The organism is Pseudomonas sp. SWRI81, from assembly GCF_014268545.1.
Lineage (GTDB): Bacteria > Pseudomonadota > Gammaproteobacteria > Pseudomonadales > Pseudomonadaceae > Aquipseudomonas > Aquipseudomonas hamedanensis.
This window is the reverse complement of sequence record NZ_JABWQS010000029.1, coordinates 1-56,408: the sequence shown is the minus strand read 5'-3', so window position 1 is coordinate 56,408 and position 56,408 is coordinate 1. Positions and strand designations below refer to the sequence as shown.

51 protein-coding genes and 4 tRNA genes (1 of these 55 running past the window's edge) are annotated in these 56,408 nt (G+C 60.1%); 29 read left to right on the top strand and 26 right to left on the bottom strand.

What is annotated here, in order from left to right:
- Window positions 1–755, bottom strand: partial view of a serine/threonine transporter SstT gene (sstT, locus tag HU765_RS18145; protein ID WP_186622092.1) — the 5' portion only. Its footprint begins 478 nt before the window's first position; only the first 755 of its 1,233 coding nucleotides appear in the window; its start codon is at window positions 753–755; its stop codon lies beyond the left edge, outside the window.
- A 305-nt stretch (window positions 756–1,060) separates the two neighbouring features.
- Between sstT and HU765_RS18140 the strand changes: the two genes are divergently transcribed.
- Window positions 1,061–2,224 (top strand): MFS transporter, encoded by a 1,164-nt coding sequence (locus HU765_RS18140; protein ID WP_186549789.1) that lies wholly within the window; start codon window positions 1,061–1,063, stop codon window positions 2,222–2,224.
- Here HU765_RS18140 and nhaR read toward each other — a convergent pair.
- Complete coding sequence (nhaR, locus tag HU765_RS18135; protein WP_186549791.1) at window positions 2,219–3,118, bottom strand: transcriptional activator NhaR; 900 nt, start codon at window positions 3,116–3,118, stop codon at window positions 2,219–2,221. The genes HU765_RS18140 and nhaR overlap by 6 nt on opposite strands.
- Before the next feature lie 134 nt (window positions 3,119–3,252).
- Between nhaR and HU765_RS18130 the strand changes: the two genes are divergently transcribed.
- A complete protein-coding gene (locus tag HU765_RS18130) occupies window positions 3,253–3,495 on the top strand; it encodes a hypothetical protein (RefSeq protein WP_186549793.1) in 243 nt (80 codons plus the stop codon).
- A gap of 29 nt (window positions 3,496–3,524) precedes the next feature.
- A complete protein-coding gene (locus tag HU765_RS18125) occupies window positions 3,525–4,274 on the top strand; it encodes a TerC family protein (protein ID WP_186622090.1) in 750 nt (249 codons plus the stop codon).
- Between the two features lie 103 nt (window positions 4,275–4,377).
- Here HU765_RS18125 and HU765_RS18120 read toward each other — a convergent pair whose 3' ends face one another.
- On the bottom strand, window positions 4,378–4,545 hold the full coding sequence (locus HU765_RS18120) for a hypothetical protein (RefSeq protein ID WP_186622088.1): 168 nt from the start codon (window positions 4,543–4,545) through the stop codon (window positions 4,378–4,380).
- Window positions 4,546–4,778: 233 nt separating this feature from the next.
- On the opposite strand from HU765_RS18120, the gene HU765_RS18115 reads away from it, so the two are divergent.
- The 3 genes from HU765_RS18115 to HU765_RS18105 all read left to right on the top strand — a co-directional run bounded on the left by HU765_RS18115 (window position 4,779) and on the right by HU765_RS18105 (window position 5,967).
- Window positions 4,779–5,450 (top strand): peptidase C39 family protein, encoded by a 672-nt coding sequence (locus HU765_RS18115; protein ID WP_186622086.1) that lies wholly within the window; start codon window positions 4,779–4,781, stop codon window positions 5,448–5,450.
- Between the two features lie 91 nt (window positions 5,451–5,541).
- Window positions 5,542–5,748, top strand: a complete 207-nt coding sequence (locus tag HU765_RS18110) for a DUF6021 family protein (RefSeq protein ID WP_186549819.1) — start codon at window positions 5,542–5,544, stop codon at window positions 5,746–5,748.
- A gap of 12 nt (window positions 5,749–5,760) precedes the next feature.
- Entirely contained in the window at window positions 5,761–5,967 is a 207-nt protein-coding gene (locus tag HU765_RS18105) for a hypothetical protein (protein WP_186622084.1), read from the top strand.
- Between the two features lie 53 nt (window positions 5,968–6,020).
- Here HU765_RS18105 and pbpG read toward each other — a convergent pair whose 3' ends face one another.
- The 4 genes from pbpG to folD all read right to left on the bottom strand — a co-directional run bounded on the left by pbpG (window position 6,021) and on the right by folD (window position 9,835).
- Window positions 6,021–6,959, bottom strand: a complete 939-nt coding sequence (pbpG, locus tag HU765_RS18100; protein WP_186549823.1) for a D-alanyl-D-alanine endopeptidase — start codon at window positions 6,957–6,959, stop codon at window positions 6,021–6,023.
- A gap of 300 nt (window positions 6,960–7,259) precedes the next feature.
- Window positions 7,260–8,165 (bottom strand): hypothetical protein, encoded by a 906-nt coding sequence (locus HU765_RS18095; protein WP_186549825.1) that lies wholly within the window; start codon window positions 8,163–8,165, stop codon window positions 7,260–7,262.
- Window positions 8,152–8,727, bottom strand: a complete 576-nt coding sequence (locus tag HU765_RS18090; protein ID WP_186622082.1) for a hypothetical protein — start codon at window positions 8,725–8,727, stop codon at window positions 8,152–8,154. The genes HU765_RS18095 and HU765_RS18090 overlap by 14 nt, the downstream gene beginning before the upstream one ends.
- A gap of 253 nt (window positions 8,728–8,980) precedes the next feature.
- Window positions 8,981–9,835, bottom strand: a complete 855-nt coding sequence (folD, locus tag HU765_RS18085) for a bifunctional methylenetetrahydrofolate dehydrogenase/methenyltetrahydrofolate cyclohydrolase FolD (protein ID WP_186622080.1) — start codon at window positions 9,833–9,835, stop codon at window positions 8,981–8,983.
- Window positions 9,836–10,110: 275 nt separating this feature from the next.
- On the opposite strand from folD, the gene HU765_RS18080 reads away from it, so the two are divergent.
- The 10 genes from HU765_RS18080 (at window position 10,111) to HU765_RS18035 (ending at window position 19,504) form a co-directional block, all read left to right on the top strand.
- Window positions 10,111–10,187: transfer RNA gene (locus HU765_RS18080), tRNA-Arg, on the top strand.
- A gap of 32 nt (window positions 10,188–10,219) precedes the next feature.
- Window positions 10,220–10,295: transfer RNA gene (locus tag HU765_RS18075), tRNA-His, on the top strand.
- A gap of 57 nt (window positions 10,296–10,352) precedes the next feature.
- A tRNA-Leu gene (locus HU765_RS18070) sits at window positions 10,353–10,437 on the top strand.
- Window positions 10,438–10,513: 76 nt separating this feature from the next.
- Window positions 10,514–10,589, top strand: a tRNA-His gene (locus tag HU765_RS18065).
- Window positions 10,590–10,989: 400 nt separating this feature from the next.
- Window positions 10,990–12,300 (top strand): trigger factor, encoded by a 1,311-nt coding sequence (tig, locus tag HU765_RS18060; RefSeq protein WP_186622078.1) that lies wholly within the window; start codon window positions 10,990–10,992, stop codon window positions 12,298–12,300.
- Between the two features lie 92 nt (window positions 12,301–12,392).
- Window positions 12,393–13,028 carry an ATP-dependent Clp endopeptidase proteolytic subunit ClpP gene (gene clpP, locus HU765_RS18055; protein ID WP_007951559.1) on the top strand — a complete coding sequence of 212 codons (636 nt, stop codon included), beginning with the start codon at window positions 12,393–12,395 and terminating at the stop codon, window positions 13,026–13,028.
- 112 nt (window positions 13,029–13,140) lie between these two features.
- Window positions 13,141–14,424 carry an ATP-dependent Clp protease ATP-binding subunit ClpX gene (gene clpX / locus HU765_RS18050; RefSeq protein WP_016775335.1) on the top strand — a complete coding sequence of 428 codons (1,284 nt, stop codon included), beginning with the start codon at window positions 13,141–13,143 and terminating at the stop codon, window positions 14,422–14,424.
- 162 nt (window positions 14,425–14,586) lie between these two features.
- Window positions 14,587–16,983, top strand: coding sequence for an endopeptidase La (gene lon / locus HU765_RS18045; protein WP_186549831.1), 2,397 nt, complete (start codon window positions 14,587–14,589; stop codon window positions 16,981–16,983).
- Between the two features lie 149 nt (window positions 16,984–17,132).
- Window positions 17,133–17,405, top strand: coding sequence for an HU family DNA-binding protein (locus HU765_RS18040; protein WP_003183171.1), 273 nt, complete (start codon window positions 17,133–17,135; stop codon window positions 17,403–17,405).
- A gap of 227 nt (window positions 17,406–17,632) precedes the next feature.
- On the top strand, window positions 17,633–19,504 hold the full coding sequence (locus HU765_RS18035; protein ID WP_186622076.1) for a SurA N-terminal domain-containing protein: 1,872 nt from the start codon (window positions 17,633–17,635) through the stop codon (window positions 19,502–19,504).
- A gap of 110 nt (window positions 19,505–19,614) precedes the next feature.
- On the opposite strand, the gene HU765_RS18030 is transcribed toward HU765_RS18035, so the two are convergent.
- Entirely contained in the window at window positions 19,615–20,820 is a 1,206-nt protein-coding gene (locus HU765_RS18030; protein WP_186622074.1) for an MFS transporter, read from the bottom strand.
- Between the two features lie 117 nt (window positions 20,821–20,937).
- Between HU765_RS18030 and HU765_RS18025 the strand changes: the two genes are divergently transcribed.
- Window positions 20,938–21,837, top strand: coding sequence for a LysR substrate-binding domain-containing protein (locus HU765_RS18025; RefSeq protein ID WP_186622072.1), 900 nt, complete (start codon window positions 20,938–20,940; stop codon window positions 21,835–21,837).
- Window positions 21,838–21,929: 92 nt separating this feature from the next.
- Window positions 21,930–22,808, top strand: a complete 879-nt coding sequence (locus HU765_RS18020) for a DUF2242 domain-containing protein (RefSeq protein ID WP_186622070.1) — start codon at window positions 21,930–21,932, stop codon at window positions 22,806–22,808.
- 413 nt (window positions 22,809–23,221) lie between these two features.
- Here HU765_RS18020 and HU765_RS18015 read toward each other — a convergent pair whose 3' ends face one another.
- A complete protein-coding gene (locus tag HU765_RS18015) occupies window positions 23,222–24,262 on the bottom strand; it encodes an AraC family transcriptional regulator (protein ID WP_186622069.1) in 1,041 nt (346 codons plus the stop codon).
- 4 nt (window positions 24,263–24,266) lie between these two features.
- Complete coding sequence (locus HU765_RS18010; RefSeq protein WP_186622068.1) at window positions 24,267–25,397, bottom strand: carbon-nitrogen hydrolase family protein; 1,131 nt, start codon at window positions 25,395–25,397, stop codon at window positions 24,267–24,269.
- Between the two features lie 208 nt (window positions 25,398–25,605).
- On the opposite strand from HU765_RS18010, the gene HU765_RS18005 reads away from it, so the two are divergent.
- Both HU765_RS18005 and HU765_RS18000 read left to right on the top strand, forming a co-directional pair.
- Window positions 25,606–27,645, top strand: coding sequence for an NADPH-dependent 2,4-dienoyl-CoA reductase (locus HU765_RS18005; protein WP_186622067.1), 2,040 nt, complete (start codon window positions 25,606–25,608; stop codon window positions 27,643–27,645).
- Window positions 27,646–27,790: 145 nt separating this feature from the next.
- Entirely contained in the window at window positions 27,791–28,717 is a 927-nt protein-coding gene (locus HU765_RS18000; protein WP_186622066.1) for a pyridoxal-phosphate dependent enzyme, read from the top strand.
- 2 nt (window positions 28,718–28,719) lie between these two features.
- On the opposite strand, the gene HU765_RS17995 is transcribed toward HU765_RS18000, so the two are convergent.
- The gene (locus tag HU765_RS17995; RefSeq protein ID WP_186622065.1) at window positions 28,720–29,268 is read right to left on the bottom strand and encodes a cytochrome b; all 549 of its coding nucleotides are present in this window, start codon (window positions 29,266–29,268) and stop codon (window positions 28,720–28,722) included.
- 275 nt (window positions 29,269–29,543) lie between these two features.
- Entirely contained in the window at window positions 29,544–29,981 is a 438-nt protein-coding gene (locus HU765_RS26875) for a hypothetical protein (protein ID WP_272974407.1), read from the bottom strand.
- Between HU765_RS26875 and HU765_RS26870 the strand changes: the two genes are divergently transcribed.
- Window positions 29,962–30,303 (top strand): hypothetical protein, encoded by a 342-nt coding sequence (locus HU765_RS26870; protein WP_238344723.1) that lies wholly within the window; start codon window positions 29,962–29,964, stop codon window positions 30,301–30,303. The genes HU765_RS26875 and HU765_RS26870 overlap by 20 nt on opposite strands.
- Window positions 30,304–30,386: 83 nt before the next feature.
- Here HU765_RS26870 and phnX read toward each other — a convergent pair whose 3' ends face one another.
- Both phnX and HU765_RS17980 read right to left on the bottom strand, forming a co-directional pair.
- Window positions 30,387–31,214 carry a phosphonoacetaldehyde hydrolase gene (gene phnX, locus HU765_RS17985; protein ID WP_186622063.1) on the bottom strand — a complete coding sequence of 276 codons (828 nt, stop codon included), beginning with the start codon at window positions 31,212–31,214 and terminating at the stop codon, window positions 30,387–30,389.
- A gap of 136 nt (window positions 31,215–31,350) precedes the next feature.
- On the bottom strand, window positions 31,351–32,460 hold the full coding sequence (locus HU765_RS17980) for a 2-aminoethylphosphonate--pyruvate transaminase (protein ID WP_186622062.1): 1,110 nt from the start codon (window positions 32,458–32,460) through the stop codon (window positions 31,351–31,353).
- A 113-nt stretch (window positions 32,461–32,573) separates the two neighbouring features.
- Between HU765_RS17980 and HU765_RS17975 the strand changes: the two genes are divergently transcribed.
- A complete protein-coding gene (locus tag HU765_RS17975) occupies window positions 32,574–33,434 on the top strand; it encodes a LysR substrate-binding domain-containing protein (RefSeq protein ID WP_186549855.1) in 861 nt (286 codons plus the stop codon).
- Between the two features lie 84 nt (window positions 33,435–33,518).
- On the opposite strand, the gene HU765_RS17970 is transcribed toward HU765_RS17975, so the two are convergent.
- The gene (locus tag HU765_RS17970) at window positions 33,519–34,391 is read right to left on the bottom strand and encodes a LysR family transcriptional regulator (protein ID WP_186622060.1); all 873 of its coding nucleotides are present in this window, start codon (window positions 34,389–34,391) and stop codon (window positions 33,519–33,521) included.
- Window positions 34,392–34,685: 294 nt separating this feature from the next.
- On the opposite strand from HU765_RS17970, the gene HU765_RS17965 reads away from it, so the two are divergent.
- Both HU765_RS17965 and HU765_RS17960 read left to right on the top strand, forming a co-directional pair.
- Window positions 34,686–36,011 (top strand): MFS transporter, encoded by a 1,326-nt coding sequence (locus HU765_RS17965; RefSeq protein ID WP_186622058.1) that lies wholly within the window; start codon window positions 34,686–34,688, stop codon window positions 36,009–36,011.
- 69 nt (window positions 36,012–36,080) lie between these two features.
- Window positions 36,081–37,472 carry an FAD-dependent oxidoreductase gene (locus HU765_RS17960; RefSeq protein WP_186622056.1) on the top strand — a complete coding sequence of 464 codons (1,392 nt, stop codon included), beginning with the start codon at window positions 36,081–36,083 and terminating at the stop codon, window positions 37,470–37,472.
- Window positions 37,473–37,483: 11 nt separating this feature from the next.
- Here the strand turns inward: HU765_RS17960 and tssI are convergent, their stop codons facing one another.
- A complete protein-coding gene (tssI, locus tag HU765_RS17955) occupies window positions 37,484–38,881 on the bottom strand; it encodes a type VI secretion system tip protein TssI/VgrG (RefSeq protein ID WP_186622053.1) in 1,398 nt (465 codons plus the stop codon).
- 219 nt (window positions 38,882–39,100) lie between these two features.
- Here tssI and HU765_RS17950 point away from each other — a divergent pair, with 219 nt between their 5' ends.
- On the top strand, window positions 39,101–39,805 hold the full coding sequence (locus HU765_RS17950) for a YebC/PmpR family DNA-binding transcriptional regulator (protein ID WP_039763362.1): 705 nt from the start codon (window positions 39,101–39,103) through the stop codon (window positions 39,803–39,805).
- A gap of 102 nt (window positions 39,806–39,907) precedes the next feature.
- On the opposite strand, the gene HU765_RS17945 is transcribed toward HU765_RS17950, so the two are convergent.
- The 4 genes from HU765_RS17945 to HU765_RS17930 form a co-directional block, all read right to left on the bottom strand.
- Window positions 39,908–41,221: a leucine-rich repeat-containing protein kinase family protein gene (locus HU765_RS17945; protein ID WP_186622051.1), complete on the bottom strand. Its 1,314-nt coding sequence runs from the start codon at window positions 41,219–41,221 to the stop codon at window positions 39,908–39,910.
- A gap of 216 nt (window positions 41,222–41,437) precedes the next feature.
- Window positions 41,438–42,568, bottom strand: a complete 1,131-nt coding sequence (gene zapE, locus HU765_RS17940) for a cell division protein ZapE (protein WP_186622049.1) — start codon at window positions 42,566–42,568, stop codon at window positions 41,438–41,440.
- A gap of 135 nt (window positions 42,569–42,703) precedes the next feature.
- Entirely contained in the window at window positions 42,704–43,459 is a 756-nt protein-coding gene (locus HU765_RS17935) for an anti-sigma factor (RefSeq protein ID WP_186622047.1), read from the bottom strand.
- A complete protein-coding gene (locus HU765_RS17930; protein WP_186622045.1) occupies window positions 43,456–43,962 on the bottom strand; it encodes a sigma-70 family RNA polymerase sigma factor in 507 nt (168 codons plus the stop codon). The genes HU765_RS17935 and HU765_RS17930 overlap by 4 nt, the downstream gene beginning before the upstream one ends.
- A gap of 156 nt (window positions 43,963–44,118) precedes the next feature.
- On the opposite strand from HU765_RS17930, the gene HU765_RS17925 reads away from it, so the two are divergent.
- Together HU765_RS17925 and HU765_RS17920 are read left to right on the top strand one after the other, a co-directional pair.
- Window positions 44,119–45,225: a catalase family peroxidase gene (locus HU765_RS17925; protein ID WP_186622043.1), complete on the top strand. Its 1,107-nt coding sequence runs from the start codon at window positions 44,119–44,121 to the stop codon at window positions 45,223–45,225.
- Complete coding sequence (locus HU765_RS17920; RefSeq protein ID WP_186622042.1) at window positions 45,222–45,767, top strand: cytochrome b; 546 nt, start codon at window positions 45,222–45,224, stop codon at window positions 45,765–45,767. Before HU765_RS17925 ends, HU765_RS17920 begins: the two co-directional genes overlap by 4 nt.
- Before the next feature lie 60 nt (window positions 45,768–45,827).
- Here HU765_RS17920 and HU765_RS17915 read toward each other — a convergent pair whose 3' ends face one another.
- Together HU765_RS17915 and HU765_RS17910 are read right to left on the bottom strand one after the other, a co-directional pair.
- Complete coding sequence (locus HU765_RS17915) at window positions 45,828–46,979, bottom strand: carboxypeptidase family protein (RefSeq protein ID WP_186622041.1); 1,152 nt, start codon at window positions 46,977–46,979, stop codon at window positions 45,828–45,830.
- Between the two features lie 482 nt (window positions 46,980–47,461).
- Entirely contained in the window at window positions 47,462–47,800 is a 339-nt protein-coding gene (locus tag HU765_RS17910) for a DUF3077 domain-containing protein (RefSeq protein WP_186622040.1), read from the bottom strand.
- Between the two features lie 130 nt (window positions 47,801–47,930).
- On the opposite strand from HU765_RS17910, the gene HU765_RS17905 reads away from it, so the two are divergent.
- Complete coding sequence (locus HU765_RS17905) at window positions 47,931–48,590, top strand: XRE family transcriptional regulator (protein WP_186622039.1); 660 nt, start codon at window positions 47,931–47,933, stop codon at window positions 48,588–48,590.
- A gap of 40 nt (window positions 48,591–48,630) precedes the next feature.
- Here the strand turns inward: HU765_RS17905 and HU765_RS17900 are convergent, their stop codons facing one another.
- From HU765_RS17900 to HU765_RS17885, 4 genes are all read right to left on the bottom strand, one after another.
- Window positions 48,631–50,568: an acetyl/propionyl/methylcrotonyl-CoA carboxylase subunit alpha gene (locus HU765_RS17900; RefSeq protein ID WP_186622038.1), complete on the bottom strand. Its 1,938-nt coding sequence runs from the start codon at window positions 50,566–50,568 to the stop codon at window positions 48,631–48,633.
- Window positions 50,568–51,380: a gamma-carboxygeranoyl-CoA hydratase gene (locus tag HU765_RS17895; protein WP_186622037.1), complete on the bottom strand. Its 813-nt coding sequence runs from the start codon at window positions 51,378–51,380 to the stop codon at window positions 50,568–50,570. Before HU765_RS17895 ends, HU765_RS17900 begins: the two co-directional genes overlap by 1 nt.
- 79 nt (window positions 51,381–51,459) lie before the next feature.
- On the bottom strand, window positions 51,460–53,064 hold the full coding sequence (locus HU765_RS17890; RefSeq protein ID WP_186622036.1) for a carboxyl transferase domain-containing protein: 1,605 nt from the start codon (window positions 53,062–53,064) through the stop codon (window positions 51,460–51,462).
- A 100-nt stretch (window positions 53,065–53,164) separates the two neighbouring features.
- Window positions 53,165–54,328, bottom strand: a complete 1,164-nt coding sequence (locus HU765_RS17885) for an isovaleryl-CoA dehydrogenase (protein WP_186622035.1) — start codon at window positions 54,326–54,328, stop codon at window positions 53,165–53,167.
- Window positions 54,329–54,623: 295 nt separating this feature from the next.
- On the opposite strand from HU765_RS17885, the gene HU765_RS17880 reads away from it, so the two are divergent.
- Window positions 54,624–56,321: an AMP-binding protein gene (locus HU765_RS17880; protein ID WP_186622033.1), complete on the top strand. Its 1,698-nt coding sequence runs from the start codon at window positions 54,624–54,626 to the stop codon at window positions 56,319–56,321.
- The last annotated feature ends 87 nt before the right edge of the window (window positions 56,322–56,408 follow it).

Here is a 56,408-nt window from a genome sequence, read left to right as displayed (position 1 = left end):
CACATCAAGGTCAACGGGTAGGGGTTGCGACGCAGCTTCCAGAATACGATCAGCGGGTTCATCACCAGCGCCACGAACAGCATGCAGCCGAGCAGCACCGCCAGCAGGTGCGCGTAACCCAGCAGCGCGCCGAAACCGGAGGTGGCGAGTGTCGAAGCGACCAGACCGAAAATACCCAGCGGGGCAAAACGAATCACCACGCGTACGATTACGGTCACACCGTTGGATAGATCGCCCAGCACCTCGCGGGTAGTGTCGCCGGCATGACGAATGGCGATGCCCATGCCGATCGCCCAGGCGAGAATGCCGATGAAGTTGGCGTTCATCAGCGCGCTGACCGGGTTGTCCACCACGCTCAGCAGCAGGCTTTGCAACACTTCACCGATACCGCCGGGGGCGGTGACCGTCACGTTCTCGGTCGACAACACCAGGCTCGATGGAAAGCTCATGCTGGCGATGACGGCCACCACCGCTGCGGCAAAAGTGCCGAGCAGATAGAGGAACAGAATCGGCCGGATATGGGTTTCCTGACCGTGCTTGTGGTTGGCAATCGAAGCCATCACCAACACGAACACCAGAATCGGTGCCACGGCTTTCAGTGCGGAGACGAAGACCTTGCCGATGAACGCGGTGGACTTCGCCAGCTCCGGGGCAATCAGGGCCAGGGCGATGCCGGCAATAAGGCCGATGACGATCTGGCTGACAAGACTCAGGCGTTTCAGGCGTTGCAATAACGAAGGGGATGAAGCGGTCATAGCGGCATCTCTGTTTTTATAGGTTGCGAAGCGTCGTGGGCAGTCACGAAACGCCTGTCGAAGTGACAACAACGCCGCCAAACGGCACGTTGAACAGCTGTACGATTTTCAGGGCGCGGACTTTATCACAGCGTAGGCCGTAACCTTCAGACCTGTGACGATCTGCCACCGGATCAGCCTTGCACATCGACAGGTTTGTGCAAGTCAGTCCCGACACACTCTGTTAAGATTGCGCATCCTTATTTTCCATTCCGCCAGCGGGCCTCCGGGTCAACGCTGGTGTCGTCGTTTTGCTGGAGTTGCGCATGCTGTTGCCCATTCTTCTGTTGTCCGCCGCCGGGTTCACGGTGCTGACCACGGAGTTCGTCATCGTCGGCCTGTTGCCGGCGATTGCCCGAGACCTCGAAGTCACCATCCCCCAGGCCGGGCTGTTGGTGACGTTGTTCGCTTTTACCGTGGCGCTGTTCGGGCCATTCCTGACCGCGTATTTCGCCCGGTTCGAACGGCGTAAATTGTTCATCGCCATCCTGATCATGTTCGGTCTGGCCAATACCGTTGCGGCATTGGCGCCGAATATCTGGGTGATGGCCGTTGCCCGCCTGATCCCGGCGCTGGGTTTGCCGGTGTTCTGGGCGCTGGCGAGCGAGACGGCGGTGGACATCGTTGGCCCTGATTTCGCCGGTCGCGCCATCGCCAAGATTGGCTTCGGTATCGTCTGCGCCACGGTGTTCGGCATTCCAGTCGGCACGTTGATTTCCGATGCGTTCGGCTGGCGCAGTGCATTCGGCATCCTCGCGCTGATTGCGTTTGCCAAAGCCTTGCTGCTGTTTGTTTATCTGCCGAAAACCAGCCTGCACCAACATCAGGTCAGCTTCGCGTCGCAGTTCAAGATCCTGCGCAGCCCATTGATGATCGGGCATATCGTGCTGTCGATTCTGGTGTTCAGCGGCATGTTCACGGCCTATACCTATCTGGCCGACATCCTTGAGCGTCTGGCCGGTTTCAACGGCACCGTGGTCGGCTGGTGCCTGATGGGGTTTGGTGCGGTGGGGCTGATCGGTAACTCGCTCGGCGGTCGCGCGGTGGACCGGCATCCGTTGGGCGCGTCGGTGCTGTTCTGCGCGTTCATGATTGCCGGTATGGTCTCGCTGGTGCCGAACATTCATTCGCCGCTGGGGCTGGCGGTGGCGATGGGCATCTGGGGCGTGACCCAGGCGGCACTGTTCCTGGTCAGCCATGTGCGCCTGATGAAAGCCGCACCCGAAGCGCCGGCTTTTGCCGCCTCGTTGAATATCGCCGGGGCGAATCTCGGAATCGGCCTGGGCGCCATGGTCGGTGGCCGCGTTATCGATAGCGCGGGCCTGGGCTTTCTCGGGTTCGCCGCCGCCGGCTTCATTTTACTGTCGGTGTTTCTGGCCATGGTGCTGATGACACTCAAGCCGCGCGAGATCTGCGCCGGGGCGTCATAACGCGGTAAACAGCTCGCGTCGGGCACCTTCGGTAATCGCAACGATGCCGGGGTGCTTGACCTTGCGCTCCACCGAAATGGCATAGAACGACTCGGTCACAGCGTCCGTCTGGCCGATCAACTGCACGCCGTACTGGCGCTTCACCTCATCGGCGATCACGCTCGGACCGATGAAAATCCCGCTGCCGGACTGGCCGAACGCCTGCATCAAGGCGCTGTCATCGAATTCGCCGACAATCTGCGGCTGGATCTGCTGTTCGGCAAACCAGCGCTGCAAGCGGCTGCGTACCACGGTTTCCGGGCCGGGAATCAACAGCGGTGCACCGTGCAGGCTGCGCGGAAAATCGTGGCCGTAGCGCTCGGCCAATTCAGCAGTGGCGAAGAAGCTGATGCCGCATTCCCCCAGCTTCTGGCTGTAGCCCTTGATGTCCAGATGCGACGGCATCGGGCTGTCGGAGATCACCAGGTCCAGGCGCTGGATGGCCAGATCCGCGAGCAAGCGTTCGAGTTTGTCTTCGCGGCAGGTAATGCGCAGTGGTTCCTTCAGCTCCATGGTCGGGGCGATCAGGCGATACACGATGGATTTGGGCACGACGTCGGCGACACCCACGCGAAACAGGATCTGTTGTTCATTCGGTCGTGCGCGCAGCATCAACTCCAGTTCGCCGCCGAGCTGGAACATTTGCTCGGCGTAGGGCAGAGCCTGACGGCCGGCTTCGGTCAATTCCAATTGCCGGCCGACCCGGCGAAACAGTTCGATACCATACGTCTGTTCCAGCAGGGAAATCTGCCCGCTGATGGTTTGCGGGGTCAGGTTAAGCTGCTCGCAGGCCCTTACGATGCTGCCGGTCTTGGCCACGACCCAAAAATAATGCAGTTGTCGATAATTCAGCATGGCGCCCCCACAGTTCGTTAAAGCCGAAGTATAGACGCTAAAAATACGAATTTTCCTGAAGTGTTCACCTCCCTAGAATGCCCACCCATCGACGGCCGGTCTGTGCGCCTGTCTGTTCATTGCAAGGAAATCTTATGAAATACACATTCCCCGCGCTGTTATTTGCGTCTTTACTGGTTCTGGCCGGTTGCGACCAGGCTGAAAAAAGTGCCCAGCAGTTGATGGGCGCAGCGGCCGAAAGCGCCAAGCAGGCGATTGACGACACCCATAAAGCCGCCGAGCAAGCGCTCAGCGATGCCACCGGTGGGTTGATCCAGAAAAAAGAAACAACGGAAAAAGACTCGGAAGAATCCGAATCCTCCTCCGAGACTATCTAAACCGTCTTACAAAGAGTCAGGACTGACCCATGGAATATCTGTTAGAACTCGCCGCCAGCCCGACCGCCTGGATCGCGTTGGCCACACTGGTGGTGATGGAAATCGTGCTGGGCATCGATAACCTGATCTTTATCTCGATCCTGACCAACAAGCTGCCCAAGCAGTATCAGCAGAAAGCTCGCCGCATCGGTATCGGCATGGCGTTGATTCTGCGACTGGCACTGTTGAGCACCATCGCATTCATCGTGCAGTTGACGGAGCCGGTGTTCGAGATTCTCGGTCAGGCGTTCTCCTGGAAGGACATGATTCTGATTGCTGGTGGCCTGTTCCTGGTCTGGAAAGCCACGACTGAGATTCACCACAGCATGGACCCGGCGCCGGAAGATCCGAAAACCGCGACGTCCACGGTAACCCTGGGCTTTGCGGCGGCTATCGGTCAGATCCTGATGCTCGACATGGTGTTCTCGATCGACAGTATCATCACCGCCGTGGGCATGACCGAGCACTTGCCGATCATGATCATCGCAGTCGTGGCCTCGGTGCTGGTGATGTTGTTCGCCGCTGAACCGCTGGCCAAGTTCATCAACGACAACCCGACCGTGGTGATGCTGGCGCTGGGCTTCCTGATCATGATCGGCATGACGCTGATTGCCGAAGGCTTCGGCGCCCACGTACCGAAAGGTTATGTGTACGCAGCCATGGCGTTCTCGGCAGGCATTGAAGTGTTGAATATGCTGTCCCGCCGGGCCAAGCAGAAGAAAGTTACTCAGCAAGCGTAAACGCTGAGAAACACAAAAACCGCCTGAGCTTTTTGAGTCAGGCGGTTTTTTTTTGGATATGAATGGGTGGTGGATTGCGCAGCCCAGGACGTGGCTTTAACCGTCAGTGAGCCGTTGCATGCTCTGCGCGTTGCTTCCGCGGTTTTTCGGCCGGAGCCGTCGGAGTCGGATGATGATGACGTCGCGAAATCCGCAGCACGCCCCACAACATGGCAGTCGCCACGGCCAGCCAGCCGGCTATCAACATTACGATGGTCATGGTCAGGCTCATTTGTGCCTCCTCTTCGCCCTGCGGCGGGCGCCCGCTTTTCGCAAATCGCTCTCTTCCAGTGACAGTCTAGTCAACGGCGTGTTTCAGGCTATTGACCAAAGGTCGGCAGCGACCAATCAGTTCGCTCTATCTAACCGATACGTCTGCGGTTTAAGGCTATACCGCAGGCGAATGCGGCTCTATGATCGCTGGCGTTGCCGGAACACGATGACCGGCGTCTGAAGAGAATGACGATGGTCCAGGTATTTTCTCGAGCGCGTGGAGCGCTGTTGGTCGCCGCTTGCGTGGCGGCGCTGGCAGGGTGCGCAGGCAGCGTAGCGCCTGAAGTCAAACGCCTGCCGGAGCGGGTTGAGCTCAGCGGCACGTTTTACCGTGGCGAGGCCAACCAGAGTGGCCCGCAAGTACTGGCCAGCCTGCTATCGCAGCAGGGCATCGTGATCACTCCGGGCCTGCTGGAAAAACCGCTGCGCTTGCCGGGTGCCGAAGACAAGCTGCAGCAAAACATGCAGAACCTCGCACGCGAATACGGTCTGGTGGTGTATCCGCTGGACGACAAGCTGCCGGCCTTGCTGGCCCAGGTTGCCGCGGGCTATCCGGTCATGGTGCGTTTCAGTGAAGGTTCGGCATTCTGGGCCGAGCCGCGTTACGCGATCCTGTCCGGCTACGACCGCAATAAACAGAAAGTGCTGCTGCGCGCCGGCATGAACCGTCGCCAATTGATGGATTTCAGTGCCTTCGAAGCGGCGTTCGAAGAATCCGGCGGCTGGGCCGTTTTGCTGCAGAAACCCTCGCAGATCCCGGCGTCCGTCGACCGTTCCCGTTGGTTGAAAGCCGCTGACGAGCTGGCGCAGGCCGGTGAGGAAAACGCAGCGGCACAGGCGCGAAAGGCCTTGGCGGCGCAGTAAGCCTCCGTTCGTCATCTGCCGGGCACGACTGCGCCCGACCAGCCTCTGAACAATAGCGCCCGTGTTTTTGCGGGCGAATCAAGGAGGCAACATGGCAGATTCCCACACCCCGAAAGGCCCGCACTCGTCCGAGCATTCTTCCGGCGATGATCTGGGCTTCGATCCGGACTCGCCGGACCTCGATGATCCGCAAGTCGACCCGGTCGGTCCGGCGAAAGCGCCGCGGGACGTCGAGCCTGGCGAGGATCCGAAGAAACCGGCCAGGCCCTACGACCCGTTAGCCGATCTGAAACCTTGATGTGAGGTGCGTATGAGTACCGATTCAAGCTTCGATGACCAGAAACCTGACAGCGTACCGACCACGCCGGAGCCGGAAGTTGATCCGGTGCTGGACCCGGACAGCCCCATGCGCGATCCGCTGGCCCGCCCGAACGTGCTGACGCCGGATGTTTCGCCAGAGCCAGGCTTGGGAGACGGTATCCCGGATGACGACAAGATGCCGCTGCCCAACGACTGACGGCACAGATGAAAAAAGCCCCGAAGATTCGGGGCTTTTCACGTTCGCTGTGTTTATTTTGCGGCTTCGACCACGCCGCTCTGACGACTCTTGAGGTTCTTGTCGGCTTTGTATTGCTGCGCCACCGCAGGAACGTTAGCGCTGCGCCCGGTTTCGACCCAGCTGCGGATACGGCTGGCATCGGCAAAATGCGTGTATTTGCCAAACGCATCGAGAATCACCAGGGCAACCGGACGGTTGCCCATCTTCGTCACCAGCACCAGGCAATGGCCGGCCGGGTTGGTGAAACCGGTCTTGGTGATCTTGATGTCCCAGTCGGCTTTATTGACCAAGTGATCGGTATTGCGAAAGCCCAGGGTGTAATTGGGCTTGCGGAAGGACACGGTCTTTTCCTTGGTGGTGGTCAGTTCGACGAGAAGCGGGTGCTTGTGCGCGGCCACCAGCAACTTGCTCAGGTCGCGGGCGGTGGACACGTTGCGCTCCGACAGGCCGGTCGGCTCCACGAAGTGGGTGCTGGTCATGCCCAGCGCCTTGGCCTTGGCGTTCATCGCTGCAATAAAAGCCGCATAGCCGCCCGGGTAATGATGCGCGAGACTCGCGGCGGCACGGTTTTCCGAGGACATCAAGGCGATCAGCAGCATCTCGCGGCGCGGCAGTTCACTCTTGAGTTTGACCCGGGAGAACACACCTTTCATTTCCGGGGTGTTCCTGATGTCGACATTGATCCATTCGTCCATGTTCTGCCGGGCTTCAACCACCACCAGGCCAGTCATCAGCTTGCTCACCGAAGCGATCGGCACGATCACGTCAGGATTGCTGGAATAAATGACTTTATTGGTCTGCATATCCATGAGCAGGGCGCTGCCGGAAGCGATCTTCAATGTCGAAGCGTCACGGGGGGCAGCGGTGGTTTCCGCAGCGTTGATCGTTGGCGTGATGAAAGTGCCTGTAAACGCAAAAAACAGGCTCAGAATCGAAAGACGAATTTTCACGCGGGCGAACTCATTAGGTTGGATATTCCGTTAGTTTGTAACGGGTTATTTCTTCAAAGCGTCGCATTCTAGGAGTATGGCTGAAGATCTGTCGATGGTTGTTTGAAGGGCCTGAAAATCTCGTGAAAAGGCCTGTAAAAAGAGAGGTTTCCGGCGAACGGTTAGTGTTTTTTCTCAGGCATGAAAAAACCCGCACCTGGCGGGTTTCTCTACGATTGGAATGCCCGCTTAGACGTGCAGGGTTTCTGCCGCATACAGCGTGTTTTCCAACAGGCAGGCGCGGGTCATCGGGCCGAAAATCTAGCTCCAAGGAAGCGCTTTGAGCGTATATCTAGGATTGCTCGAACCTATCCTCCTTGCAGTTACGTGAATGCTCACTTCAGCGTAAAGGTGGTCGTTGATGACATTCGGCCCGCCAATTTCCGCTGAAACTCTCCCGTGCAATACCTCGCCTCCCGTTGTCTTGAACTCGAAAATCCGTTTATCAGGCAAGACGCCTACAAAGGACCCTGTGAAAGTCTCCTGTTCTTCTTTGATGTTGTCTCGGCTGAGCCGCGCTTTGCTGCGGCGCACCTGTTCAACATCAGAAAACTGAAACCGACGGGTACTGGTTGCCACACCGCAGGAGGCGTTATTTTCGGATAGCTCGCTAAGAAAATCAGATACGGCGGCAATTGCTCTATCGGCCAAGCGGGAAACTGGCTCGGATAGTTCCTCGTCACTTTTTGTTGTCGTCGCTTCCAGCAACTCTGCGAGAATTTCGATTGCTTGCGATACCGGCGTGGTGCCCTCTATATCAAGCTGCTTGTCCGCCGGTATTTCCTCAAGCTCGAATCCAAAGGAGCCGCGAGCTGGCCCGGTTATTAAAAGCTGATTGGCTAACCGGTTCGGGATTGGACCCTTATCCGCCAATGAGCCTGACAGCGATGCTGCGATTGCTGTTATCGCGACGCTGAATGCCTGAGTAGCGGAAGCACCAAATTCAGCAAGTACGCCATGGGTGCCCCATACAGGTGCGCCGCGGTATGTCAACCGGACTTTGGCGGGGCGATAGGCATGTTTGCCATTGTCTTCCAGGAATGCCCGCGCCTTTTCTATCCTTGCCTGTACCGACATCAGGGTGAGCTTGCTAATGCCGGGAGCGGCAGCTTGTTTTTCAAGGAAGCCCAGCTCTGCAGCTTTATAGGCATATTCAGATCTGTCCATCTTCTAGCTCCTGCCGACGTGTTGCGAGCAAGGTCTTTGCAGCTTCATCCTGTACAGGCGAAAGATCAACTCGCAAAAAACCCTTCCATTGTCCGGTGCGCCTGTGGGACCACATGCTGTACCAATAAGTCGTCATGGCTACCAACGATTCGGCTGGATCAGTCAACGATTGAATGTAGAAGTCGATCTTGAACGCTTTCTTAAGATTAGCTCGGTCGCCACCAAGAAGGTTGACCTCATCATTCCCGAGCGCATCAAAAAAAACGTTGCCGGCATCAGTGAAGGTAACAACATCAATATCTCGTGGAGCCCGATTTTCAAGCATTTCGATGTCTTCGGTAAAGCTTCCATCCAGCCATTGAAATCCGCTGTCCATACCCATTCGGTGAAGCTCTGCGCGGTGAGCGAGATAGCCTGCGAAAATATCACACCGGTCTGGACTGGTCGCGAACCTGTCGACCACCTGCTCAAGGCTCACGTGATACGGAGCCCGGTCAGACCCAATTGGGTCATTGTTATTGATGGGAGGTAAAACTCCCTCAGCATTCCATTCGGGGATCAAGCCAGCCTCCTTGCATTTCGTCATCGACAGCCAGGCCTGGAAATACGCTCAAGCCTAAAAGGCGGGGCGTTGGCGCTGACACGTCAACATACGCGCTATGGGCAGACTCTCAAATGGTGGAGTTGCTACAACACGTTAAATCACAGGTAGGCTGCTTTTTACATCTGCATCGGGAAATGAAGAGGCTCAGGTTTTCCAGTCGAAACAAAAAACCCCGCACGAGGCGGGGTTTCGGTGTTGCGGAAAAAGCCAATCAGACGTGCAGGGTTTCTGCCGCATACAGCGTGTTTTCCAACAGGCAGGCGCGGGTCATCGGGCCGACGCCGCCAGGCACTGGCGTGATCCAGCCGGCGCGGGGCAGGGCGGTTTCGTAAACGACGTCACCGACCAGCTTGCCGTCATCCTGACGGTTGATGCCGACGTCAATCACGATTGCGCCTTCCTTGATCCACTCACCCTTGACCAGGCCCGGCTTGCCAGCAGCCACCACCACCAGATCGGCGCGACCGACATGCCCGGCCAGATCCTTGGTGAAACGGTGAGTGACCGTCACGGTGCAACCGGCCAGCAGCAGTTCCATCGCCATCGGGCGACCGACGATGTTGGACGCGCCAACGACCACCGCATCCATCCCGTAGAGATCGGCGCCGGTGCTTTCCAGCAGCGTCATGATGCCTTTGGGTGTGCACGGGCGCAGCAGCGGAATGCGTTGGGCCAGACGACCGACGTTATAAGGGTGAAAGCCGTCGACGTCTTTGTCCGGGCGAATGCGCTCCAGCAGTCTGGAGGCATCCAGGTGCTCGGGCAGGGGCAATTGCAGCAGGATGCCGTCGATGGCCGGGTCGTCGTTGAGACGATCGATCAGATCGGTCAATGCGTCTTGCGTGGTTTCGCTGGGCAGGTCGTAGGCTTGAGAGAGGAAGCCGACCTCTTCACAGTCTTTACGCTTGTGCGAGACATAAACCTGAGAGGCAGGATCGCTGCCGACCAGGATCACCGCGAGGCCGGGGGTGCGCAGGCCTTGCTGGCGACGCTCGGCAACTCGTAGGGCGATCTGCTGGCGCAGGCTGGCGGCGATCGATTTGCCGTCGATTAGTTGTGCAGTCATTGCGCGTGATTAACCATCGAGAGGGGAAAAAAAGAGAACGCATTCTCGCATGTCGAGCGGTGAGGGCAAAGGCGCTTGGTCAGCAAATTCCCCTAACTCCTTTAATTAAATGAATTTTTTTCAAAAAGGATTTGACGGCCTTGGGAGCGCTCTATACTATTCGTCGCACTTGTCGGGCACAGCCTAGCACTGGTTAAGAAGGTGGGGCGGAACAACAGTTCTGCGACACTGGAAAGCATTTAGTTTGTAGTCCTTTAAGAGTACAGATTAACAAGGCGCCCGTAGCTCAGCTGGATAGAGCATCCGCCTTCTAAGCGGATGGTCGCAGGTTCGAGTCCTGCCGGGTGCGCCATTAGGCAGCATTGGCACAAGTAACGCGATATGGTGGGCGTAGCTCAGTTGGTAGAGCACGGGATTGTGACTCCCGTTGTCGTGGGTTCGATCCCCATCGTCCACCCCATATTTCGAAAGGCGCCAGATTTAACGGTCTGGCGCCTTTGCTTTAAAAGCTTCATCTGCGGATGTGGTGGAATTGGTAGACACACTGGATTTAGGTTCCAGCGCCGCGAGGCGTAAGAGTTCGAGTCTCTTCATCCGCACCAATCAAAGCTTCATTCAGATCTTCGGGCTGGTGAGGTTCAACAAAGAAGTTGTTTGGCTTTTTTGTTACGCAATATGGTGGGCGTAGCTCAGTTGGTAGAGCACGGGATTGTGACTCCCGTTGTCGTGGGTTCGATCCCCATCGTCCACCCCATATTTCGAAAGGCGCCAGATTTAACAGTCTGGCGCCTTTTTTGTTTTTGCGGTTCTGAAGTCCGGCATCGCGGCTTTGGGGCGCAGGGGCAGGGCGCTTCGTCGTATTTAAGTTGTTCGATGATGTTGCACTGCTCGCCGTTCTTGCTCGCAAGGTCGGCCGTCAGGGAGTGATTGGCAGTCTCTTCTATATATAGAAGCGGTTGACACAGAGCCTTGGCGCGAAGGGTTGTATTCGCCTGTGGGGCGCGCTGCGTTTGTGTGGCGGCCCCGCTAAATTGCCTGCTGTTTTTTTACCCGTTTTCAGTAGGGTGACTTCTTGAGTTTGACCCACTAGAATGCATGCCCTTGATTCTTGGGTCGGAAACGGCCGGCTAACGTCTGTGCAACGAGGAATATCCATGCAAGTTTCTGTTGAAAATACTACTGCTCTCGAGCGCCGCATGAGCGTCACCGTGCCGGCTGAGCGCATCGAGACTCAGGTCAACAAGCGTCTGCAGCAGACTGCCCAAAAGGCCAAGATTGCTGGCTTCCGTCCAGGCAAAGTGCCAATGAGCGAAATCAAGCGCCGTTTCGGTGCTGATGCGCGCCAGGAAGCAGTAGGCGACGTCATCCAGTCTTCCTTCTACGAAGCCGTGGTCGAGCAGAAGCTGAACCCTGCCGGTTCGCCTTCGATCGAGCCAAAGTCGCTTGAAGCGGGCAAGGATCTGGAATACGTAGCCGTGTTCGAAGTCTTCCCAGAGTTCACCGTTGCCGGCTTCGAAGGCATCACTGTCGAGCGCCTGAGCGCTGACGTGACTGACGCTGATCTGGACAAGATGCTCGACATCCTGCGCAAGCAGAACACCCGTTTCGAAGTGGCCGATCGCGCTGCCCAGAACGAAGACCAGTTGAACATCGATTTCGTTGGCAAGGTTGACGGCGAAGTGTTCGCTGGCGGTTCCGCCAAGGGTACTCAGCTGGTGCTGGGTTCCGGTCGCATGATCCCGGGCTTCGAAGAAGGCCTGGTAGGTGCTAAAGCCGGCGAAGAGCGCGTGCTGAACCTGACTTTCCCTGAGGACTATCAGAACCTCGACCTGGCGGGCAAGACTGCCGAGTTCACCGTGACCGTCAATACCGTGTCCGAGCCTAAGCTGCCAGAGCTGAACGAAGAGTTCTTCGCTCAATTCGGTATCAAGGAAAGCGGCATCGACGGTTTCCGCACCGAAGTTCGCAAGAACATGGAGCGTGAACTGCGTCAGGCGATCAAGTCCAAGGTCAAGAACCAGGTGATGGATGGTCTGCTGGCCACCAACCCGATCGAAGTGCCGAAGGCCCTGCTGTCCAACGAAGTTGACCGTCTGCGCGTGCAGGCCGTTCAGCAGTTCGGTGGCAACATCAAGCCTGACCAACTGCCGGCCGAGCTGTTCGAAGAGCAAGCCAAGCGTCGCGTAGTGCTGGGCCTGATCGTCGCTGAAGTGGTCAAGCAATACGACCTCAAGCCTGACGACGCTCGCGTTCGCGAAATGATTCAGGAAATGGCTTCGGCCTACCAGGAGCCTGAGCAGGTCGTGTCGTGGTACTACAAAAACGAGCAGCAACTGAACGAAGTGCGTTCGGTTGTGCTGGAAGAACAAGTTGTGGATACTGTTCTGCAGAAAGCTAGTGTGACCGACAAATCGGTCTCCTACGAAGAAGCAGTCAAGCCGGTAGAAGCTCCAACAGCCGACTGATTGATTTTGCGTTAGAAGTGCACACCATAAGCCAGCTCTCGAGCTGGCTTATGCGTATTCAAGACATAACTATTTGGGAGCGACTGCAGAGCATGTTCCGTAATTCTTATATTCAGCAGAACTCTGATATCCAGGCCGCAGGCGGTCTGGTCCCGATGGTTGTCGAGCAGTCCGCTCGTGGCGAACGCGCCTACGACATCTACTCGCGCCTGCTCAAGGAGCGAGTGATCTTTCTGGTGGGGCCGGTAGAGGACTACATGGCCAACCTGATCTGTGCGCAACTGCTGTTCCTTGAAGCGGAAAACCCGGACAAGGACATCCATCTGTACATCAACTCACCGGGCGGTTCGGTGACAGCGGGCATGTCGATCTACGACACCATGCAGTTCATCAAGCCCAACGTCTCGACGACCTGTATCGGTCAGGCGTGTAGCATGGGCGCATTCCTGCTGACCGCCGGTGCACCGGGCAAGCGTTTCTGCCTGCCAAACTCGCGCGTGATGATTCACCAGCCACTGGGCGGTTTCCAGGGCCAGGCTTCGGATATCGAAATCCATGCCAAGGAAATCCTCTTCATCCGCGAGCGACTGAACACGCTGATGGCCAAGCACAGCGGCCGTACTCTGGAAGAAATCGAACGCGATACCAATCGCGACAACTTCATGAGTGCAGAAGCTGCGAAGGAATACGGCCTGATCGACGAAGTGATCAACCAGCGTCCAGCTTAAAATAAGCGGCACAAAACAGGCCTGATCGGCGCGTCCGATCAGCAGCGGGCTTGAAAAAGCCCGCAATAGCCTTCATCTTGTGTTGCAAGCCTATCGGATTTGGATCGAACGAATGACTGACACCCGCAACGGCGAGGACAACGGCAAGCTGCTCTATTGCTCCTTCTGTGGCAAAAGCCAGCATGAAGTGCGCAAATTGATTGCCGGCCCCTCGGTCTTTATCTGCGACGAGTGCGTCGACCTGTGCAATGACATCATCCGCGAGGAGGTGCAGGAAGCCCAGGCCGAAAGCAGCGCGCATAAATTGCCTTCGCCTAAAGAAATCAGCGGCATCCTTGACCAGTACGTCATTGGTCAGGAACGTGCCAAAAAGGTTTTGGCCGTAGCGGTGTACAACCACTACAAACGCCTGAACCAGCGTGACAAGAAGGCTGACGACGTCGAACTCGGCAAGAGCAACATCCTGCTGATCGGCCCGACAGGCTCTGGTAAAACCCTGCTGGCGGAAACGCTGGCACGCTTGCTGAACGTTCCGTTCACCATCGCTGACGCGACCACCCTCACCGAGGCGGGTTACGTGGGTGAAGATGTCGAGAACATCATTCAGAAGCTGCTGCAAAAGTGCGATTACGACGTAGAGAAAGCCCAGATGGGTATTGTCTATATCGACGAAATCGACAAGATCTCCCGCAAGTCCGACAACCCGTCGATCACCCGCGATGTGTCCGGTGAAGGCGTGCAGCAGGCCTTGCTGAAGTTGATCGAAGGCACGGTTGCCTCGGTACCGCCGCAAGGTGGCCGCAAGCATCCGCAGCAGGAATTCCTGCAGGTCGACACCCGTAACATCCTGTTCATCTGCGGTGGTGCGTTCTCCGGTCTGGAAAAGGTTATTCAGAACCGTTCCACCAAGGGCGGCATCGGTTTCAACGCAGAAGTGCGCAGCAAGGAAGAGGGCAAGAAAGTCGGTGAGTCCCTGCGTGAAGTCGAGCCTGACGATCTGGTCAAGTTCGGTCTGATCCCGGAATTCGTCGGTCGTCTGCCGGTTCTTGCGACGCTGGACGAGCTGGATGAGGCTGCGCTGATGCAGATTCTCACCGAGCCGAAAAACGCCTTGACCAAGCAATACGCCAAGCTGTTCGAGATGGAAGGCGTGGATCTGGAATTCCGTTCCGACGCGCTGAAATCGGTCGCCAAACGTGCCCTGGAGCGTAAAACCGGTGCCCGTGGCCTGCGTTCGATTCTCGAAGGTGTACTGCTCGACACGATGTACGAAATCCCCTCGCAGTCCGAGGTGAGCAAGGTCGTGATCGACGAAAGCGTCATCGAAGGCAAGTCCAAGCCACTGTATATTTACGAAAACAGTGAGCCGACGGCCAAGGCAGCACCGGACGCGTAAGTGTCCACTGTGCTGCAACAGGAAGGGGCCTTCGGGCCTCTTTTTTTTTATGTCATTTTTTACAGCCGTTTTACGCTTGTTTTTTTTCGAGGCAGCCCCCATCTTGGTTTCAAGCTTAATTCCATCTGATTACGGCCATATGGCCGCCGTAGAGGCGAAATCATGAAGACAACCATCGAATTGCCTCTCCTGCCATTGCGTGATGTCGTGGTTTATCCGCACATGGTTATCCCGCTGTTCGTGGGGCGCGAGAAGTCCATCGAAGCCCTTGAGGCCGCGATGGCAGGCGATAAGCAGATCCTGCTGCTGGCCCAGAGAAACCCGGCCGATGATGATCCCGGTGAGGACGCGCTCTATCGCGTAGGTACCATCGCCACCGTTCTTCAATTGCTGAAGCTGCCTGATGGCACCGTCAAGGTGCTGGTCGAAGGTGAGCAGCGCGGCACTGTTGAGCGTTTCAGCGAGGTCGACGGCCACTGCCGTGCCGAAGTGTCGCTGATCGAAGAAGTCGACGCCGCCGAGCGCGAGTCCGAAGTCTTCGTGCGCACACTGCTATCGCAATTCGAGCAATACGTGCAGCTGGGCAAGAAAGTCCCGGCTGAAGTCCTGTCGTCGCTCAACAGCATCGATGAGCCGGGGCGTCTGGTCGACACCATGGCCGCGCACATGGCGCTGAAGATCGAGCAGAAGCAGGAAATCCTCGAAATCATCGACCTGTCGGCCCGCGTCGAACACGTGCTGGCGTTGCTGGATGCCGAGATCGACCTGCTGCAGGTCGAAAAACGCATTCGTGGCCGTGTCAAAAAGCAGATGGAGCGCAGCCAGCGCGAGTACTACCTGAATGAGCAGATGAAGGCCATTCAGAAAGAGCTGGGCGATGGCGATGAAGGCCACAACGAAATCGAAGAGCTGAAAAAGCGTATCGATGCCGCGGGCCTGCCGAAAGACGCGCTGGCCAAGGCGACAGCCGAGCTGAACAAGCTCAAGCAGATGTCGCCGATGTCCGCCGAGGCCACCGTGGTGCGCTCGTACATCGACTGGCTGGTGCAGGTGCCGTGGAAGGCCCAGAGCAAGGTGCGTCTGGATCTGGCGCGGGCGGAAGACATCCTCGATGCCGATCACTACGGCCTCGAAGAGGTCAAGGAGCGCATCCTTGAATACCTCGCCGTGCAAAAACGCGTGAAAAAAATTCGTGGTCCGGTGTTGTGCCTGGTCGGTCCTCCAGGCGTGGGTAAAACCTCGCTGGCCGAGTCGATCGCCCATGCGACCAACCGTAAATTCGTGCGCATGGCCCTGGGTGGCGTGCGTGATGAGGCGGAAATCCGCGGTCACCGCCGGACCTACATCGGTTCGATGCCGGGAAGATTGATTCAAAAGATGACAAAAGTCGGGGTGCGCAACCCGCTGTTCCTGCTCGATGAAATCGACAAGATGGGCAGCGACATGCGTGGCGATCCGGCGTCGGCGTTGCTGGAGGTGCTCGATCCCGAGCAAAACCATAACTTCAACGATCACTATCTGGAGGTCGACTACGACCTGTCCGATGTGATGTTCCTGTGCACCTCGAACTCGATGAATATTCCGCCGGCCTTGCTGGACCGGATGGAAGTCATCCGTCTGCCGGGCTACACCGAAGACGAGAAGATCAATATCGCCGTCAAATACCTCTCGCCAAAGCAGGTCGCTGCCAATGGTCTGAAGAAGGGCGAGTTGGAGTTCGACGAAGAAGCGATCCGCGACATCATCCGTTACTACACCCGTGAAGCCGGTGTGCGTGGCCTCGAACGCCAGATCGCCAAGGTCTGCCGCAAGGCCGTCAAAGAGCATGCGCTGGAAAAACGCTTCTCGGTGAAAGTGACAGCTGACTTGCTGGAACACTTCCTCGGTGTGCGTAAATTCCGCTACGGCCTGGCCGAGCAGCAGGATCAGGTCGGTCAGGTGACAGGCCTTGCCTGGACTCAGGTTGGTGGTGAGTTGCTGACCATCGAAGCTGCTGTCGTACCGGGCAAAGGGCAACTGATCAAGACCGGTTCGCTGGGCGATGTGATGGTCGAATCGATCACCGCGGCCCTGACAGTCGTGCGCAGCCGTGCCAAGAGCCTGGGCATTCCTCTGGACTTCCACGAGAAGCGTGACACCCATATTCACATGCCGGAAGGGGCCACGCCGAAAGACGGTCCGAGTGCCGGCGTAGGCATGTGCACGGCGCTGGTCTCGGCATTGACCGGCATCCCGGTGCGCGCCGATGTCGCCATGACGGGTGAAATCACCTTGCGTGGACAAGTGCTGGCAATTGGCGGTCTGAAGGAAAAACTGCTGGCGGCACATCGTGGCGGAATCAAGGTTGTGATTATTCCGGAAGAGAATGTGCGCGATCTGAAGGAGATTCCTGACAATATCAAGCAGGATCTGCAGATTAAACCGGTTAAATGGATTGACGAAGTCCTGCAAATTGCGCTGCAATACGCGCCGGAGCCCTTGCCGGATGTGGCTCCGGAGATAGTTGCCAAGGACGAAAAACGTGAGTCTGACTCTAAGGAAAGAATTAGCACGCATTAATACGTTTTTGCCTGGGGGGCTTCCTTGACAGCTTTTTAGAGCCCTTGTTATAAAGCGGCTCTTAAGTGTCTGTAGGCCATTCAGCACTCGTTTTTGCTTTTACCAAAAAAACTTAGAATCATCTCAAAATAGATATAAGGGGACTTAGAGTGAACAAGTCGGAACTGATTGATGCTATCGCTGCATCCGCTGATATCCCGAAAGCTGCTGCTGGCCGTGCGCTGGACGCTGTAATCGAATCCGTCACTGGCGCTCTGAAGGCTGGCGACTCCGTTGTTCTGGTTGGTTTCGGTACTTTCTCCGTGACTGACCGTCCGGCGCGTACCGGTCGTAACCCGCAAACTGGCAAGACTCTGGAAATCCCGGCTGCCAAGAAGCCAGGTTTCAAAGCCGGTAAAGCACTGAAAGAAGCTGTTAACTAAGTTTTCAGGTTTTTACCCATCCGGGTCGGGGTCAAGCCTGACTTGGCAGCGGGGCGGTAGAGCAGGTGGCTGGAACAGGCACCTGTAACGCCGGGATCGAGGGTTCGAGCCCTGTCCGCTCCGCCAGTTACGAGAAGGCGCATCCTCGGATGCGCCTTTCTTCTATCCGGATTCTACCCACGCTCCACGGTTGCCTAAATTGAAGTTCAACCGTTTCTGGGGGACGCATGCTGCAGAATATCAGGGACAATTCACAAGGCTGGATTGCCAAGACCATTATCGGGGTCATCGTTGCACTGATGGCCCTGACCGGTTTCGACGCCATTTTCCAGGCCACGACTCACACCAACGAGGCGGCCAAGGTCAACGGTGAAGAAATCAGCCAGAACGAACTGAGTCAGGCCGTTGATATGCAACGCCGTCAGTTGATGCAACAGCTGGGCAAGGACTTTGATGCTTCCTTGCTCGATGAAAAAATGCTCCGCGAATCGGCGCTCAAAGGCCTGATCGATCGCAAGCTGCTGCTGCAAGGCGCTGAACAATCGAAATTCGCTTTCTCCGAAGCGGCGCTGGATCAGGTGATCCTGCAGACGCCTGAATTCCAGGTCGACGGCAAATTCAGTTCCGAGCGCTTCGATCAGGTGATCCGTCAACTGGGTTACAACCGCATGCAATTCCGCCAGATGCTGGCCCAGGAAATGCTGATCGGCCAACTGCGCGCCGGTGTCGCGGGCAGCGGTTTCGTGACCGATGCCGAAGTGCTGGCCTTCGCCCGTCTGGAAAAACAGACCCGCGATTTCGCCACCCTGACGGTCAAGGCTGATCCAGCGGCGGTCAAGCTGACCGACGATGAGGTCAAGGCTTACTACGACGAACACGCCAAGGAGTTCATGACCCCGGATCAGGTGATCATCGATTACCTCGAACTGAAGAAGTCTTCGTTCTTCGATCAGGTCGCGGTCAAGGATGAAGACCTGCAGGCGGCGTATCAGAAAGAGATCGCCAACCTGTCGGAACAGCGTCGTGCCGCTCACATCCTGATCGAAGTGAACGACAAGACCACCGAAGCGCAGGCCAAGGCGAAGATCGACGAAGTCCAGGCACGTCTGGCCAAGGGCGAGAAGTTCGAAGCGCTGGCCAAGGAGTTTTCGCAGGATCCGGGTTCGGCCAACAATGGCGGTGACCTCGGTTACGCCGGTCCTGGCGTCTACGATCCGGCGTTCGAAAAAGCGCTGTACTCGTTGTCGAAAGACCAGGTGTCGGAGCCGGTTCGTACCGATTTCGGTTATCACCTGATCAAGCTGCTGGGTGTGGAAGCACCTGAAGTGCCAACGCTGGCCAGCCTGAAAGACAAGCTGACCCGCGAGCTGAAAGCCGCGCAGGTCGAGCAGCGTTTCGTCGAGGCGACCAAACAACTGGAAGATTCGGCGTTCGAAGCGTCCGACCTGGCTCAGCCAGCCGCCGATTTGAAGCTTACCGTGCACACCTCCAAGCCGTTCGGCCGCGAGGGTGGCGAAGGGGTTGCTGCCAACCGCGCCGTGGTCACTGCTGCGTTCAGTCCTGAAGTCATCGATGAAGGCGCCAACAGCACCGCCATCGAGCTGGACCCGGAAACCGTGATCGTGCTGCGTGCCAAGGAACACCTCAAGCCTGCCCAGTTGCCATTGGAAAGCGTGAGCGCGGCCATCCGTGCGCAACTGACCAAGGAACACGCCAGCGCTGCGGCCAAGACCCGTGCCGAGAAGCTGATCGCTGATCTGCGCGACGGCAAGGCGCCACTGGACAAGGCGATTGATGGCCAGAGCTGGAAAGTCACCGAAGCGGCCACCCGTGGTCAGGAAGGTGTCGAGCCGGCTGTTCTGCAGGCCCTGTTCCGCATGCCGAAGCCGGCATCCAAGGACAAACCGACGTTCAGCAATGTCACGTTGCCGGACGGTAGCCTGATGATCGTGCGCCTCAATGGCGTTAACGAAGCGGCGGCGCCGACGGATGAAGAGAAGGCGCAGTACCGTCGCTTCCTCGCGTCCCGTGAAGGTCAGCAAGACTTTGCGGCGTATCGCAAGCAGTTGGAGAGCCAGGCGGACATCAAGCGGTACTGATGGCTGACTGAGTTGTCGCTGTAAAAAAAGCCCCAGGTCGATTGGCCTGGGGCTTTTTTTTGCTTTTCGTAGCGGCCGTCAGGGTGCTCGGTATAGGCCAACCGGAAAACTTACCCGGCAGCCGCAAACCCATGGTTGCGTGCGCTAAGCGTCGTATACAGCGTCACCCCCAGCAACCCCGTGACGATCCACGGAAATGCTCCCAGACCTGGGTCAGTCAGCAGCAGACCTCCCACCAGTCCCCCACCGGCAATTCCGACATTCCATAGCGTCACCAGCATCGATTGTGCAGTGTCGGCGGCATCCCCAGCGGCTTTTGCCGAGGCGGTTTGCAGCAGCGACGGCATCGCCCCAAACGCCAATCCCCATACAGCGGTCGCGAGGTAGATCACGCTCGGCGATTCGCGCCACACACCTAGCGCTATGGCCGACAGCAGGAAAAGCCCTGCACTGATCAGCACCATTTCGCGCAGCCAGCGATCTATCAGGTTGCCGACGATCCACAGGCTCAACACCGACGCCAGGCCGAACACCAGCAACACCCGATCGACCTTGGCAGCAAGACCGGACGGTTGCAGGAACGGGGCGATGTAGGTGTACAGCAGGTTATGCGCGACAACGTAGGTAAGGGTGACCAACAAGACGGATCGCACGCCCGGCAGGGTAAACACCTGACGCAATGGCAGGCGTTTTTCCTCACGTTCGCCGGCGAAGTCCGGCACTTGCCAACGTACCCAGATCACCAATATCACGGTCAACAGGGTCATGATCGCAAAGCTCAGCCGCCAGCCCACCAGCGTCCCGAGCAAGGTGCCGGCGGGAATGCCCAGCGACAACGCAATCGGTGCACCGAGCATGGCGACTGTAATGGCCCGGCCTTGCAGGTGTGGAGCAACCATGCGGCTTGCGTAGCCTGCCAGCAGGGCCCACAGCAATCCGGCAAATACACCGGCAATAAAGCGTGCGATCAGCGTCAGCCAGTACCACTGCGACAGCGCGGTGAGGCTGTTGGCAATGGCAAACCCAGCAATGGCGGCCAGCAACAACGGGCGGCGTCGCCAGCCGCGAGTGGCGATGGTCAGCGGAATCGCTGCCAGTATCGAGCCGATCGCGTACAGCGTGACCAACTGACCAATCAGTGCCTGAGAAACGTGCAGGCCGCTGCTCATTTGCGGTAACAGGCCCGCCGGCAAGGCTTCGGTCATGACCGTAATGAATCCCGCCATGGCCAGGGCCAGCAGTGCGGACAGGGGCAGGCGTGCGCCGGAGTCGATAGCGGGTGTCAGCGTGGTGCCACAGAGTTGTGTGTCGTTCATGACCGGCGTCCTTGTGCAGAGTTGACGAGGAGCACAGGGTAGGGCGCTGCACATCGGCGAAAAACAGGTTATGGTTCCGAACATATCGGACACGGATGTCGTCAATGGGGGTGAGGTGTGGATAGCCTGGGCAGTATTTCGGTGTTTGTCCAAGTCGCCGAGACGCGTAGTTTCACCGAGGCTGGCCGGCTGCAAGGGGTGTCATCGTCGGCGGTGGGTAAAAGCATTGCCCGACTTGAGGCGCGCCTGGGCGTGCGCCTGTTTCACCGCACTACTCGCAGCATCACGCTGACCAGTGAAGGCGCGCTGTTTTTGCAACGCTGTCGCAAGATTCTTGCAGAGGTCGAGGCCGCAGAATTGGAATTGTGCGACGCCGCAGCCCAGCCCCATGGCAAGTTGCGCATCAGCCTGCCGCAGGTGCATGGGCTGGTGATGCCGGTCCTGACCGACTTCATGGCGTTGTTCCCGCAGATAGAGCTTGATCTGGACTTGACCGATCGCATGGTCGATGTCGTCGAAGAAGGTTTCGACGCGGTGATCCGCACCGGTAAACCACGGGATTCGCGCTTGATGGCGAGGCCGCTGGGGGTGTTTCACATGGTGCTGGTGGCCAGCCCCGCTTATCTGCAGCAGCGCGGTGTGCCACAAACGCCCGCTGATCTGGCGACGCATGCCTGTCTTCGGCATACTTTTCACGCCACCGGCAAGCTCGAACCCTGGCCGCTGATACGCGAAGCAGACGCCGCCGAACCGCGGTTGCCGACCCGGCTGGTCAGCACCTCGATCGAAGCGGTGAGCCATGCGGCGCTGGCGGGCATGGGCATCGCCTGCCTGCCTGATTTCATGACCCGTGAAGCCGAGGCGCAAGGCCAGTTGTGTCGAGTGCTGGGCGCGCACCTGCAGCATGTCGGGCAGTTCTGGGTTCTGTGGCCGTCCAGTCGCCATGCCACCGCGAAATTACGGGTGTTCATCGATCATCTGGCGTTGCGACTTTTCCCTGCAACCCAGGGCCGATAGAGTTGTAACTGTTTCAAGACACTAATCCATACGCCGCGGGGCGAAGATCTGTTGCACAATACGTCCCGCACTGTTTTTCCTCAGGATGTTCAATGTTGATTTCCACTCCCATGCGTGTTGTCGGATTGGCGCTGTTGTTGACTGCTGTTGCCGGCTGTTCGAAAGACAAGCCGATGTATGAGCATGAGAACTTCGATGATTCCGGCACCTTTTCGCGCAACTACCCGGTGACCGACGCGGTGAGTTGCGAGGCGGCGCGTCGTGCGTTGCTCAGTCAGGGCTACATCATCACCAGTAGCGACCCGAAGCTGGTCAGTGGCCACAAGAGTTTCCAGCAAACCGGCGACACCCACATGGAGATCAGCTTCAATGTGGTCTGCGCCGATGACGGCAGCAGCGGGCACCATGCCACGATGTTCGCCAACGCCCTGCAGGACCGTTACGCGCTGAAGAAAACCAACAACTCGGCCAGCCTCGGCGTGGGTGTGCTGGGGTCGGTGTCGATGCCGATCGGCTCGTCCGACGATTCGATGGTCAAAGTCGCCAGCGAGACCGTGACGTCGCAGAAGTTCTATGAGCGTTTCTTCACGCTGGTGGAATTGTTCCTGCCGGCGGATGCGAAGAAGGCAGCGCACATCGAAGAGAAACCCAAGGCCGACCTGGGCGTGCCCGAGGTGAAGGCGGCGCCGGCACCACTGGCGCCAACGCCAACGCCAACGCCAACGCCAACCTCAACGCCGGCGCCTGAGCCTGCCGCGACACCCGCGCCTGCTGCAGAACCGACGCCCGCACCCGTCGAGACCGCGCCAGTGTCCTCGGAACCGGTCGCTCCGCCTGCAGAAGCCGCGCCGATCACCCCGGCGCCGAGCGCGGAACCCGCTCCGACGACCGAAACCATCACGCCCCCGGCCAACCCGGACATCCCGCCGCCGTCCGAGCCGATTCCGGCGATGCCTGCTTCGGGCCAATAAAACAGCTGCACCTCAACCCCTGTGGGAGCGAGCCTGCTCGCGAATGCGCCGGTACATTCAGCACGATGTGACTGAAAGACCGCCTTCGCGAGCAAGCTCGCTCCCACAGTTTTTTTGCCGCCGCTTAAATCTGGTTACATTCGCGCGACGATAATCCCGCGATAAATTCCTGACCCACTGCTACGTTTATTCATGAAGGCCGGGTTTCACTTTTCCTTCACACGAGCGCGTTAGGCTCGAGGCACTGGGCATTGGCTCAGGCCCATTCAAGAGAGCAGCAGGGGGATTACGCGATGGATGAATATCAAGAAGAGCTGCTCGAATACCAGGCGTACGAACTGGACCAACCAGAGCCCGCCGACGACGCCACCGAGCTCTAGCCTTCGCTTGCAGCTTGCAGCTTGCAGCGGCTCCTAAGCTGTCTTGCGGTGACTGCGGCGAAATTCGCCGGGCGTCTGACCGCTCCAGCGTTTGAAGGCGCGCTGGAACGCTTCGGCTGAGGCGAAACCCAGCAGGTAAGCGATCTCGCCGAACGCCAGTTCGGTGTCGCGGATGTAAGTCATCGCCAGGTCGCGGCGAGTGTCGTTGAGGATCGCGCGAAACTGCGTGCCTTCCTCGGCCAGTTTGCGCCGTAACGTCCAGGTCGGCAGCTTCAGGCGTGCCGCGACTTCTTCCAGCTCCGGCTCCCGTCCACCGTTGAGCAACGGCCCCAATAGCTGGATGATGCGTTCGCGCAGGCTGCGGGTTCGCGTCAATTGCTCCAGTTCGCGTTCGCACAGGTGCAACAGGTGTCGCCAGGTACTTGGACAATGCTCGGGATTGCGCCGTGCAAGGCTGTCCAGGCTCAGGCGCAACTGATTGCCGTCCGCGCCGAACTGGATCGGGCAATCGCCCAGCATGTGATAAGCCTCGCGGTAGTCCGGCTCGGCGAATTCGATCTCGATGCGTTCGGCGCGCAGCGGTTCGTGGCAGACGCTGGAGAGTTGATGCAGCCACCCGGAGACGATCGAGTCCACCACAAAGCGGTTGTAGGCGTTATAAGGGCTGATCGAATAAAAGCGCAACCACGCGCCGTTGGCGTCTTCGTGAAAGCTCGACTGGCCTCGATAGTTGGAACCGTAGAGCGCCTCGAAGCGGATCAGGCAACGGGCGGCTTCGCGCACGGTCGGCGCTTGCGCGGCGGTGACACCGGCCAGTCCGGCCTGGCTCAGGCGACTGAGCCGGCCCATGCGCAAGCCCAGCGCCGAATCGCCGGTCAGCTGAATCGCCGCATGGCCCAGGCGCATGTAGCGTGGGATTGACAAGCGCGCCCCGGCCTCGGCCAGGCGCGCGGGGTCCAGGCCGTATTGTTCCAGCAGCGGCTGCGGATCGAGCGCATGACTGCGTACCGCGTCAGCGAGGCTGTGGACAAAGCCTACCGACAGATCCCCGAGGCGCATCGGCAGCGGCTTCATGGCCTTACAACCAGATATTCAACATGCGCGCGCCACGGGCCTCGCCATCGGCGAATTGCTGTCCGTTGCTGCTGATAAAGCTTTGGCCGGCGCCGGAGGTATTCCAGAATTGTCCGCGCATGAACACGCTGACACCGGCAATCGCGCGGCTGCTCGGCGGTTGTGCGGTCAAGGTCAGTCGACGCCAGGCCTCGCCTTCGCTGACTTCACCGGGTTTGAGGCTGACCGATTTCGGCGTACTCGACCCCTTGTAGCCGCGCCAAGGCTGGTTCCAGGCGTCCTGGCCGAACACCTGCGCCGGCACTGCGACCAACTGCGCGCCTTGCGCGTCGAGTCGACGGTAGTTGTCCGGGTACCAGCTGTCGCTGCCAATCAGTACGCCGAGACGTCCGGCCGGCGTATCAACCACGCCGATCAGGTGCTTGTCGGCGCCTTCGATCACCTCGCGCTGATCGAACACTGGATGCATCTGCCGTTGCGGCTGGCCGAGCGGCACGCCATCGCGGCCGAATACCACGCTGCTGTTGTACAGCGCACCGCTGCCGGGCTTGAGCTGACCGTCACGGATGCTCGGTTCCGGCAGCACGATCGAGCCGGCCACCAGTGTCACGCCAAACTCTTTGGCCAGCCCGCCGAACAGCGCCTGGTAATCCTTGGCCATCGCTGTGGATTTCATCCGCAGGTGCGCGTCGTTGAGCCGGTCGCTGCCCTTGGCGCTGAGCCAGGCGCGGGCAAACAGCAAGGGGTTGCTTGCCGCCAGCCAGTTCATCGCCTCGGTCACGGTCGAGGCCTGATACAACTCGTCTTTTTCGCCGCTGATCATCAACCAGGTGCCGACGTTTTCCGGCAGCACGACCACGGTCTTTTCATTCAACAGGCCTTGATCCTGCGCTTGCTGAAAATACGCTGCGAGTTTGCGGTGCAGACGCTCGGGGCTTTGGTAGTCGGTGGGAAACAGTTCGGGCTGGATGCCCAGCAGATTGCCGCGGTCGGCGCGCGCGCCCTGGTCGAGCGCCAGTTTGATGCGCAGGTCCGACAGGTAATGGCCCGCCGGCCGGTCTGCCGCCCACATGGCGTAGGTGGTCAGGGCGGCGACGATGGCCATGGAAAAAAACAGGTACAGAAGTTTGCGCATGAAATCCAACAACAGCCGGGTACAGGGTGTGCCGACTAGGGTAGGGCGCGCGCTTGCGCTTGCCAAGGGGTGTTGCGCATTTGGATCATTAACTTGTCAGTTACGGTCATTGAGTGACAGCAGTGCGACTCTTAGTCTGTCGCACATGCCTGACGGGGGACGTAGACCTCCCGCACCTTTTCCGTGATCGCTCGTTGTGGAGTTACCGATGACCGCCGCTCATTACCCGCACCTGTTGGCCCCGTTGGACCTGGGATTCACCACGCTGCGCAACCGCACCCTGATGGGCTCGATGCACACCGGTCTGGAAGAAAAACCTGGCGGCTTCGAGCGCATGGCGGCGTACTTCGCTGAACGTGCCCGTGGCGGCGTGGGCCTGATGGTCACCGGCGGCATCGGCCCGAACGACGAGGGCGGCGTGTACTCCGGCGCAGCCAAACTGACCACTGAAGAGGAAGCGCTCAAGCACCGCATCGTTACCCGCGCCGTGCACGAAGCGGGCGGCAAGATCTGCATGCAGATTCTCCACGCCGGGCGCTATGCCTACAGTCCCAAGCAAGTAGCGCCAAGCGCAATTCAGGCGCCGATCAACCCGTTCAAGCCTAAAGAGCTGGACGAGGAAGGCATCGAGAAGCAGATCAGCGATTTTGTCACCTGCTCGGTACTGGCGCAGTCCGCGGAGTACGACGGCGTCGAAATCATGGGCTCGGAAGGTTATTTCATTAACCAGTTCCTCGCGGCGCACACCAACCACCGCACCGACCGTTGGGGTGGCAGCTACGAAAACCGCATGCGCCTGCCGGTGGAAATCGTCCGCCGTGTGCGTGAAGCCGTTGGCCCGAACTTCATCATTATTTTCCGTTTGTCGATGCTCGACCTGGTTGAGGGCGGCAGCAGCTGGGACGAGATCGTTACGCTGGCCAAAGCCATCGAGCAGGCCGGTGCGACCATTATCAACACCGGTATCGGCTGGCACGAAGCGCGAATTCCGACCATCGCCACCAAAGTGCCGCGTGCGGCGTTCAGCAAGGTCACGGCCAAATTGCGCGGCTCGGTGAGCATTCCGCTGATCACCACCAACCGCATCAATACACCGGAAATTGCCGAGCAGATTCTCGCCGAAGGCGATGCCGACATGGTGTCGATGGCGCGGCCGTTCCTCGCCGATCCGGACTTCGTCAACAAGGCCGCTGAAGGTCGAGCCGACGAAATCAACACCTGCATCGGTTGCAACCAGGCGTGCCTGGACCACACGTTCGGCGGCAAGCTCACCAGTTGCCTGGTCAACCCGCGCGCCTGCCATGAAACCGAGCTCAATTATCTGCCGGTGCAGCAGATCAAGAAGATCGCCGTGGTGGGCGCCGGCCCGGCCGGTTTGTCCGCAGCGACCGTGGCCGCAGAACGCGGCCATCAGGTCACGCTGTTCGATTCGGCCAGCGAAATCGGCGGGCAGTTCAACATCGCCAAGCGCGTGCCGGGCAAGGAAGAGTTTTTCGAGACCCTGCGTTACTTCAAGCGCAAGCTGCAAACCACAAACGTCGAGGTGTGCCTGAACACCCGCGTCGACGTGGCGAAACTGGTCGAGGGCAGCTATGACGAAATCATTCTTGCCACCGGTATCGCCCCGCGCGTACCGGCTATTCCCGGGGTCGAGAATGCCAAGGTGCTGAGCTATCTGGACGTGATCCTTGAGCGCAAGCCGGTGGGCAAGCGTGTTGCGGTGATTGGCGCTGGCGGCATCGGTTTCGACGTCTCGGAGTTTCTCGTCCATCAAGGCGTGGCCACCAGCCAGGATCGCGCCGCGTTCTGGAAAGAGTGGGGCATCGATACGCAACTGCAAGCCCGTGGCGGTGTGGCCGGGATCAAAGCGGCACCGCATGCACCGGCGCGCGAAGTGTTCCTGTTGCAGCGCAAGAAAACCAAGGTCGGCGACGGCCTGGGCAAAACCACCGGCTGGATTCACCGGACCGGTCTGAAGAACAAGCAGGTGCAGATGCTCAACAGCGTTGAATACCTGAGCATTGACGATCAGGGCCTGCACATTCGCATTGGCGAAACCGGCGAGCCGCAGCTGCTGGCGGTTGACAATATCGTGATTTGCGCAGGCCAGGATCCGCTGCGTGAACTGCACGAGGGTCTGGTTGCGGCGGGGCAGAATGTGCACTTGATCGGCGGCGCGGATGTCGCGGCGGAGCTGGATGCCAAGCGCGCGATCAATCAGGGTTCGCGGCTCGCCGCAGAACTTTGATTTCGCAGGCCTAGCGTGCCAATGGCTATCGCGAGCAGGCTCACTCCTACAGGTGAACGCATTTCAAATGTAGGAGTGAGCCTGCTCGCGATGGCTGTCCATGAATGGCTAGAATGCCGGCTCTGTCCCGATCGTATGGCCGCCCATGCTTTTGCCTTCCTCCGGCTGGCTACCCCAAGCCTCCCTCCAATACCTTCATCTCGACTGGCTGACCACTGCCGGCATTGAAGTTGCGGTCCTGCGCCTTGATCAAATCGATCCGCTGATCAGCGGCAACAAGTGGTTCAAACTCGTCGAGCACCTTAAAGCCGCTGACCGTGCCGGCGCCGAAGGCATCATCAGCCTCGGCGGGGCGCATTCCAATCACCTGCATGCGCTGGCGGCGGCGGGCAAGCGGCTGGGTTTCAAGACAGTGGGGCTGCTGCGCGGACGTCCACAGGACACAGCGACGGTGCAGGATCTGCAAGCGTTCGGCATGCAGTTGCATTGGCTGGGTTACGCTGGCTACCGCGCGCGGCACCAACCGGGTTTCTGGATTCCGTGGCTGACGCAATATCCGAACGTGTATGCCGTGCCCGAGGGCGGTGGTGGCCTGGCCGGCGCACTCGGTTGCGCCGCGATCAAACAGCAGGTCGATGCGCAGTTGGCGAGCCTGGGCTGGGAGGATTTCGACGCGTGGTGGCTGGCGTGTGGCACCGGCACGACGTTGGCCGGGCTGGCGCTTGCCGACAATGGCAAGCGGTCGCTGTATGGCGCGTTGGCGGTGCCGGACGATCACGGAGTGGCGCCGAACATCGAGTCGATCTTCGCGCAAGCCAACGACCCCGCGGCGAACTATCAACTGATCGACGCCAGCCGTGGCGGTTTCGCCAAGGTTGACGAGGCATTGCTGACCTTCATTGAGCAGACCGAGCAGGCCAGCGGTGTTCCCTTGGAACCGCTGTACACCGGCAAGGCCTTGCTGGCGCTCAAGCAACACGTCGAAGCGGGCGGATTCGCCGGCGGCACGCGTCTGGTCTTCATCCACACGGGCGGCCTGCAAGGGCGACGCGGATTTGCCACGACGCCCTGAGCTCAGCCGCGCTTTGGCATCATCCGCAGCAGCGTGTTATCGCGCACCACGTAATGATGGTAAATCCCCGCCAGCGCATGCAGGCCGATCAGCCAGTAACCGAGCGTGGCAATCAGCACATGCCAGCCTTCGACCTGCTTGGCGAACGCCTTGTCTTCACCGACCAGCAGCGGCAAGTCGAAACCGTAAAACATGACTTGATGGCCCTCGGCGCTGGTGATCAGCCAGCCAAGAATGGGCATGCACAGCATGAACAGATACAACGCCCAATGCATCAGCCGCGCCACCACGGTTTGCCAGGCGGGCGAAGCGGGGAAGATTTTCGGCGCCGAGCCGAGGCTGCGCGCGAGCAGACGAAACCACACCAGCACGAACACGGTGAGACCGAGCAGATAGTGCATCTCGCGAATCAGCGCACGGCCGCCGCTGCCCTTGGGAAAAAACCCGCGCAATTCCATGCTGGCGTACACCAGCACCAACAACACCAGCATCAGCCAGTGCAACAACACCGACACGGTGCTGTAGCGAGATTCGGAGCTTGTCCACGGCATACGGAGTGTCCTCGCGATCAGAGTGCAATCAGGCCGATATCACGGCACTCGTTTCACTGTAAACCTGCCGCGATGTTTTTGCCTGGAGTACGTGAGGTTTTTTGCAGCGAAGAACAATATTCAGTATCCGTTTTTATGTTGTTATTTGTTGAAAGTTTCTGCGGCAAGTTAACCTGTCTGGCGTAACTTGATGTTGTTTATATTCTGTGATTCCTTTTGATTTGATTAGTTTGTTTGGGGTGATTAATGTCTGCTCGGATCTTTAGTTTAAAGATTTAAAGTATGTTTACGTAATTTGAGAATAATATGAAAAGTCCAATTCCGAAGCCTCGTCCCTCTACCACGACGCCAAAGCCGGTGGCACCGACCAAACCAGTTGTGCCGACCAAACCGGTGGCACCGACCAGACCAGTGGCGCCAACCAAGCCGGTGGCACCGACCAGACCAGTGGCGCCAACCAAGCCGGTGGCACCGACCAGGCCAGTGGCGCCAACCAAGCCGGTGGCACCGACCAGGCCAGTGGCGCCAACCAAGCCGGTGGCACCGACCAGACCAGTGGCGCCAACCAAGCCGGTGGCACCGACCACGCCAGTGGCGCCAACCAAACCGGTGGCACCGATCAGACCAGTGGCGCCAACCAAACCCGTGGCACCGACAGCTCCGACTACGCCGGCCGCCAACAAGCGCCCGCCAATGCCATGGCCGACGCTCAATATCAATGTCGATCCGGTGGCGTTGATCGCGCTGATCCAGACTTTCGGTGCGACCGCCAACGTCGATGGTTCGACCACACTGCCTGACGGTAGCGTCGTTGATGCCGGACAAACGTCGGTCAAACGTCCCGACGGCATCATCCAACATGCAGACGGCAGGGTAGAGTATCCGGACGGGCGGATCATCTGGCCGGATAATACCGTTGAATATCCGGATGGCCGTATTGTTTGGGAAGATGGAACTGAACAGTTGCCGGATGGCAGTGTTAAACATCCCGATGGAGTGGCTTACGATGCAGCGGGCGATCTTGTGTCGCAGTGAATAATTACCGAGCGTTGTCCTGGTTTTGAACAAAAAGAAAACACCGCTGATTATCATTGATCAGCGGTGTTTGTTTTTCAGCCTCAAGTGTTCTGCGGCATCTCACCGTTGGCCAGACGCCGGTTGATGTCGGCAATCACCTCAGGTAAATCGCTGATGGTGTCGATCATGTAATGCGGGCGAGCGTCTGCAAACTGGGCATGGATGCGCTTGCGCTCGCTGGTCAGTTTATCGCTGCCCAGTGCGCGAAAGGCTTCGTAGTCCAGACCCAGCGCATTGCCGGAACAGATCAGCGCGACCGTCCACATGCCGGCACGGCGACCTTCGAGAATGCCTGGCACGGTGTCGTCGATCTTCACGCAAGCGCCGACATCGTCGATGCCCAGCGCAATCACGTTGGCCAGGGCCTGCGCCGGCCATGGACGGCCGTTCGGTACTTCATCAGTGGCGACCACGTGGTCCGCGACGTAGCCGTTGCGGGCGGCCAGTTCGACGACTTTGTCCATCACCGGCTTCGGATAACCGGAGCAGGAGCCGATCTTGATCCCTTGCTGACGCAGGTGCGCGATGGTGTCCAGCGCGCCCGGAATCAGCGCCGAATGCTCAGCGATCTTTTCGATCTGCAGTGGCATGAAACGGTTGTAGATGGCGGTGACGTCGTCGTCGCTCGGCGTGCGGCCGAACACTTTGCGGTAACGCTCGGCGACTTGTGGCTGATCGCACAGGGTACGAATGTGATCCCACTTGCCCATGCCCATCGGCCCGCGAGCTTCATCAATGGAAACCTGCACGTCGAACTCGGCGAAGGCTTCGACAAAAATCTGCGTTGGCGCAAAAGAGCCGAAATCGACCACGGTGCCGGCCCAGTCGAGGATGGCGGCTTGCAGCTTGCTTGGGTTGGTGTAGTTCATGGCAGTCACATTCCTGAGTTGGCAATAAAATTCGGTGTAGGAGCGGGCTTGCTCGCGAAGGCGGTATGTCAGTCGCCATCCATGTTGAATGCGCGACCGCATTTGCGAGCAAGCCCGCTCCCACAGGGGTAGGGCTTCAGATTTCCAGCACTTCCATCTCGCGCAGCACGTCGCCCACCGCGGCGACGGCCTGGCGCATCTCGTCAGGGCTGACATGGCCAATGCAGCCGACGCGGAACGTCTCGACCTGGGTGAGTTTGCCGGGGTAGAGGATGTAACCCTTGGCCTTGACCCGTTCGTAGAATTCCTTGAACTGATAACGCGGATCATGCGGTGCATGAAATGTGGCGATGATCGGCGCCTGAATCGCCGCCGGCAGAAAGCTGCGCAAGCCGAGTTTGCCCATTTCTTCCATCAATGCCTGACAGTTGGCGGCGTAGCGCGCATGCCGCGCCGGCAGGCCCCCTTCTTCGTGGTACTGCAGCAGCGCTTCATGCAGGGCTGCGACCACGTGGGTCGGCGGGGTGAAGCGCCATTGTCCGGTTTTCATCATGTAGGCGTGCTGGTCGTACAGGTCCATTGCCAGCGAGTGCGAGTTTCCAGCCGCTGCGGCCAGCGAGTCTTTGCGCGCGAACACGAAGCCCATCCCCGGCACGCCCTCCAGGCATTTGCCGGACGCGGCGATCAGCGCGTCGAACGGTATTTTTTGCGCATCCACCGGCAGTGCGCCGAAGGAACTCATGGCGTCGATGATCAGGCGTTTGCCGTGTTGCGCAACGACTTGGGCAATTTCCGCCAGCGGATTGAGAATGCCGGTGCTGGTTTCGCAGTGGATCAGCGCAACGTGAGTGACGTCCGCGTCGGCGCGCAGCAGGCGATCGACGTCAGCGGCGGTGGTGGGTTCGTCTTCAGCGGTTTCGAAGGTGCTGAACGAGCGGCCGAGCACTTCGCAGATTTTCGCCAGACGCTTGCCATACGCACCGTTGATCAGCACCAGCACTTTGCCGTCGCGCGGCACCAGCGTACCGATGGCCGCTTCGACGGCGAAGGTGCCGCTGCCCTGCAACGGCACGCAGTGATGGCTGGCGGCGCCGTTGAGAATCGCTAAAAGTTGCTCACATAGGCTGGCGGTCAGTTGATTGAAGCGGTCATCCCACGAGCCCCAGTCAACCATCATCGCCTGGCGGGTGCGGGCCGACGTGGTCAACGGGCCGGGAGTGAGCAGAATTGGAGCGGCGGTACTCATTCTTGTGTCCTCGCGAAAGCGCTGTGGGATGAAGCTACGGGGCATACGTTGCAATTCGCCGTGTCATCAATCAAATTGTTTGTTGTTATGCCAGCCATCAGTGAGGGTTATTCATGAACCTGTTTCAGCTGCGCGCCTTCGACGCCGTGGCCCGGGAAGGCAGCTTCACCCGCGCCGCCGCGCGGTTGTTTATCAGTCAGCCGGCGGTCACCGGGCACATCAAGGCGCTGGAAGAGCATTACCAGATCACCCTGCTGCGCCGCACCGCGCGACGGGTGGAGCTGACCGAGGAGGGCACCAAACTGGCAGCGATCACCCGGGCCATGTTCGGTCTGGCGGAAGAGGCGCAGGCCCTGCTGGAAGCCAATCGCCAATTGCTGACCGGCCGCCTGGAAGTCGCGGCAGACGGCCCGCACATGGTCATGCCGATGCTCGCCAGCCTGCGCGCGCGTTATCCGGGGATCACGGTGAATCTGCGCCTGGGCAATGCCCAGGAAACACTGGCAGCGCTGCTCTCGGAACATGCCGATGTGGCCGTGCTGACGCAGGTCGAGCCACGCAAAGGCCTGCATCTGCAAGCGCTCAGCGAGTCGCGGATCTGCGCCCTGGTGCCGGCGGCGCATCCTTGGGCGACGCGTTGCGCTGAGGTGCAACTCAAGGAGCTGGATCAGGTGATCATGGTGCTGCGCGAGCCGAGTTCGATCACCCGTCGCACGTTCGACGAGGCCTGCGCCCAGGCCTCGATTCATCCCCGGGTGTTGCTGGAACTGGACAGTCGCGAGGCCGTCACCGAAGCAGTGGCGGCTGAGTTGGGTGTCGGAGTGGTGTCTTCGGTGGAAGTCAGCCACGACCCGCGCGTGGTGGCGATTGCGCTTGCCGGGGACGGGCTGGTGAACCGGCACATGATTGGCTGCATGGAGCGGCGGCGCGAGTTGCGCTTGATTCAGGCATTTTTTGACCTGGCCCCTGACTGAAGACCGAGGCGACTTATTCGCGAGCAGGCTCGCTCGCCCATTTGACGGTGGGAGCGAGCCTGCTCGCGAAGGGGCCGATGCTGCCTACACGAGACTTTCGCGCACCATATCGAGAAACGTCGCCACCACTCGCCGCGAACTCTGCTCGCGCAAGCACACCAGCGTCTCGGTCAGGCGCCGGGTGCAATCGGTGATCGGCAGGGCGCAGACCCGCGAGTCGGCGCCAAACTCCGCGGCGGAAACCACGCCGACGCCGATCCCCACGACCACCGCCTCGCGCGCCGCCTCCCGGCCTTCAACCTCGATTGCCGGGCGAATGCGAAACCCGGCGCGCGCCATTTCTTCCTCCAGCGTCTGTCGCGTCACCGAACCGTGTTCACGCAATACCAAAGGTGTGTCATCCAGATCTGCCAGACAGATCGAGGCGCGATCGGCCCACGGGTGGTTGCGTGAAACAAACGCGACCATCGGGTCGTTACGCAGCGCCACGCACAGCAATCGCTCATCGCTGACATCACGCCCAAGCAGCGCCAGATCGGCCTGATAATTGAACAGGCGAAACAGCGATTCATCGGTGTTGCCGGTCTCGATCTTCACGCTGATTCCCGGATAGCGCTCGCAAAAACGCGCAATCTGCGGCAGCACGTGCACCGGCGCATCCACCGCCAGGATCAGGCTGCCGGTTTGCAGCGCCTGGGATTCCTGCAACAGCTCCTGAGCTTCGGCTTCGATCACAAACAGACGCTGGGTGATCGCCAGCAGCCGCTCGCCGAGGTCGGTCAGGCGCACCGAGCGTTTATTGCGGTGAAACAGCAACACGCCGAAGCGTTCTTCGAGTTTGCGCACTTGGTCGGAAATCGCCGGTTGCGTCAGGTAAAGGCGCTCGGCCGCGCGGGTGAAGCTTCCATGCACGGCCACGGCGTGGAAGGCTTTGAGTTGGGCGTGGGAAACGGACATGGCGACTCCGGATGACGAGCGCAGCTCCACTTAGTAACAAGCTGAGCTTATGTGTGAAATACGATAAATCGATTTTATTTATTAAACAGTAATTGCTTTGATCGGCTCACGCCACCGCTGACTGTCCGTTCGGGCAGCAGCGTTGGCCCATGAGCCTGGGCGTGCAACAACAGGACTCATCTGACCGCTATCGGCGCAGGGACGCGCTGGTATCGCAGTGCTCAACAATAAAAAACACAGGCGTTTTTCTTAACGATTCTGCCGGCACACTCACACCCTGAGGTCAGAACCACCATGAACAAGCACATCGGCACCCTTGCGCGTTGGCGCGTGCAGATTTTCGCTGTCACCTGGCTCGCATACGCCGCTTTCTATTTCACCCGCAAAGCGTTTTCGGTGGCCAAGTTGGGCATCGCCGAAGACCCGGGCTTCATGCTCGACAAGATGACCATGGCCAATCTCGACGCGATTTATCTGGCGTCTTATGCCATCGGCCAATTCACCTGGGGCATGCTCGCCGACCGCTTCGGCCCCCGGGTTGTGGTGCTCGGTGGCTTGCTGATTTCTGCCGCCGCGGCGCTGGTGATGGGCAGTTTCGCCACGCTGCCGATCTTTGCCACCTGTATGTTGATTCAGGGGTTGGCGCAATCGACGGGATGGTCGGGGTTGTGCAAAAACCTGGGCAGCTTCTTCCCGGCGCAGCAACGTGGGCGCGTACTCGGGTTATGGAGTTCGTGCTACGCCTTCGGCGGGCTGGTGGCGTCGCCCTTCGCCGGCTGGTGGGCGTACACGCTGATCGGCAGCTGGCATGCCGCTTTCATTTCCAGCGCGGCGGTGGTCGCGGTCGTCGCGGTGCTGTTCTTTATCTTCCAGCGCAACAAACCCGAAGACGTCGGCTTGCCGGCGGTGGAGCCGGAGCCGCTACTCACGGCTGAAGAAACCACCGCCAACAGCAAACTCAGCGTTTGGGAGCCGTTGAAGGAAATCCTGCGCAACCGCACGGTGCTGGTGCTCGGCCTTGCGTACTTCATGTTGAAACCGGCGCGTTACGCGATCCTGTTGTGGGGCCCGGTGATTGTCTTTGAGCAGATGCCCAGTGTCGGCAAGGTCGGCGCAGCGATCATCCCCACCGCGTTCGAACTGGCCGGATTGCTCGGACCGATACTGATCGGTCTGGCCTCCGACAAACTGTTCGGCGCCCGCCGCATGCCGGCCTGCGTGCTGAGCCTGCTGGCGCTGACCGTGACCCTGGCGCTGTTCATGGCGGCGTTGCAAAGCGGCAGCGTGTTGCTGGTGGTGCTGTTGCTGTTTGTCATGGGCCTGACCCTTTACGGTCCGGATTCGATGATCAGCGGTGCCGCCGCCATCGACTTCGGCAAAGCCAAGGCTGGCGCCACGGCTGCCGGTTTCGTCAATGGCTGTGGTTCGGTCGGGGCGGTGCTGGGCGGATTGTTGCCTGGTTATTTCGATTCGGTGACCGTGTTCATCGTGTTCGCCGGCTGTGCACTGTTCTCGGCGTTGGTGCTGATTCCGCACTGGAACAGTCGCCCGGTCGGCGTCATGGAGCCGCGTGCCGCCATTCCCAATGGCCCGCTGACGATCAAACCGCTGCGTTCCTGAACCCCTTGCCCGGCGGCCTGCTGCGGTGTGTGGCAGGCCGTGGCGCGGCCAACTGACTGGAGAAACCCCATGAGACCGTTCTGGCTGGAGCAGGCCTTGCTGGCTGACCGTAGCGAAACCTGTCCACCGCTACAGGGCGACGTGCGTACCGATGTGTGCATTGTCGGTGGCGGGTACACCGGGCTGTGGACCGCGATCATGCTCAAGCAGCAAAACTCCGAACTCGACGTGCGGCTGATCGAGGCCGATATCTGCGGTGCAGGCGCCAGTGGGCGTAACGGTGGTTGCGCGCTGTCGTGGTCGGCGAAGTATTTCACCCTTGAGCGCTTGTTCGGCGTCGCGGAAGCTGTACGCCTGGTGCAAGAGTCGGAGCGCAGCATCCATGCCATCGGCGCGTTTTGCGAGCATTACGGCGTCGATGCCGAGTACCGTCTCGACGGCACTTTGTACACCGCCACCAACCGCGCACAAGTCGGTTCGACGGACGCGGTGATTGCGGCGCTGGAGCGCAACGGCATCAACTCCTTCAGCCAGCGTCCGCTGGCCGATGTGCAGCGCATGGCCGGTTCGCAAAAGCACCTGGAGGGCTGGTTTTCGCCCGCAGCGGCCAGTGTGCAACCGGGCAAACTGGTGCGTGGCCTGCGCCGCGTCGCGCTGCAGTTGGGCGTGAAAATCCACGAGCAGTCGGCGATGACTGGCCTGGAGGAGGGCCGCCCGGCGCGCATCCAGACGCCGAACGGCAACGTGATAGCCGACCGCGTGGTGCTGGCGATGAATGCGTGGATGGCTCGCGCCTTCCCACAATTCGAGCGCAGCGTGGCGATCGTTTCCAGCGACATGCTGATCACCGAGCCACGTCCGGACCTGTTGCAGCAGATCGGCTTGACCAGTGGCGTCACTGTGCTGGACTCACGGATTTTCGTGCACTACTACCACAACACCGCGGACGGTCGGATCATGCTCGGCAAGGGCGGCAATACCTTCGCTTATGGCGGTCGCCTGTCGCCGGTATTCGACCAGCCGTCACCGTATGCCGGGTTGCTCAAGCGCAGCCTCGACGACTTCTTTCCGGCATTCTCCGAGGTCAAGGTCGACGCGACCTGGAACGGTCCATCGGATCGCTCGGTCACTGGTTTGCCGTTTTTCGGCCAGATGAGCCGTAGCGGCAATGTGTTTTACGGCTTCGGCTATTCAGGCAGCGGGGTCGGCCCCTGTCACATGGGCGGGCAGATTCTCGCGTCACTGGTGCAAGGGCTGGATAACCCGTGGACGCGTTCGCCGCTGGTCAACGGTCCGTTGGGCTACTTCCCGCCAGAGCCGATCCGCTATCTGGGTTCGCTGCTGGTGCGCAACGCCATTCGCCGCAAGGAGCGCGCCGAAGACCATGGCCGCCGACCACGGCATCTGGACGTGCGGCTGGCGAAGTTTGCCGCGGCCGCGGGCAAGGCCGACAAAGGCTGAGCGCCCCCTGGTTACTGTTCGCTGCCATTGAGCAGCCAGTCGAGCAGCAGACTGCTGTCTTCAGCGGACGGTGGTTCGCGCGGCGGCAGCTTGCGCGAGTGACCGAGCAATATGATCGGCCGGTCCGGATCGCCGTCGAGGAAACTGACCCACACCTCGCTACCGGCGCCGGGCAATTCGTCCGCCGCAATACGCCCGTTGACCCGCGTCATGGCGATGGGCAGCCAAACCGCATCGCTATCATCAGCGTGCGCCTCGGTCTGCGGCCACAGTTGCACGGCGATACGCCCTTGCGCGTCGAGTTGCGCCGGCTGTCCTGACGCGCCGAGCACGCGCGCCAGGTGATAGCCGACCACGCTGGGGCGTGGTTGCTGCAGCGGCGGGCGGAAGTCGCTTGACCAGGGTTGAGCGCTAAAGTCGTTGTGATAGCGCTGCACCACGCAGGTCGGGTCAAGAATCGACGGCGATTGCCCCTGATGGCGCACCGAGGTGATCCGCCAATGCTCGTTGAAGTGGCTGATCGGGTGTTCGGTGACCATCAGCAAGCCTGCGCTACGCAACGCACAGCAGTCGCTGCGGCCCTCGATGGAGCGCAACTGACAACGCTGTCGTTGCAGATGACGACGGCTGCGCTGTTCGAGGTGAGATTGTTCAGGCGAAGGCCTCAAGGGCGCCGGATCCGCGGCCATCTGATTGGCTGCGTCTTGATAGGCCGCTCGCTGCCCGCGGTCACGCACCCGCGGCAGCGCAGCCACGGGGGCGGCGTGATGCTGCTGATACAACGCGCTGACACAGGGCGACGGCGTCTGCTCATCGGCCTTGAATGCCAGCGGTAGGGGTTCTTGCGGCAGGCTCAGGCTGTCATCGGCAAACACCACGACATGTCCGGCAGGGCCGTGTTCGAAGTGATAGTGAATGCCTTCTTCTTCGCACAAGCGTTGGATCAACGCGAGATCGCTTTCCTCGTACTGGACGCAAAACGGACGTGGCGGGTACTGGCCCACGCTCATTTCGATACGGTAGCCGTCGCCCGGCAGGGCGTTTTCCGCCATCAAACGCTGCAGGATCTGCGGCACGCTGAGTTGGGTGAACACGCGCCGTTTACTCCCTTGCGCCAATCTTTGCAGGTGCGGCACCAGACTCAGGCGATAGCCGACACGATGCGTGCCGCGATGCTCGCAACTGGCACTGGCGATCAGACCGTGAATGCCATGGTGCGCACTGAGGTGCAAAAAGGCCGGCTGGTGCAACAGCGTGCCGGGCGCAATCGCCGGGGCGACGCCGATCAACCGCAGGTCAAAGCGATACGGCTGGTTGAGCGCTTCTTCACCGCGAAAGCGCAACACCGGCAGGCGCAATCCGCTGTCGGTCAGGGTGAGGGTGAAGGGACTTTCCTTGTCATTGAGCATCGAGCGGGCTCTGTCAGGCGATTCGGGCCACAGAGGGTACGAAACCGCCGGGCCGAATGGTCATGTCAAAGCGGTTTTTCAGAAGAGTCCTACGGGGTTTGGTGAAGATGTCGATTCGGCCCCGGCATTTTCTGGTCGATTGCCGACTTTAGGCCGTATAAACTTGCGCCACGCGTCGGCCAATAGATGTCTCGGCGCCACAGATCAAGAGAGTGAGTAATGGGCGCACAGTGGAAGGTTAAACACAAAGAAGCGGCAGCCAACGCCAAGGGCAAGATCTTCGGCAAGCTGGTGAAGGAAATCACCATCGCGGCCCGCAACGGTGCCGATACCGCCACCAACGCGCATTTGCGTCTGGTGGTCGAACAGGCCAAGAAAGCCTCGATGCCAAAAGAAACCCTGGACCGCGCGATCAAGAAAGGCGCTGGTCTTCTGGGCGAGACCGTGCAATACCATCGCGTCACCTACGAAGGTTTTGCCCCGCATCAGGTGCCGCTGATCGTCGAGTGCGTGACCGACAACATCAACCGCACCGTGGCGGAAATCCGTGTGGCCTTCCGCAAGGGCCAGCTCGGCGCTTCCGGTTCGGTGGCCTGGATGTTCAACCACGTCGGCATGATCGAAGCCTCGCCGGACACCCCTGACGCCGATCCGGAAATGGCCGCGATCGAAGCCGGCGCCCAGGATTTCGAACCGGGTGAAGAGGGCGCAACGCTGTTCCTGACCGATCCAACCGACCTCGACGCCGTGCAGAAAGCATTGCCGGAGCAGGGCTTCACGGTGTTGTCGGCGAAACTGGGCTACCAGCCGAAGAATCCGGTCAGCGGCCTGAGCGACGAGCAAATGGCAGAAGTCGAAGCGTTCCTCGAAGGCCTCGACAACCATGACGATGTGCAGGACATGTTTGTCGGTCTGGCGGGCTGATCTGTTTCGCCAGTAAGCACTTCTTCGCGAGCAGGCTCGCTTCCACATTGGAAGGTATTTCAACTGTGGGAGCGAGCCTGCTCGCGAATGACCGCGCAGCGGTCACAGACTCTCTAACACCTCGCTGATTTCGCTGAAACCCGGCCGCTCCAGCACATCCGCCTGACAGCAGCGCCGCTCCAGTTCCTCCAGCGCCACACGCCGCTCGACACTGAGCCCCGCGTCGATGCGCGCCAGCAATTCCCCCAGCAGTACACCGAACGCGCGCACTTCAAGGCGTTGCAAGGCACGGCTTTGCGGGCTGTCTGCGGTGGCGTGAAACGACGCCGCACCAAAATCCCCAAGCAGGCAATCGCCCTGATCGTTGATCAAAATGTTGTGCCCGTAGAGATCGCCGTGGGTGATGCCTTGCGCGTGCAAGTGTCCCGCTGCCGAGGCGATGCCCTTGGCAATGCGCAAGGCGACGCCGGTGTTCAAGCGCAGGTCGTCAGCGTAAACATCGCGCGAACAAGACGCGAGGCTGGGCAGTCCGGCGAGGTTGCGATAACTCGGATCAATCAGCTGCATCACCAGCCCTTGCTGCCCATCGGGATGGCCGACGATGCGCCCTTCGACCCGGATCAGGTTCGGGTGCCGACCTGCGGTGATGCAGGCGTTCATCTCGTGCAGCGGCGAGCCGTCACTGGTCATTTGGCCTTTGTAGAGTTTCACCGCCACCGGGACTGAAACGCCATCACCGCGCTGCCACTGCGCCCGGGAAATCACCCCGGACGCGCCTTCGCCCAACTGTTGTTCGAGGCGCAACGCCGCCCAGTCGATGCGCGGTGTGGCTTCAAGGGCGGCGGCGTCAGCTTCGGTTTCCAGCGGATTACCGGCGTAGGCCAGCCACGTCAGGCTCGGTAGGGTCAGCAGCCAGTGCGGCAGCTCCGTGAGGCGGTTGGCCGCAACGCGGATCAGTTCCAGACGCTGGCAATGACTCAGCGACGAGGGCAGCGCTTGTAGGCGGTTTCCCGAGAGCATCAGTTTTTGCAAGTGAGGCCGTTCACCGAGTTCGCTCGGCAGGGTCTCGATGCAGTTATCGGTCAGGATCAGCCAGCGCAGCAGCGGGGGCAGGGCGGCTGCGGGAACGTTGACGATGCGGTTGGCCTTGAAGCCGATCATCGTCAGCGCCGTACACCGGCCCAGGCACGCGGGCAGTTCGGTGAACAGGTTGTCCGAGCAGAACAGCACGCGCAGGCGAGTCAGTCGATGCAGGTCATCCGGCAGGCGATCCAGGGCGTTGCCGCTGAGGTTGAGCACCTCCAGCGTGTCAGCCAGATCGAAAATCTCGCGCGGGAATTCGGTCAGACCGCCGGACAGATCCAGCCGCGTAATGCCTGACAGCTCGCCGGCGCGCAATTGAGCAAGGGTGTGCATGTTGAGGTTCGCTATTGATCAGTGGAACGGCGCCTGGGCGCTGAAAGTGGGCGACATGATAACGGCAAAGCGAATGACGGCTTGAATGAGGTTTGAAATTGCACGGCACCTTGCGGGAGCGAGCCTGCTCGCGAAGGCGTAATTTCAATCAAGACTGATGTGACTGATACACCGCTTCGCGAGCAGGCTCGCTCCCACAGGGCTCGCTCTCACATGTCAGTCGGCTTCGTGGACTTCCTGCAATTGCCCCAACCGACTGCGCGTACGTGCCAGGTCGATCGCGTTGCCCGCCAGGCTCTGGCACAACGGCAGTTGGCCAAGCAACGTCAGGTGTTTGTCCTGATCGTAAAGCACATCGATCAGGTTGATGAAGCGCTGCTGCACAGCGATGGGGCAGGCATCCAGTGCCGGCAAGTCATCGATGATCCACTGATCGAAACGCTGGCACAGCTGCAGGTAATCCATGACGGCCGTCGGCTGTTCACACAGGTCGCTGAAGGTAAAACCGACCCGACGCTCTTCGCACAAGCGCGCCTGCAGGTGGCGGGTGCCGACCGCGAGCGTCAGGGCCGGCGCAGCCTGCGGCGGCACGTTCAGGGCCTGGCGTTGGGCCGGCGTGGCGGGCCAGACGTAATGTCCCTGGGTGAACCGCTGATGCGTATGGCGCCGGGCCTGGCTGCGATAGTCGTGAGGACCACCCACCTCCATCACCTGCATACGCGCATTGATCAGTTCGATCACCGGCTTGAAGCGGGCGTGATAAAGCGGATTGGGCAGCAGCCCTTCCGGCGCGTAGTTGGATGTCAGTAACAGCACGATCCGGCGCTTGAACAATGCCTTGAACAGACGACTGATGAGCATCGCGTCGCCGATATCGTGGACATGAAACTCATCGAAACACAGGACCTGGCAGTCTTGCAGCCATTCGTCGAGCGTGACCTCCAGCGCGTCCTCCAACTGACGGTGGCGGAACATGTCCTGATGCAATTGGGCGAAGAACTGATGGAAATGCAGGCGGCGTTTGCGGGCGATCGGCAGTGCCTGAAAAAAACCGTCGAGCAGCCAGCTCTTGCCGCGCCCGACCGGGCCGTACAGGTACAGGCTGGGCGGCGTGCGCGCGCGGCTGTCGAGCAAAATACTGGCCTGCTGCGCCATGCAGTCAATCACCTGCTGCTGGCTGCGGCTGAGGGTGTAACCCTGCTGGTGGGCCTTGTCGCGGAAATATTCGCGGATCGCCCGGGCATTGCCATCAGGCGCCGCGCTGGCGGCCAGGCCCTTGCCGAACAAGCGCTGCAACACCCGCCAGCGTTGGCTCAATCGTGTTCGTCTGGACGGTCGGGCGGGCACGCGGGGCAGACTCCTGGTTGATTGGGCCGGCTCCACCGGGAGCGCGGCGGTCCCAGTTTAACCAGAGCTCGGGCGCCAGCTCCATGAAATATGCACGATCCCGAATGTAAGAGCTGACGAGTGCAGGGTGGTATTTCAGAACGGTGGTGATTGCTTGAGCAACTGCGCCGCCGGTGAGTCCGTCGGGCTGACCAGCGCATAGTTGTAGCCGGCACCGGACCAATAGTCAGCCTGCAAATCGCCATCGTTGCGACTGCCCCGCGGCAGGAACGTATTCTTCGGCCCCGGCGGGCGCACGTAAAAACTCACTTTGTGGCCGTTGCCATCCTCGTACATCACCATCGCCGCCGGACCTTCGTCGGTGCTCAGCAAACGCCCGCTGACCGGCTCGAACCCGGCGTCTTTGAGATCCGGCAAGCGCCCCGCCTGCTTGAAATAACCGTCGAGCCAGCGCTGCATGTCGCCGCCATCGTCGACTTGGTAATCAGCCGGCAGCATCCCTTGCTGGGCTATCAGCCGATAGGCCTGCAAGGCGTCGGTCATTGGCAGCGGGGTGGGGCGTGCGAGGGTCATTTCCCTGGCCTGCCAACCACTGAAGCCGCCGATGCCGACCGCAATCAGCAACACCGCCGCGCTGGCCAGATGGCGTCGGGATTGCTGCCGGCGGCGCTGGCGGATCAGCACCGGATCCAGTGCCGGATTGGCCGGTTGCTGCAAGGCGCCACCGAGCGCCGCGCGCAGCTGCTGGGCATCCTGCTGCCAGGCGCGCACTTGCGCCGCTTCCTCGGGGTGGCTGGCCAGCCAGGTTTGCAGCACGCGCCGGTCGGCGTCGCTGAGCTGGTGGTCGACGTAGGCGTGCAAGTCATGCTCGCTGGGAGGCAGGCTGATCATTTGAGTATCCGCAAAGAAGGGCTGCTGATTTCGCCGTCGCTGAGTTGGCGCAAGGCCTGGCGGGCGCGGGACAGGCGCGACATCACGGTGCCGGTCGGGACGCCGAGGATCTCGGCGACCTCTTTATAGGCAAGGCCTTCCACCGACACCATCAGTAGCAGGGCGCGTTGTTCGGTGGGCAAGCGATCGAAGGCTTGCAGGGTCGAGCGGGCGATAACGGTGCGCTCTACCGACGGTTCGGCATCCTCGCGCCCGGTGAAGAATTCGAGCATTCGCGCATAGCGCCGAGCGCGGCGATGGGCATCGAGAAATTGCCGATACAGGATCGCGAACAACCAGGCGCGCAAATCGCCGTCGGTGCGTTTGCCGCCCCACGCTGACAGCGCTCGTTCAAGGCTGGCCTGGACCAGATCGTCGGCACTGCTGCTGTTGCGCGTCAGGGACACGGCAAAGCGGCGCAACCGGGGAATGATTTCTCTCAACTGTTCGTCGAATTCGCTCATGAAATTCTACTAGTCACTACGCTGTGGACTAGGAAGACGTCCGTCACTGGAGGTTATTCCACGTTCGAAAAAATAAACACTGCGCCATGGAATAAACCCTGACGGCGCGCGTCTTGCTGATTCTTCCTACCTACGGCCGTTGGCCTGGAGAGTTTCATGGTTGATCGCTCGTCTCCCAACACCGCACCGCCCGGCAGGCCACCACGCCGGCCATTGAGTGCCGCGAGTCTGGTTTTGCGTCTGGGCGGCATTGCCGTGGTAGTCGCCGCCGTGGCCGGGGCGATGGCCTACGTGCATGGCAACTTCGACCCACAGCGATTGACGCCCAAGGCGCTGGTCGATGTGCTGGAAAAGAACAACGGCGTGCATCAAGGTTTTCGGCGCAACCACGCCAAGGGCGTCTGCGTGATCGGCCATTTCGAGAGCAGTGGCGAGGCTCGGGCGTTTTCTACTGCGCAGGTGTTTAATCAACCACAGACGCCGGTGGTCGGGCGCTTCGCCTTGCCGGCGGGCAACCCGTATGCGCCGGACAGCGCCGTGCCGATCCGCAGTCTGGCGCTGCGCTTCACTCAGGCGGACGGCCAGCAATGGCGCACCGGGATGAACAGCATGCCGGTGTTCCCGGTGGCCACTCCCGAAGCGTTCTACCAATTGCAGCAGGCGCAGTCACCGGATCCGGCCACCGGTAAGCCCGACCCGACGAAGGTCCCGGCATTCTTTGCTGCGCACCCGGAAGCCGTGCCGTTCCTGACGTGGGTGAAGACCGCCAAGCCGTCGGCCAGTTACGCCACTGAAACCTATAACAGCGTCAATGCGTTTTACCTGGTCGACGCCAGCGGTAAAAAGCAGGCAGTGCGCTGGAGCATGACGCCATTGGCGCAGGACGCGGCAGGTGCCACCGCCCCTGAGGGCGCGGACTTTCTGGAAAAGGATCTGGTGCAACGCTTGGCTGCTGCACCATTGCGCTTCCAATTGAACATCACCCTGGCCAACGCCGACGATCCGGTAAACGATGCCAGCAAATCCTGGCCCGTCGAGCGCAAGGTGCTGAACGCCGGTACGCTGGTGCTGGAGAAAACCCAGCCGCAGCTCAGTGGCGAGTGCCGCGACATCAACTATGACCCGCTGGTGTTGCCGGCCGGCATTCAAGGTTCCGACGATCCATTGCTCGCCGCGCGTTCCGCCGGCTACGCCGATTCCTACCTGCGTCGCACCAGCGAAGTCAGCCAGTTGCCCGCGGCCAAACAGGAGGCTCGCCCATGAGCAAGCAACCGACTCATTTCGCCTTGCTGGCGCGCCTGTTGCACTGGCTGATGGCGCTGATGGTCATCGCCATGCTGTTTATCGGCGCCGGGATGGTCACTTCGGTGTCGTCTCGCCATGAATGGTTGATCCATCTGCACAAACCGTTGGGCATTGCGATCCTGGCGCTGGTGATCGTGCGCCTGCTGGTGCGTTGGACCACGCGCCAGCCGCCGCTGCCCGATGATCTGCCGGGCTGGCAAGTGCTGGCAGCCAAGGGCTCCCATGTCTTGTTGTATGCGTTGATGCTAGTGTTGCCGCTGCTCGGCTGGGCGATGATCAGCGCTTCGGGCGAGCCGGTGATGCTCAGCGCCTCAGTGCATTTGCCGTCAATCGTGCCGGCCGATGCACAGCTGTTTGCGTTGTTGCGCAAGGCCCACGGTTATCTGGCCTATCTGCTGTTTCTGACGATACTGGTGCACTTGGCGGCGGCACTGTTTCATGGCTGGGTTCGCCGTGATGAGGTGCTCGAGAGCATGTTGCGCGGGCGCGATCGCGGCTGACCCCTCAAAGCAAAAGATCGCAGGCGGGCTGCGATCTTTTGTCATTACAGGGGAGGGCGATCAGCGCAGGGTATCGACCATGTCGGCGAGCGTGGTCAGCACGTCTTTGCCCAATTGCTTCGAACGTTTGCCCGACCAGCCGGTGAGCTTGTCCGGGTGGTCGTCGTGGTCCTTGAACGGCATCTCCAGCGTCAGCGACAGGCAGTCGTATTTCTGCCCGACGCTGTTGCAGGCCAGTGTCATGTTGGCCTGACCCGGTTCGTCACGGGTGTAGCCGTAGGTGGTCTGGAAGTCTTTGGTGGTGTGCTTCAGGTGACTGCGGAAATGCTCTTCGAGCTTTTCGATGCGCGGCGTAAAGCCAGGGTTGCCTTCGCAGCCGGCGGTGAACACGTGAGGAATGGTTTCGTCGCCATGTACGTCGATAAACGCATCGACGCCATATTTTTCCATCTGTTGCTGGACGAAAAGCACTTCCGGGCTGATTTCCTGACTGGCGCTCTGCCAGGCGCGGTTCAAGTCCTGGCCCATGGCGTTGGTGCGCAGATGCCCGTGGAAGGCGCCGTCCGGGTTCATGTTCGGCACCAGATATAGATCGGCGCTGGCCAGGAGTTTGTTCAGCAGCGGATCGTCCTGACGTTCCAGGCGCTCAATCACGCCTTCCATGAACCATTCAGCCATGTGCTCGCCCGGATGCTGCTGGGCGATAATCCAGATCTTGCGCTGCTCTTCGGCACCGCTGCCTTTGCGCAGCAACTGGATGTCACGGCCTTCGACGCTTTTGCCGGTCGCCAGCAGTTCGGTGCCAGCCTTGCTCAGCGCTTGCCCGATCAGCCAATCGTGACGGCCACGGCTGTAAGGTTCGAAATAGGCGAACCAGGCATGGGTTTGCTCGGCTTCGAGGCAAAAGCGCAGGCTGTCGCCTTCGAAACTGGTGGGGATGCGGAACCAGTTGACGTGATCATACGACGCCACCGCTTGATAGCCCGGCCAGCCTTTGCTGTAGGTCGATTGGCTGGCATTGACCAGGCGAAACCAGTGTTCCTGATGAACATGCAGGCCGCTGGCCTTGAAGTGGAACCACTGAAAATGCGCGCTGCGTGTATCCGGGCGGATGGCCAGCACCGGATTGAGCGGATTACTGATGTCGATGACTTGGATATTGCCGCTGTCGAAGTTGGCGCTGATATCGAATGAAGATTTGGCCACAGTCATAGTCGGGTCCTGAATATGATTTTTATGGCGGCTACTTTACACGCAAGACAGCGGTGAAACCGAGGGGAATCGCGGGGTTTGTGGCGGGGGGCGTCCTCCATGACGCGAAGGCAGCTTAGAGACTGTGCGATTGATTCTCAAGTGCTAATTGTCGTTAGTTTGCCCCAATGTGGCCGGGCTCGGCTTGCCAACCAATATTCTTTTGATATTATCCGCGCCATCGAATTTGCAGCACCCAAAGACTTCATTAGCCTGAAGACACAAGCCCGAAAAACGGGCAAAAAAAGACCCGGCAAAAAGCCGGGTCAAAAACCGTGATTAGCCTGATGAGGAGATAGTCCAGAAGACCGACCTAAGGTCCCTGGTCTATCGACTGATCTCGCGACCAGCTGCTTGCAATAATAATCATTATCATTTGCAAGTCAAATGTTTTTATCTGCGCGATTGGAAAATTCTTTCCTGTCCGTTTGAGCTTTCATGGCTCAGGCCTCATCGCCGTCAAGCGAGTGGTCAACCATCGCCCGCGCCATATCCACCATGTGCACCACCGAGAACGCCAGATCGCGACTCACGCCTTGCAGGTTTTCGGCGGCTTTGAAGGCTGTCGCTGCGGCGCAGCGCAACAGATCCGAGGCATGCACCAGCGCTTCCTCGCCGCTGAGGTGACGCCTGACATCGAAAAAACGCTCATCGGCCTGGGGTTCTGAAACAGTTGGTTTCAAGTAATAGTCGAGCGCTCGCTGGGCCGCGGCGGTGCCTTGGGGCGAGGTGAAGGTGGTGTCCATTTGCAGATCGGGCAGGTCTTTGCTGTTGATATTCATCGTGAGGGGCCACTCCGTGTTGGATTGAAAGTCCGTTCGCTCAGGATAGTACGATCCGTAATTGTGACTTGAATTTTAATACTACAATATGTGTTTTGCGGGCCGCAGGCTCCCGCGTAAGGTGCCGCACATGGATAAATGGATTGAGTTGGTCAAGGCCAAAATGAGTGAGCTCAAAATCACTCAAACAGAGCTCGGAGAGCGCGTCGGCATGTCCCAGGGCGGCATCGGTCATTGGCTGAACAAACGTCGCGAGCCGGGCATTACGCAAATGAACCGTGTGCTGCAAGCGCTGGGCATGGAATTTCTGGAAGTGGAGCTGGTGATCCGCGAGCCGCAGCTGACGCCTGCGGACGAAATGCCGCTGGCGCAAAAGTACAACCCGTACTTCCGCTACCCGGTAAGCGATTGGCGTACCCCGTGCGAAGCGCGCGAGAGCGAACAGACCGCTTATGCGCCCGCCTCAGGCAAGCAGCGGTTCGAACTGACGGATTACCACGCCCGTGGCGCCGCGTTCTGGCTGACGGTGGCCGGCGATTCAATGACGGCACCCAGCGGCCCGAGCGTGGCCGAAGGGATGTTGATCCTGGTCGATCCGGCAGCGGAGGCGGTGCCGGGCAAACTGGTCATCGCGCAGTGGCCCGACAGCGACGAAGCGATTTTTCGCAAACTCGACGAAGAGGGCGGCCAGCGTTACCTGGTGCCGCTCAACCCGACCTGGCCGAAAGCGCTGTTCACCGACGAATGCCGAATCCTCGGTGTGGTGGTCCAGGCAACGGCACGTTTCTAGGCCGATCGATCCGCGTTTGCCGGCGGATCGATCGGCTTGTTCACAGCTCTTGCAGTTCCACCAGCGCGCTGCCTTCGCCGACCATTTCGCCTTCCTGGCAATAGAGCGCCTTGACCACGCCCGCATGGGGCGCACGAATGCTGTGCTCCATTTTCATGGCTTCCAGCACCACGAGCTGAGCGCCCGCTTCGACGGTTTGTCCGGCCTCGACCAGCACGCGGACGATGCTGCCGTTCATCGGCGCGGTCAGCCCGCCCTGATGACTGTGGCTAGCTTCCACGGCGCTGATCGGATCGTACGTTTCGATGCGGCGCAACTGGCCATCCCATTGCAGATACACCGCGTCATGCCGACGAATCGCTCGTACCTGGCGACGAACACCGTCGTGTTCGATCAACAGTGTTTCGCCGTGAAGCCTTACGTTGCCATCTGCGTTCAAGGTCAGTGCGCGATCCTCGCCCTCACAGCTCAAGTGAAGGGTGATCTCGCTGGGCAGCCCGGCACGCCAACCACTGGCTGACGCCCACGGCGACTGTGTATCGTCCGCCGGCAAACTTTGCGCAACGGCCTGCGCAGCGGTATGCCAGAAAGCATCGCTCAGCGCCCCCGGCACGGGCAGCAACTGTTCCTGATAACGCGGGATAAAACCGGTATCCAGCTCAGCGGCAGCAAACGCCGGGTGGGCAATGATCTGGCGCAGGAAGTTGATATTGGTCTTCAAGCCGCCAATCGCGAATTCATCAAGCATGCTCAACAAGCGCAGGCGAGCCTGCTCGCGATCCTCGCCCCAGGCAATCAGCTTGCCGAGCATCGGGTCGTAGAACGGCGAAATCTCGTCACCTTCGGCAACGCCGCTGTCGACCCGGCGCCCCGGTCCGGCAGCGGATTCGCGGTACAGGTCGAGGCGACCAGTCGCCGGCAAAAAGTCGTTCGCCGGGTCTTCGGCATACAGCCGCACTTCAATGGCGTGCCCGTTGAGCGGCACTTGCGCCTGGGTGATCGGCAGCGCCTCGCCACGGGCAACGCGAATTTGCCAGGCAACCAGATCCAGGCCGGTAATGGCTTCTGTCACCGGGTGCTCAACCTGCAACCGCGTGTTCATCTCCATGAAGAAGAACTCACCGCGAGCATCCAGCAAAAACTCAACGGTGCCGGCGCCGACGTAACCGATCGCTTGCGCCGAACGGACCGCCGCTTCGCCCATCGCTCGCCGCCGCTCAGGTGTCAGGCCTGGCGCGGGGGCTTCTTCGACGACTTTCTGATGGCGTCGCTGAATCGAGCAATCGCGCTCGTTCAGGTACAGGCAATGACCGTGCTGGTCGGCAAAGATCTGGATTTCCACATGGCGCGGCTTGAGCAGGTACTTTTCCACCAGCATCCGCGAATCGCCGAACGACGATTGCGCTTCACGTTGCGCGGAGGCGAGGGCTTCGGCCAACTGACCGACGTGCTCAACCACTTTCATGCCTTTACCGCCGCCGCCGGCCGTGGCCTTGAGCAGCACCGGATAACCAATGCGCTCACACGCCTCACGGAAGGTCTCGAGGTCTTGCGCTTCGCCGTGGTAGCCCGGCACCAGCGGCACGCCCGCCGTTTCCATCAGGGCTTTGGCGGCGGACTTGCTGCCCATGGCGTCGATGGCCGAGGCGGGCGGACCGAGGAACACCAGTCCGGCCGCCTCGATCGCCCGGGCGAACCCTGCGTTCTCGGACAAAAAACCGTACCCCGGATGAATTGCCTGCGCGCCGCTGGCCTTGGCCGCGGCAATCAGTTTGTCGATTTGCAGGTAACTGTCGGCCGCTTTGCTGCCGCCCAGATCGACGCGAATATCCGCTTCACGGCTGTGCCGCGCCTCGCGGTCGGTGGCGCTGTGCACGGCGACGGTGGTCAGTCCGAGGGCCTTGGCGGTGCGCATCACGCGGCAGGCGATTTCGCCACGGTTGGCCACCAGCAAGGTGGTAATCACGGGTGCGCTCATCAACGCGACTCCTGAGTGGTTGCGGCTTGCCAGTTCGGCGGGCGTTTTTGCAGAAAGGCACGCAAGCCTTCCTGGCCTTCCGGGCTGACACGAATCCGCGCGATGGCATTTTCGGTGTAGCGGCGCAGGGCCGGGGTCAGCGCACCGTTGCCGACCTCACGCAGCAGATCTTTGCTGGCGCGCATGGCGGCGGGGCTGTTGAGCAGCAAATTGTCGATCCACTGTTCGACCTGTTGATCGAGTTCTGCAGCCGGATAGCTCTCCGACAACAGGCCGATCTCCCGCGCGCGCTGCCCGCCGAAGCGCTCGGCCGTCAGCGCATAACGCCGTGCCGCACGTTCGCCGATCGCCTGCACCACGAACGGACTGATCACTGCCGGCGCCAGACCGATGCGCACTTCCGACAGGCAGAACTGCGCATCATCGGCACCGATGGCCATGTCGCAGCAACTGATCAGTCCAAGCGCGCCACCGAACGCCGCGCCTTGTACCACGGCCACGGTGGGGATTTTCAGTTTGGCGAGGTTGTACATCAGCTCTGCCAGTTCACGGGCGTCGTCGAGGTTGGTGTTGTAATCGAGTTCCGCCGATTGCTGCATCCAGGCCAGGTCGGCGCCGGCACTGAAATGCCTGCCGCGCCCACGCAGTAACAGAAAACGCAGGCTGGCATCGCCGGCGACCTTGTCGAGGGCGAGGATCAGCTCACGAATCATTTCGGCGTTGAAAGCGTTGTTCTTCTCGGCGCGGTTGAGCCACAGCGTGGCGAAGCCGCGTGGGTCACTCTGGAGCTCAAGGGTGTTGAAATCACTCATATTCATCCGTCTCCACGGTTTTTTGCAGGAGCGGGAGCAAGCTCCCTCGCCACACAGGCTCGCTCCCACAAAAAAAGCATCACATCCGGAACACGCCGAAGCGGCTCGATTCGATTGGCGCGTTCAACGACGCGGACAAGGCCAGGGCCAACACGTCGCGGGTCTGCGCCGGGTCGATGACGCCGTCGTCCCATAGCCGGGCGCTGGAATAGTAGGGGTGGCCCTGTTCTTCGTATTGATCAAGGATCGGTTGTTTGATCTCGGCTTCCTGTTCGGCGCTGAACGCCTGACCGCTGCGCTCGGCCTGTTCGCGCTTGACCTGCACCAGCACGCCGGCCGCCTGTTCGGCGCCCATCACACCGATTCGCGCATTCGGCCACATCCACAAGAAACGCGGGTCATAGGCCCGCCCGCACATGCCGTAGTTGCCGGCCCCAAAGCTGCCGCCGATGATCACGGTGAATTTCGGCACCTTGGCGCACGCCACCGCGGTCACCAGTTTTGCGCCGTGCTTGGCGATGCCGCCGGCCTCGTATTTCTGCCCGACCATGAAGCCGGTGATGTTTTGCAGAAACAGCAACGGAATGCCGCGCTGGCAGGCCAGTTCGATGAAGTGCGCGCCTTTCTGCGCGGCTTCGGCGAAGAGGATGCCGTTGTTCGCCAGAATCGCGATCGGGTAACCGTGCAGATGGGCGAAACCGCAGACCAGCGTGGTGCCGAACAGCGCTTTGAACTCATCGAACAGCGAACCGTCGACCAGCCGCGCGATCACTTCGCGCACGTCGAACGGCTGCTTGGCGTCGGCCGGAACGATGCCATACAACTCATCGCTGGCGTACAGCGGCGCGATCGGCGTGCGTTGCTGCAGCTCGCCGAGCTTGCGCCAGTTGAGGTTGGCGACGCTGCGGCGGGCGAGGGCGAGAGCGTGTTCGTCACTCTCGGCGTAGTGGTCGGCCACCCCGGAGGTCTTGCAGTGCACATCAGCACCGCCCAGGTCTTCGGCGCTGACTACTTCGCCGGTCGCGGCCTTCACCAGCGGCGGCCCGGCGAGGAAAATCGTCGCCTGGTTGCGCACCATGATCGCCTCGTCCGCCATCGCCGGCACATAAGCGCCGCCAGCGGTGCACGAGCCCATGACCACGGCAATCTGCGGGATGCCCATGGCGCTCATGTTGGCCTGATTGAAAAAGATCCGCCCGAAGTGCTCGCGGTCCGGAAACACCTCGTCCTGGCGCGGCAAATTAGCGCCACCCGAATCCACCAGATAAATGCATGGCAAGCGATTCTGCTGGGCGATGGTCTGCGCGCGCAGGTGTTTTTTCACGGTCAGCGGGTAGTACGAGCCACCCTTCACCGTCGCGTCGTTGGCGACGATCATGCATTCGACGCCTTCGACCCGGCCGATTCCAGCGATCACCCCGGCGGCGGGCACTTCTTCGCCATACACGGCGTGAGCGGCGAGTTGGCTGATCTCGAGAAACGGCGAGCCGGGGTCGAGCAGGCGATTGATGCGCTCACGCGGCAGCAACTTGCCGCGCGAGGTGTGTCGCTCCTGGGCTTTCGCGCCGCCACCCTGCGCCACTTGGGCGAGCAGGGTGTGCAGGGCGTCGACCTGTTTGAGCATCGCCGCGCTGTTGGCGGCGAACTCCGCTGAACGCGGGTTGAGCTGAGTGTGCAGAATCATGGGGCTTACTCCGTAAGCAGCTTCTAGCTACAAGCGGCAAGCTGCAAGTTGGGGCAAGAGCTTGGTTCTCTTGTAGCTTGCGGCTTGCAGCTGACGAAATTCATTTCGTCTCGTTGAACAGTTCGCGACCGATCAGCATGCGTCGGATTTCGCTGGTGCCGGCGCCGATTTCATACAGCTTGGCGTCACGCAACAGGCGGCCCGCGGGGAATTCGTTGATGTAGCCGTTGCCGCCGAGAATCTGGATCGCGTCGAGGGCCATTTGCGTGGCGCGTTCGGCGGTGTAGAGGATCACCCCGGCGGCGTCCTTGCGCGTGGTTTCGCCGCGCTCGCAGGCCTGGGCAACGGCGTAAAGGTAGGCGCGGCTGGCGTTGAGTTGGGTGTACATGTCGGCGACTTTGCCCTGGATCAGCTGGAATTCGCCGATGCTCTGGCCGAACTGCTTACGGTCGTGGATGTACGGCACGATCAGGTCCATGCACGATTGCATGATCCCGGTCGGGCCGCCCGAGAGCACCACGCGCTCGTAATCGAGGCCGCTCATCAGCACTTTTACGCCGCCGTTGAGTACACCGAGGATGTTTTCTTCCGGCACTTCAACGTCATCGAAAAACAGCTCGCACGTGTTGGAGCCGCGCATGCCGAGCTTGTCGAATTTGTTGCTGCGGCTGAAGCCTTTCCAGTCTCGCTCGACGATGAACGCAGTGATGCCGTGCGGGCCTTTCTCCAGATCGGTCTTGGCGTAGATCACGTAGGTGTTGGCGTCGGGGCCGTTGGTGATCCAGGTTTTGCTGCCGTTGAGGACGAAACGGTCGCCGCGTTTGTCCGCGCGCAGTTTCATCGAGACCACGTCGGAACCGGCGTTGGGTTCGCTCATCGCCAGGGCGCCGACGTGCTCGCCGCTGATCAGCTTGGGCAGGTACTTGGTCTTTTGTTCGTGGTTGCCGTTGCGGTTGATCTGGTTGACGCAGAGGTTGGAATGCGCGCCGTAGGACAACGCCACCGACGCCGAGCCGCGGCTGATTTCTTCCATCGCCACCACGTGCGCCAGATAACCCAGGCCGGCGCCGCCGTACTCTTCCGGTACGGTAATGCCGAGCAGGCCCATGTCACCGAATTTGCGCCACATGTCGGCCGGGAACAGGTTGTCCTGATCGATCTGCGCCGCCCGCGGCGCAATCTGGTCGGCGACAAAGGACTGAACCTGATCGCGCAGCATGTCGATGGTTTCACCGAGGGCGAAGTTCAGGGATGGATAGCTCATGGGTCACCTTTTGGCTTTTTTATCGGGTGGAGCGCTCGAGAATCGGCGTTCAGCTTTACGTTAACGTAAAGCTTCAAGAGTTCGACTGTCAATCGGCTTTACGTAAGCGTCAACTTGGGCGAGAGTAAGGACAGTTCAGGATCGAAAACGGAGAGCTTCATGTAGGAGTGAGCCTGCTCGCGATAGTGTTGTACCAGTCAGCGTTTGCCTCGACTGACACACCGCTATCGCGAGCAGGCTCACTCCTACAAAGGGCACTTCGATACACCCACTAATAAAGACAATAGGGGTCATCATGGATCAACCCAGTGCAACACCGCAGCGCAGCTATACCCGCGGTTCTCAGGACAAAGCCTTGCTGGCGATGACCATCGGTCAGCGCTTCGATCAGACTGTCGCGCAGTACCCGGACGGCGAGGCGCTGGTGGTGCGCCATCAACAGTTGCGTTATTCCTGGCGGCAACTGGGCGACGCCGTGGACTTGCATGCCCGCGCCTTGCTCGCCCTCGGTTTGCAGGCCGGTGACCGCCTCGGCATCTGGGCACCCAATTGCGCGCAGTGGTGCATCAGCCAGTTCGCCACGGCGAAAATCGGCGTGATCCTGGTCAACATCAACCCGGCGTACCGCAGTTCCGAGCTCGAATACGTGCTCAAGCAGTCCGGCTGCCAATGGCTGGTCTGTGCAGGCGCGTTCAAAACCTCGAATTATCACGAAATGCTGCAGGGCCTGGCGCCGGAACTGGCCGAGCAATCCATCGGCCAGTTGCACAGCGAGCGCCTGCCGGACTTGCGCGGGGTGATCAGTCTCGATGCGCAACCGCCATCTGGCTTCCTGCCATGGTCGCAACTGGCCGATCTGGCCCGCAGTGTCTCGCCGCAACAATTATGCGAACGCAGCGACAGTCTGCATTTCGATCAACCGGTGAACATCCAGTACACCTCCGGCACCACCGGTTTTCCCAAAGGTGCCACCCTCAGTCACTACAACATCCTCAACAACGGTTTCATGGTCGGCGAGAGCATCGGCCTGACCCCCGCCGATCGCCTGATGATCCCGGTGCCGCTGTATCACTGCTTTGGCATGGTCATGGGCAACCTCGGCTGCATCACCCATGGCAGCACGATGATTTACCCCAACGATGCATTCGATCCGCTGCTGACGCTGCAAGCCGTCGCCGAGGAAAGGGCCACGGGCCTGTACGGCGTCCCCACCATGTTTATCGCCATGCTCGATCAGCCACAGCGCGGCGAATTCGATCTGTCGAGCCTGCGCACCGGCATCATGGCCGGCGCCACGTGTCCGATTGAAGTCATGCGCCGGGTCATTCGCGAGATGCACATGAGCGAAGTGCAGATTGCCTACGGCATGACCGAAACCAGTCCGGTATCGCTACAGACCGGACCGAACGACGAACTGGAATTGCGCGTGACTACCGTCGGCCGCACCCAGCCGCAGCTGGAAAGCAAAATCATCGACGAGGCCGGGAATCTCGTACCCCGAGGCACCATCGGCGAACTCTGCACCCGCGGTTACAGCGTGATGCTGGGTTACTGGAACAACCCGCAGGCCACCGCAGAAGCCATCGACGAGGCAGGGTGGATGCACACCGGCGACCTGGCGAGCATGAACGAGGCGGGCTACGTCAATATCGCCGGGCGCAACAAGGACATGATCATCCGTGGCGGCGAGAATATTTATCCGCGTGAACTGGAGGAGTTTTTCTTCACTCACCCGGCGGTGGCGGACGTCCAGGTGATCGGCATTCCGTGTTCGCGCTATGGCGAAGAAATTGTCGCCTGGATCAAATTCCACCCCGGCCACAGCGCCTCGGAACTGGAACTGCAAGCCTGGTGCAAAGAACGCATCGCGCACTTCAAGACGCCGCGGCATTTCAAATTCGTTGAAGCGTTTCCGATGACGGTGACGGGCAAGATCCAGAAATTCCGCATGCGCGAGATCAGTATCGAAGAGCTGCGCGGAAGGCAGTCCTGAAGAAGATCAAATGTGGGAGCGGGCTTGCTCGCGAAAGCGGTGTGTCAGTCAATGCAAGTGTGAATGGCACACTGCATTGACTGACAC

What these genes read in the sequence shown, in the direction of transcription:
- HU765_RS18140 (WP_186549789.1), top strand. Translation starts at nt 1,061, where the DNA reads ATGCTGTTGCCCATTCTTCTGTTGTCCGCCGCCGGGTTCACGGTGCTG.
- nhaR (WP_186549791.1), bottom strand. Translation starts at nt 3,118, where the DNA reads ATGCTGAATTATCGACAACTGCATTATTTTTGGGTCGTGGCCAAGACC.
- HU765_RS18130 (WP_186549793.1), top strand. Translation starts at nt 3,253, where the DNA reads ATGAAATACACATTCCCCGCGCTGTTATTTGCGTCTTTACTGGTTCTG.
- HU765_RS18125 (WP_186622090.1), top strand. Translation starts at nt 3,525, where the DNA reads ATGGAATATCTGTTAGAACTCGCCGCCAGCCCGACCGCCTGGATCGCG.
- HU765_RS18120 (WP_186622088.1), bottom strand. Translation starts at nt 4,545, where the DNA reads ATGAGCCTGACCATGACCATCGTAATGTTGATAGCCGGCTGGCTGGCC.
- HU765_RS18115 (WP_186622086.1), top strand. Translation starts at nt 4,779, where the DNA reads ATGGTCCAGGTATTTTCTCGAGCGCGTGGAGCGCTGTTGGTCGCCGCT.
- HU765_RS18110 (WP_186549819.1), top strand. Translation starts at nt 5,542, where the DNA reads ATGGCAGATTCCCACACCCCGAAAGGCCCGCACTCGTCCGAGCATTCT.
- HU765_RS18105 (WP_186622084.1), top strand. Translation starts at nt 5,761, where the DNA reads ATGAGTACCGATTCAAGCTTCGATGACCAGAAACCTGACAGCGTACCG.
- HU765_RS18095 (WP_186549825.1), bottom strand. Translation starts at nt 8,165, where the DNA reads ATGGACAGATCTGAATATGCCTATAAAGCTGCAGAGCTGGGCTTCCTT.
- folD (WP_186622080.1), bottom strand. Translation starts at nt 9,835, where the DNA reads ATGACTGCACAACTAATCGACGGCAAATCGATCGCCGCCAGCCTGCGC.
- tig (WP_186622078.1), top strand. Translation starts at nt 10,990, where the DNA reads ATGCAAGTTTCTGTTGAAAATACTACTGCTCTCGAGCGCCGCATGAGC.
- clpP (WP_007951559.1), top strand. Translation starts at nt 12,393, where the DNA reads ATGTTCCGTAATTCTTATATTCAGCAGAACTCTGATATCCAGGCCGCA.
- clpX (WP_016775335.1), top strand. Translation starts at nt 13,141, where the DNA reads ATGACTGACACCCGCAACGGCGAGGACAACGGCAAGCTGCTCTATTGC.
- lon (WP_186549831.1), top strand. Translation starts at nt 14,587, where the DNA reads ATGAAGACAACCATCGAATTGCCTCTCCTGCCATTGCGTGATGTCGTG.
- HU765_RS18035 (WP_186622076.1), top strand. Translation starts at nt 17,633, where the DNA reads ATGCTGCAGAATATCAGGGACAATTCACAAGGCTGGATTGCCAAGACC.
- HU765_RS18030 (WP_186622074.1), bottom strand. Translation starts at nt 20,820, where the DNA reads ATGAACGACACACAACTCTGTGGCACCACGCTGACACCCGCTATCGAC.
- HU765_RS18020 (WP_186622070.1), top strand. Translation starts at nt 21,930, where the DNA reads ATGTTGATTTCCACTCCCATGCGTGTTGTCGGATTGGCGCTGTTGTTG.
- HU765_RS18015 (WP_186622069.1), bottom strand. Translation starts at nt 24,262, where the DNA reads ATGAAGCCGCTGCCGATGCGCCTCGGGGATCTGTCGGTAGGCTTTGTC.
- HU765_RS18010 (WP_186622068.1), bottom strand. Translation starts at nt 25,397, where the DNA reads ATGCGCAAACTTCTGTACCTGTTTTTTTCCATGGCCATCGTCGCCGCC.
- HU765_RS18005 (WP_186622067.1), top strand. Translation starts at nt 25,606, where the DNA reads ATGACCGCCGCTCATTACCCGCACCTGTTGGCCCCGTTGGACCTGGGA.
- HU765_RS18000 (WP_186622066.1), top strand. Translation starts at nt 27,791, where the DNA reads ATGCTTTTGCCTTCCTCCGGCTGGCTACCCCAAGCCTCCCTCCAATAC.
- HU765_RS17995 (WP_186622065.1), bottom strand. Translation starts at nt 29,268, where the DNA reads ATGCCGTGGACAAGCTCCGAATCTCGCTACAGCACCGTGTCGGTGTTG.
- HU765_RS26870 (WP_238344723.1), top strand. Translation starts at nt 29,962, where the DNA reads ATGCCATGGCCGACGCTCAATATCAATGTCGATCCGGTGGCGTTGATC.
- phnX (WP_186622063.1), bottom strand. Translation starts at nt 31,214, where the DNA reads ATGAACTACACCAACCCAAGCAAGCTGCAAGCCGCCATCCTCGACTGG.
- HU765_RS17980 (WP_186622062.1), bottom strand. Translation starts at nt 32,460, where the DNA reads ATGAGTACCGCCGCTCCAATTCTGCTCACTCCCGGCCCGTTGACCACG.
- HU765_RS17975 (WP_186549855.1), top strand. Translation starts at nt 32,574, where the DNA reads ATGAACCTGTTTCAGCTGCGCGCCTTCGACGCCGTGGCCCGGGAAGGC.
- HU765_RS17970 (WP_186622060.1), bottom strand. Translation starts at nt 34,391, where the DNA reads ATGTCCGTTTCCCACGCCCAACTCAAAGCCTTCCACGCCGTGGCCGTG.
- HU765_RS17965 (WP_186622058.1), top strand. Translation starts at nt 34,686, where the DNA reads ATGAACAAGCACATCGGCACCCTTGCGCGTTGGCGCGTGCAGATTTTC.
- HU765_RS17960 (WP_186622056.1), top strand. Translation starts at nt 36,081, where the DNA reads ATGAGACCGTTCTGGCTGGAGCAGGCCTTGCTGGCTGACCGTAGCGAA.
- tssI (WP_186622053.1), bottom strand. Translation starts at nt 38,881, where the DNA reads ATGCTCAATGACAAGGAAAGTCCCTTCACCCTCACCCTGACCGACAGC.
- HU765_RS17950 (WP_039763362.1), top strand. Translation starts at nt 39,101, where the DNA reads ATGGGCGCACAGTGGAAGGTTAAACACAAAGAAGCGGCAGCCAACGCC.
- HU765_RS17945 (WP_186622051.1), bottom strand. Translation starts at nt 41,221, where the DNA reads ATGCACACCCTTGCTCAATTGCGCGCCGGCGAGCTGTCAGGCATTACG.
- HU765_RS17935 (WP_186622047.1), bottom strand. Translation starts at nt 43,459, where the DNA reads ATGATCAGCCTGCCTCCCAGCGAGCATGACTTGCACGCCTACGTCGAC.
- HU765_RS17930 (WP_186622045.1), bottom strand. Translation starts at nt 43,962, where the DNA reads ATGAGCGAATTCGACGAACAGTTGAGAGAAATCATTCCCCGGTTGCGC.
- HU765_RS17925 (WP_186622043.1), top strand. Translation starts at nt 44,119, where the DNA reads ATGGTTGATCGCTCGTCTCCCAACACCGCACCGCCCGGCAGGCCACCA.
- HU765_RS17920 (WP_186622042.1), top strand. Translation starts at nt 45,222, where the DNA reads ATGAGCAAGCAACCGACTCATTTCGCCTTGCTGGCGCGCCTGTTGCAC.
- HU765_RS17915 (WP_186622041.1), bottom strand. Translation starts at nt 46,979, where the DNA reads ATGACTGTGGCCAAATCTTCATTCGATATCAGCGCCAACTTCGACAGC.
- HU765_RS17910 (WP_186622040.1), bottom strand. Translation starts at nt 47,800, where the DNA reads ATGAATATCAACAGCAAAGACCTGCCCGATCTGCAAATGGACACCACC.
- HU765_RS17905 (WP_186622039.1), top strand. Translation starts at nt 47,931, where the DNA reads ATGGATAAATGGATTGAGTTGGTCAAGGCCAAAATGAGTGAGCTCAAA.
- HU765_RS17900 (WP_186622038.1), bottom strand. Translation starts at nt 50,568, where the DNA reads ATGAGCGCACCCGTGATTACCACCTTGCTGGTGGCCAACCGTGGCGAA.
- HU765_RS17895 (WP_186622037.1), bottom strand. Translation starts at nt 51,380, where the DNA reads ATGAGTGATTTCAACACCCTTGAGCTCCAGAGTGACCCACGCGGCTTC.
- HU765_RS17890 (WP_186622036.1), bottom strand. Translation starts at nt 53,064, where the DNA reads ATGATTCTGCACACTCAGCTCAACCCGCGTTCAGCGGAGTTCGCCGCC.
- HU765_RS17885 (WP_186622035.1), bottom strand. Translation starts at nt 54,328, where the DNA reads ATGAGCTATCCATCCCTGAACTTCGCCCTCGGTGAAACCATCGACATG.
- HU765_RS17880 (WP_186622033.1), top strand. Translation starts at nt 54,624, where the DNA reads ATGGATCAACCCAGTGCAACACCGCAGCGCAGCTATACCCGCGGTTCT.